Origin of the sequence: Mycobacterium sp. E3247, assembly GCF_001667785.1 — a bacterium.
GTDB lineage: Bacteria > Actinomycetota > Actinomycetes > Mycobacteriales > Mycobacteriaceae > Mycobacterium.
The window spans coordinates 1-57671 of the sequence record NZ_LZJG01000207.1; the positions used below are offsets into that span (position 1 = coordinate 1).

Here is a 57671-nt window from a genome sequence, read left to right on the forward strand (position 1 = left end):
AAAGTCGCTGTGAGGCGGGCACATCGCCGCTTCCCCCGGCGAGAAACGCATGTGGCCGCTGTGACTCAGCTCGCGACCGACAGCACGATGCCGTCCAGGATGTCGTGCTCGCTGACGGTCAGCTCGTCGATGCCGGCGCGGGCGCGCAACTCGCGCGCCAGTTCCTCGACCACGATCGCGCCGCCGCCGATCACGTCTGCCCGCCCCTCGTGCATGGGCCCCAAAGCGGCGCGCTCGGAGCGGGTCATGCCGATCAGCCGCTCGCACACCGCCAACAGGTCGCCGCCGGGAACGCGCGAAAGGTGAATGGCCGCAGAGTCATACGCCGTCATGTTGTGGGCCAGCGCGGACAGTGTGGTCATCGTGCCGGCCAGCCCGACCCAGGTCCGCGCGCCCTCGACGGACACCACGCCCAGCGCGACGTCCAGCCGCTCGCGCACCACCGCGCGGGCCGCGGCCACCTCCTCGGGCGTCGGCGGGTCCGAGTGCAGGCAGCGCTCGGTCAGCCGCACGCAGCCGATGTCGGCCGAGTAGCTCGCCGTCACCGACTCACCACCCACCACGATCTCGGTGGATCCTCCCCCGAGGTCCACCACTACGAAAAGCCCAGCCGCAGGGTCTAATTCGCCGACCGCACCGCGGAACGACAGGGCGGCCTCCTCGGCCCCGGTGATCACCTCCGCCACCGCGCCCGGCACCGCCGCGCCCAGCACGTCGGCCGTCATCGCGAAGAAGACGTCACGATTGACGACGTCGCGAGCGGCCGAGGTGGCCACCATCCGCACCCGCTCGACGCGGTGGCGGCGCAGCAGCTCGGCATAGTCGGTCAGCGCCTGCCGGGTTCGGGCGATCGCCTCCGGCGCGAACTGGCCGGTCGCGTCGACACCCTGGCCCAGCCGCACGATCCGGGTCTCCCGGTGCACGTCGCGCAGGCGTCCGTCCGTCACGTCGGCGATCAGCAACCGAATCGAGTTGGTGCCGCAGTCGATTCCGGCGAGCCTGCTCACCATTGCCCGGCCACCAGAATGCCGGTCATTGCGGGCTCGGGTGCCAGAATGGCCAGCGCCTCATCGCCGAGCGGGTTGCACCCCGGCCCCTTGGCCAACGAGTGCGCGATCAGCACGTGCAGGCACTTGACCCGGTCCGGCATTCCTCCCCCGGAAAACGTGGTGCCCAACGGCTCGATCGCGTCCCGCTCGGCCAGATACGACTCGTGGGCCCGCCGATACGCGGCCGCCAATTCGGGGTCGTGCCGCAGCCGCTCGGACATCTCGCGCATCAACCCCGTCGTCTCCAGCCGGCTTGCGGCCGCGGTCAGTACCGGATGTGTCAGGTAGTACAACGTCGGAAAGGGCGTGCCGTCAGGCAGTTTCGGCGTGGTCTTCACCACTGCAGGCTCACCGTTGGGGCAGCGGTAGGCGATGTCGAGCACGCCCCGCGGCTCACGCCCGAGCTGACGCGCCACGGCCGCCAGATCGGCACGCTCAACCACCGGGCGCCGTGGGGTTCGGTGCGGCCGGTGGGACGGGACCGCCCGGGCCCGGTTGCGACGGAGGGACTTCCGGCGGCGGCACATTGGCCGGCGGCAGGTGCGGCGCGTCGGCGATGGTGTGCCACAGCGCGGTGTACCAGGGATCGGTGTTGGCGGGTTTCGCCGCCTGCCCCCCGGGTTCGGACGGGGTGGCCCCCGACGGCGCAAGCTGCACCTGGAACGGGATGTCGCCCGGCTTCACGAATCCGAGCCGCTCGCGCGCCTGCGCCGCGATGTAGGCCGGATCGCCGAGCTTGGCCTTTCTCTGCTCGAGGTCGGCGATCTGCCGGCGCAGCGCGGCTTCGCTTGCCGTCAACTGATTCATCTCGGTGCGCTGCGCGAAGTAGGTGCGCACCGGGCCGGCGATGGTCAGCGTCAGCACGCAGATCACCGCGGCCAGCACCGCCGCGCGCCGGGCGGTGAAACCCAACCGTTGCTCGGACCGTTGCTCGACGGACTCGGCGACCTGCCGCTTGATCGGCTCGACCACATGCTCGAAAGCAGACCGCGCGCCGGCCTGCTTCGCGGTCGGCGAGGGCTTGGAGGCCGGCTTGGTGGTGCGGCGGCGCCGAACCGAATCCCCGGCCTTCCCCGGACGCGATGCCGGGGAACGCCGTTTCGGATCCGGCTTGGCGGGCAAGCTATTTGGCCTCCGGCGCATACCGCGGGAACGCCAGATCGCCGGCGTAACGGGCGGCGTCGCCCAGCGCCTCTTCGATCCTCAGCAGCTGGTTGTATTTGGCGACCCGCTCGCTGCGGGCGGGCGCACCGGTCTTGATCTGCCCGCTGCCGACGGCCACCGCCAGGTCGGCGATCGTGGTGTCCTCGGTCTCGCCGCTGCGGTGGCTCATCATGGTGCGGTACCCGCTGTGGTGGGCGAGCGAGACGGCGTCGAGGGTCTCGGTCAGCGTGCCGATCTGATTCACCTTGACCAGCAACGCGTTTGCGACACCCTTCTCGATGCCTTCCTCGAGGCGCTCGGGATTGGTGACGAAGATGTCGTCGCCGACGATCTGCACGCGGTCACCGATCGACGCCGTCAGCGCGGCCCAGCCGGCCCAATCGTCCTCGGACAGCGGGTCTTCGATGGACACCAGCGGATAGGAGCCGAGCAGCCCGGCGTAGAACTCCGCCATCTGCTCGGCGCTGCGGGTGCTGCCCTCGAAGGCGTATCCGGTGCCGTCGGTGTAGAACTCGGTGGCGGCGGCGTCGAGGGCCAGCGCCACGTCGACGCCCAGCTTGAAACCGGCGGACTCGATGGCCCGGCCGATCAGGTCCAGGGCCGCGGTGGTGCCGGCTACGTCGGGCGCGAAACCGCCCTCGTCGCCCAGGCCGGTGCTCAGGCCCTCCTTCTTCAGTACCGACTTGAGCGAGTGGTACACCTCGGCGCCCCAGCGCAAGGCTTCGGCGAAGCTCGGAGCGCCGATCGGTGCCACCATGAATTCCTGGATGTCGACGGCGGTGTCGGCGTGCGCGCCGCCGTTGAGGATGTTCATCATCGGCACCGGCAGGATGTGCGCGTTCGGCCCGCCGATGTAGCGGAACAGCGGCAGCTCGGCGGAGTCGGCGGCGGCCTTGGCGACGGCCAGCGACACACCGAGGATGGCGTTGCCGCCCAGCCGGGACTTGTCGGGGGTGCCGTCGAGGTCGACCAGCGCCTGGTCCACCAACCGCTGGTCGTCGGCGGCCAGGCCGATGACCGCCGGACCGATCTCGTCGAGGACGGCCTCCACGGCCTTGTGCACGCCCTTGCCGCCGTAACGCTCACCGCCGTCACGCAACTCGACGGCCTCGTGCTCACCGGTCGACGCGCCGGACGGCACCGCCGCGCGGGCAAACGTCCCGTCCGCCAGGGCGATCTCGACCTCGACCGTCGGGTTGCCGCGGGAGTCGAGGATCTCGCGGGCCCCGACCTGCTCGATAATCGGCACTGAGTTTCTCCTTGTGTTCCGTAGCTGGTGCCGGCCTCGCCGCCGTTAGCGTAAAGCCTGGTACATCCTGCTACAGCGGGTGACCCGCCGCATAAGCGGTCGCCCAGTCGCGCACCGCCCGCGCGTAGACGCCGGAGTTGTTGTAGGCCCGCAGCGCGGTGATCCAGCCGCGCGGTGTGGCCAGATCCTTTCCCCGCCAACACAGGTAACCGGCCGCCGCGAGGGCGGCATCGTCGATGTTGTCCGGGCTGACGCGGCCGTCGTTGTGGGCGTCCACGCCGTACAACCGCCAGGTCTCGGGGATGAACTGCATCGGGCCCATGGCGCGCACCACCCCGTCGTCGTCCGTGGCCGGTTCCTCGCTGTCGACGATGCGCAGGGTGCCGCCGCTTCCGTCCAGGCGGACACCGCGAATCGGGGGGCTGACATCCCCGTTGGGCGCCAGCCGCGCGCCGCGATAAGTGCCATGGTGGCTCTCGACCTGCCCGATGCCCGCCAGCGTGGTCCACGCGATGTGGCACCTCGGGTTCTCGACCTCGGCGACCCGGGCGGCGTACGCGTAGGCCTCCAATGCGATCACGGGAATCTCCAACGTGGCCGACCGTTGCTCGGCCCAGGCCCGAAGCTGGTCCGCGGGCCGGCCGCTGGCGTGCGTGTCCACCGGCGGCACCGGAGCCCCGGCCGGCGGCGGGACGCCCTCCGGGATGAACAGGCTGAGCTGCCACGTGCAGCTGGAGGCCAGCAGCATCGCAGTCGCGCCGATCACGGCGGCCGCGCGCAACCAAGGCCTCGGCGACACCATGCTGGTTAAAGCTCCCTCGGACTCCCCTGCACCAAATTCCGCCCCACCATCGTCCCATGGGTTCCGGTGTGCCCGGCCGCGTTCGGGCTGCAGCGCACGATCAGGCGTCGTCGGCCGCGGCGTCCACCGCGGATTCGTCGACCGCCTCGTCGGGCGTGGCCGGCTCGTCGGCGGCGGCCCCGGCCGAGGGCCAGTGCTCACGCCACTCGTCTTCCGTGATCTCCCCGAGCGGGGCCACGTCGAACTCCTCGGGGACGCCTACGCCGCGGCGCGTGGCGGCGATCGCCCGCTCGACCTCGCGGACCGTGTCGACGAACTCCAGCACGGCGGTGCGCAGCGCGCCTTCCGCGTCGCCGTCGGCCGACACGGAAACGGAGGTGATCTCGGCGGGGACGAGGTCGGCGGGCAGGCCGGCCTTCTGGGCCCGCTCGATCACCTTCTGCGCCAGGGCCAGCGCCGGCTGCCCGGTGTGCACGTCGTCCATCACGGATTTCCGCGGCTTTTCGGCCGCCTTGCGCTCTTCCCACTGGGCCAGCTGCTCTTCCAGCGAAATGGTCTGCCCCGCAAGCACACCCGGAACCCGGTTGCCCAACTTCCGCATCAGCGTGACCGCGACGTCGTCGATGGTGAAGGGCAGCTGCGGGGCATCCTCGGCGATGCGCGCGTGAAAGAGCACCTGCAGCAACACGTCGCCGAGTTCTTCCCGCAGCGCCTCGGCGCTGCCGCTGCGCACCGCGTCCAGCAGTTCGTAGGTCTCCTCCAGCAGGAATCGGCGCAGGGAGTCGTGGGTTTGCTCGCTCTCCCACGGTCCGGCGGTGCGCAGCTTGTCCATCATCGCGACCACGTCGACCAGACGTTCGCCGCGCGGCGTCTCCGGTGCGGAGATCAATCGCGCGCCCGCGGACAGCCGGGCGGTGACGGCGGGATGGTCGGGGTCCGACGACAGCAGCACCGGCGCCGGATCTTCGGGGTCCCCGGCATGCACCGGGCGCGCCGCGGGCAGCGACCACGGCACCGCGACGGGCATCTCCTCGGTGTACTGCACCTCTCCGCCGAGGTGCTCAATGGCCTCGACGGGCACCAGCGACGGGCGCCGCGGGTCGCACAAGACGACGATCATGGGCGCCTCTCCTCTCCCCCGCAAGCGGGAGGTACCCCCACATCGCTTCGTCCCCCGCAAGCGGGTGGTGCCCCCACCGCATCGTCGCCGGCGCGGATCATCGCGCTTGCCGTTCCTCACTGGACATCGGTGCAGGTGAACCCGTTATACCAATATCGGTCTGGGGCTTACCTTCCAGCGCCGTCACCAGGTTGGCCACCATCTGCAGCAATTCGACGTCGCGGATGCGCGCGGCGCCGACCCCGCCCGCCCGCGGGATGGGCACCTGCACGGTGGACGTCGTGGCGCGGTAGCTCGCGGCCGGATACATCCGCTTGAGCCGCACCTGGGCCGAGTCGGGCAGCGTCATCGGCGACAACCGCACGGTCGCCGCCGACGGGGCCGACACCTCGGTGATGCCGGCGGCGCGGCACAGCAGCCGCAACCGCGCCACCGCGACCAGGCGCAGCGCCGGTTCGGGCAGCGCACCGTAGCGGTCGACGAGTTCCTCGATGACGGCGCCGATGGCCGCGTCATCCGAAGCGGCGGCCAGGCGACGGTAGGCCTCCAGCCGGAGCCGGTCACTGGCGATGTAGTCCGGCGGCAGGTGCGCGTCCACCGGCAGGTCGATGCGCACGTCCTTGGGCTCCTCGGCGGTGGTCACCGTCTGCCCGGTCGAGGCCGACTCCAAGGCGGCCCGATAGGCCTCCACGGCCTCGCCCACCAGCCGCACGTAGAGGTCGAAGCCGACCCCGGCGACGTGCCCGGACTGCTCGACGCCCAGCACGTTGCCCGCCCCCCGGATCTCGAGGTCCTTCAGCGCCACGGCCATGCCCGCGCCCAGTTCGTTGTTCTGCGCGATGGTCGCCAACCGGTCGTAGGCCGTCTCGGTCAGCGGCGCGTGCGGCGGATACAGAAAGTAGGCGTAGCCGCGCTCGCGGCTGCGCCCCACCCGGCCGCGCAGCTGGTGCAGCTGCGAGAGCCCGAAGGTGTCGGCGCGCTCGACGATCAGCGTGTTGGCATTCGAGATGTCCAGCCCGGTCTCCACGATCGTGGTGCACACCAAGATGTCGTACTCGCGGTTCCAGAAGCCCTGCACGGTGCGTTCCAGCCGCTCCTCGGGCATCTGCCCGTGCGCGACGACCACCCGCGCCTCCGGGACCAGCTCGCGGACCCGGGCGGCCGCGCGGTCGATCGAGCTGACCCGGTTGTGCACGTAGAACGCCTGCCCGTCGCGCAGCAACTCGCGCCGCAGCGCCGCCGCGACCTGCTTGTCGTCCTGGGGGCCGACGTAGGTCAGCACGGGGTAGCGCTCCTCGGGCGGCGTCAGGATCGTCGACATCTCGCGGATGCCCGCCAGGCTCATCTCCAGGGTCCGCGGGATCGGCGTGGCGCTCATGGTCAGCACGTCGACGTGGGTGCGCAACGACTTGATGTGCTCCTTGTGCTCGACGCCGAAGCGCTGCTCCTCGTCGACGACCACCAGGCCCAGATCCTTCCAGCGCACCCCCGTTTGCAGCAGCCGGTGGGTGCCGATCACGACGTCCACCGACCCGTCGGCCATGCCCTCGATCACAGCGCGGGACTCGGCGTTGTCGGTGAACCGCGACAGCCCCTTGACGGTCACCGGGAAGCCGGCCATCCGGTCGGTGAACGTCTGCAGGTGCTGATCGGCCAGCAGCGTGGTGGGCACCAGCACCGCGACCTGCTTGCCGTCCTGGACCGCCTTGAACGCCGCGCGCACCGCGATCTCGGTCTTGCCGTAGCCGACGTCGCCGCAGATCACCCGGTCCATCGGGATGGGCTTTTCCATGTCGGCCTTGACCTCGGTGATGGCGGTGAGCTGGTCGACGGTCTCGGTGAAGCCGAACGCGTCCTCCATCTCGGCCTGCCAGGGGGTATCCGGCGCGAACGCGTGCCCCGGGCTGGCCTGCCGCTTGGCGTACAACGCGACGAGCTCGCCGGCGATCTCGCGCACCGCGCGGCGGGCCTTGGTCTTGGTGTTGGCCCAGTCGCTGCCGCCCAGCTTGGAAAGCGCCGGCGCCTGCCCGCCGACGTAGCGCGACAGCTGGTCCAGCGAGTCCATCGGGACGTAGAGCTTGTCCGACCCACCGCCGCGCTTGCTGGACGCGTACTCCAGCACCAGGTACTCGCGCCGGGCCCCGCCGACGGTGCGTTCGGTCATTTCGACGAAGCGGCCGATGCCGTGCTGGTCGTGCACCACCAGGTCACCGGCCGTCAGCGCCAGCGGGTCGACGGTGTTGCGGCGCTTGGCCGCCAGCCGCTTGCCCTCGACGGCGGTGGGGCGGCTGCCGGTCAGGTCGGTCTCGGTGATGACGACCAGGTTGGCGCCGGGGATGATGACACCCTCGTGCAGCGGGCCCTTGAGGACGCTGACGATCCCCGGTTTGAGCGTGGTGTCCGCCGCGTCCGGTTCCAGCATGGCGGCGGGAGTGTCGGAGTCGGCGAGCCGCTCGACCACCCGATGCGCGGTCCCGACGCCGGGCGCGACCACCGCGGCGTAGCCGCCGGTCGAGACGTGGGCGCGCAGCATGGCGAAGATGCCGTCAATGTCGTGCTGATGCCCGCGGGCCGACGGCGCCGACCGGATGTCCAGCTCCACCGCGGACTCGTCGGACAACTGGCTCAGCGTCCACCACGGGTGACCGGACTTCGCCGCCGCGGCGCGCACGTCGTCGAGCTCGGCGAAGCCCGATCCGCCGAACTGCGTCACGTCCACGGGTGCGTCCGTGCCCAGCGCCGCGACCGACCAGGACGCCTCGAGGAATTCGCTGCCCGTCTTGATCAGGTCCGCCGCCCGGGTGCGGACCTTTTCGGGGTCGCACAGCAGCACCGGCGTGCGCGGGGCCAGCTGGTCGGTCAGCAGCACGTGCTCGCCGGGCCGCAGCACCGGCAGCAGCGCCTCCATTCCGTCGACCGCGATGCCCTCGGCCAACTTGGCCAGCATGTCGATGACGCTGCCGGTGATGGCGGGCTCGGCGCCCGAATGCCGGGCGGCCAGCGCGCCGGCCCGTTCCCGGACGTCGTCGGTCAGCAGCAGTTCGCGGCAGGCCACCGCGATGACCGTGTCGACCTCGATCTCGGAAATGGAGCGCTGGTCGGCGACGGCGAACATCCGCATCTCGCTGACCTCGTCGCCCCAGAACTCGACGCGGACCGGGTGTTCGGCGGTCGGTGGGAAGACGTCGAGAATTCCGCCACGGACGGCGAACTCGCCCCGCCGGCCCACCATGTCGACCCGGGTGTAGGCCAGCTCGACCAGCCGGGCGACCACATCCTCGAAGGCGATCTCCTGCCCCACGCTCAGGGTTACCGGCTCGACCAGCCCCAGCTGTGGCGTCATCGGCTGCAGCAGCGAGCGCACCGCCGTCACCACCATTTGCAGTGGCGGTCCCAGCCGTGCGTCGTCCGGATGGGCCAGCCGGCGCAGCACGGTCAATCGGGCGCCGACGGTGTCGACGCCCGGTGAGAGCCGCTCGTGCGGCAGCGTCTCCCAGGACGGGAAGGCCGCCACGGCGTCGCCGAAGACGCCGCGCAGCTCGGCGGTCAGGTCATCGGCTTCGCGCCCGGTCGCGGTGACTACCAGCAAAGGACCCGACCGCGCCAGCGCACTGGCGACGAACAACCGTGCGCTGGCTGGACCCACCAGGTGAAGCTCGGCCGGTCGTTCGGCCGCGCTGTCGATCAGCTGCTGGAAGGCCGGCGCGGTGAGCGCCAATTCAACGAGCCCCGCGATCGGGGGTTCTGGGCGAGCAGGCCCCGGTGCGGTCATGATGAATCCATTCTAGGGGCGCCAAGATTCGTCAATTTCGAGCCCGGCGCCGTCAAGGGGTCGTAAGGAAAACCCCGACCGCCTCGGCGCGGGCGCACCGTGGACTCATGACATTGCTGGACATCCTGCCGTCCATCGGTGACGCGGCGCCCCCGCTGTGCGCCGGCGCCGGACGCCACGCCCCGGACGGCCTGGCCGACGAGGCCGATTTCCGGGAGCGCGCCCGCCGTTGGCGCAAAGCGCTGCGGGGTGCGCGCGTCGTCTACTTCGGCCGGTCGCCGCTGACCGCCGAGGTCGCGCGCTTCGTACGCGAACAGGGCCTCGGCATCGGCGTCCGCTCGGACGGCGAGCTGGCGGTCGCCCTCGCCGCGGGGACGGACCCGGCACGCATCGTCGCGCACCCAGGATCGCCCGAGTTGTTGCGCGACGCGGTGGGCGTCGGCGTCGGGCGCATCGTGCTGGACTCGCCCATCGAGGCTCCCCACGTCGCCGGCCCGGCGCGGCGCGGGCCGGCGCGCACCACCTTCGACCTGGTGGGCCTGCACTGCCGGCCGGATCCTTCGGCGACCCGGGCCGGCGCCGCGGCCCGCTACGACGAGGCGATCCGCCGGACGATTGCCGCCATGGCGGACGTCCGCGCCCGGCACGACATCATCCTCACCGAACTTCACTTGGGTGGTGACCAGGCCGATCCCTACGTCGTGGGCGGATCGGAACCCGGTGCCGACGAGCTGGCCGCCATCATCGAGGACGCGCTCGACGAGGCCTGCGCCGCAGAGCATTTCCCCCGGCCCGTCGTCGCGGTGGGTGTGACGCTGACCGCATGAACCCGCCGGGCCGAGCCCCTACTGGTCCTGCAGCCTGGGGTCGGCCTCCAGATGGGTCAGCCCGTTCCACATCAGGTTGACCAGGTGCGCGGCGACCACTTCTTTCTTGGGCTCGCGGGTGTCGAGCCACCACTGCGCCGTCATCGACACCGAGCCCACCAGCGCCTGCGCGTACAGCGGCGCCAGCTCCGGGTCCAGGCCGCGACGCGCGAAGTCGCCGGCCAGGATGGAACTGACCTGGCTGACGGCGTCGTTGAGCAGGCTGGAGTAGGTGCCGGAGCTGATCGCGGCCGGCGAGTCGCGGATCATGATCCGGAAGCCGTCGGTGCGCTCCTCGACGTAGGTGAGCAACGCCAGCGCGACCCGTTCGACGCGCACCCGGGACCGGTTGTTGGTCAGCGACGAGGTGATGCCGTCGAGCAACGCCGACATCTCCCGGTCGACGACCACGGCGTACAACCCCTCCTTGCCGCCGAAATGTTCATAGACGACCGGCTTGGACACGTTGGCGCGCAGCGCGATCTCCTCGATCGAGGTGCCCTCGTAGCCGCGTTCGGCGAACAGCGAGCGTGCGATGCCGATGAGTTGCTGTCGGCGCTCGCTGCCGGTCATCCGCGCGCGCGGCGCGCGCACCTCCTTGTCCGGCTCCTTATCGAGAACAGCCACGTCAATCAGCGTATAGCGTCGACAGGCCCGAAAAGCCGGTGTATCACTCGGCGCCGCGGTCGGCCCGCACACCGTCTAAAGTCTTGGGTTGGCGCGGTCTGCCGCCCGGTCCGTCGTGGTGTAATCGGCAGCACCTCTGATTTTGGTTCAGATAGTTCAGGTTCGAGTCCTGGCGACGGAGCACGGCTCGCGAGTGTGGGGCCTATGGACGAATTCGCGGCAGTTTCCATACCTAGGGCCCACAGTCGGCGAGTCGACCTAGGCGAGTCGACATAGGCGCCAGCCCTGGGCGCGGTCTTTGCGTCAACATCAGATGAAGTGCCACGCTTGACGGCGTGTCGTCCTACGGAGACGGCGTACCCGCCGGGGTTGAGGAGAGTTGATGGCGTCTCGTGGTGATACCGCGGTCCTGGTGCTCGCGGCCGGGCCCGGCACCCGGATGCGTTCGGACACCCCCAAGGTGCTGCACGAGATCGGCGGGCGCAGCATGCTGTCGCACCTGCTGCACGCCATCACCAAGGTCGCGCCGCAGCACCTGGTCGTTGTCCTGGGCCACGATCATCAGCGCATCGCGCCGCTGGTGGCCGAATCGGCCGACGCCCTCGGCCGTGGCATCGAGGTCGCCCTGCAGGACCGGCCGCTGGGCACCGGCCACGCGGTCCGCTGCGGGCTGTCCGCGCTGCCCGACGACTACGCCGGCGTGGTCGTCGTCACCTCCGGCGACACGCCGCTGCTGGACCCCGACACCCTGGCGGGCCTGATCGAGACGCACAACGCCGGGGCTGCCGCCGCGACCGTGCTCACCACGACCCTGGACGACCCCACCGGCTATGGCCGCATCCTGCGCACCCAGGACGACGAGGTCACCGCGATCGTGGAGCACGCCGACGCAACGCCGTCCCAGCGGGAAATCCGCGAGGTGAACGCCGGGGTCTACGCCTTCGACGTCGCGGCGTTGCGCTCCGCGCTGAGCCGGCTGAGCTCCGACAACGCCCAGCAGGAGCTCTACCTGACCGACGTCATCTCGATCCTGCGCGGGGACGGGCGGGCCATCCAGGCCCAGCACGTCGACGACAGCGCCCTGGTCGCCGGCGTCAACAACCGCGTGCAGCTGGCGCAACTGGGCGCCGAGCTCAACCGCCGCCTCGTCGCCGCCCATCAGATGGCCGGGGTGACCATCGTGGACCCGGCGACCACCTGGATCGACGTCGACGTCACGATCGGGCGCGACACCGTCATCCACCCCGGCACGCAGCTGCTGGGGCGCAGCCAGGTCGGGAGCCACTGCGTCGTCGGCCCCGACACCACACTCACCGACGTCACCGTCGGCGACGGTGCGTCGGTGGTGCGCACGCACGGCACGTCGTCGTCCATCGGTGCGGGGGCCACGGTCGGCCCGTTCACCTATCTGCGGCCCGGCACCGTGCTGGGCGACGAAGGCAAGCTCGGGGCGTTCGTCGAGACCAAGAACTCCACGATCGGCACGGGCACCAAGGTTCCGCACCTGACCTACGTCGGGGACGCCGACATCGGCGAACACAGCAACATCGGGGCGTCGAGCGTCTTCGTCAACTACGACGGCACGTCCAAGGCCCGCACCACCGTCGGCTCGCACGTGCGCACCGGGTCGGACACCATGTTCGTCGCCCCGGTGACGGTCGGCGACGGGGCGTACACCGGCGCGGGAACCGTGGTCCGCGACGACGTCCCGCCGGGCGCGCTGGCCGTGTCCGCGGGCCCGCAGCGCAACATCGAGGGCTGGGTACAGCGCAAACGACCGGGCAGCGCGGCCGCCGAGGCGGCCGAGAAGGCGGCCCGAAAACCGTCCGGGGCCGTCGAAGGGAAATCCGAGCCCGAACAGACACCGTGATGTCGGTTTCTGGTAACCCGGCCACTTTTCCGTACGATTCGCTACGTACGATTGGCCATCCACTTTTGATCCGAACGGCGAGGGCAGTGCGTTGAGCCACGACTGGACCGACAACCGCAAAAACCTGATGCTCTTCTCCGGCCGTGCGCACCCGGAGTTGGCCGAGCAGGTGGCAAAGGAGCTCGACGTCCACGTCACCGCTCAGACGGCGCGCGAGTTCGCCAACGGCGAGATCTTCGTGCGGTTCCATGAGTCGGTGCGCGGGTGCGACGCGTTCGTCCTGCAATCACATCCGAATCCGGTGAACAACTGGCTGATGGAACAGCTGATCATGATCGACGCGCTCAAGCGGGGCAGCGCCAAGCGGATCACCGCGGTCATGCCGTTCTACCCGTACGCCCGGCAGGACAAGAAGCATCGCGGCCGCGAACCGATCTCGGCGCGGCTGGTCGCCGACCTGCTCAAGACGGCGGGCGCCGACCGGATCGTGACCGTCGACCTGCACACCGACCAGATCCAGGGATTCTTCGACGGGCCGGTCGACCATATGCGCGCCCAGAACCTGCTGACCGGGTACATCCGCGACAACTACCCCGACGGCAACATGGTGGTCGTCTCCCCCGACTCGGGCCGGGTACGCATCGCCGAGAAGTGGGCCGACGCATTGGGTGGCGTTCCACTGGCCTTCATTCACAAGACCCGCGATCCGCGGGTGCCCAACCAGGTGGTGTCCAACCGGGTCGTCGGCGAAGTGCAGGGCCGGACCTGCGTGCTCATCGACGACATGATCGACACCGGCGGCACCATCGCGGGCGCGGTCAAGTTGCTGCGCGACGAGGGCGCCGGTGACGTGATCATCGCGGCCACCCACGGCGTGCTGTCCGACCCGGCCGCCGAGCGGCTCGCCGCGTCCGGCGCGCGGGAGGTGATCGTCACCAACACGCTGCCGATCGGCGAGGAGAAGCGTTTCCCCCAACTCACCGTCCTGTCCATTGCGCCGCTGTTGGCCAGCACCATTCGCGCCGTCTTCGAAAACGGCTCCGTGACGGGGCTTTTCGACGGGGACGCCTAGATGGCTGTACAGCCTGCCGAGGCCGTCATCTACCACAATCCCCGGTGCAGCACCTCCCGTAAGACGCTGGATCTGTTGCGCGACAACGGCGTTGAGCCGACGATCGTCGAGTACCTGAAGACCCCGCCGTCGCGCACCGAACTGGCTCGCATGATCAGCGATTCGGGGATCGACGTGCGGACCGCGGTACGCAAGAAGGAATCGCTGTACGCAGAGCTCGATCTGGCGGATGCGACCGACGATGAGTTGCTCGACGCCATGGCCGAGCATCCGATCCTGATCGAGCGGCCGTTCGTCGTGACGGCGAAGGGCACCCGGCTGGGCCGGCCGGTCGAGAAGGTCCGCGAGATTCTGTGAGGCGCGCGTGCGCGGCCGCGGCCATCGCGCTGACGCTGCCCGCGGCGGCGTGCGGCCCGAAAACGCCCGACTATCAATCGATCTGGTCGACGACTCCGACGACCACGACCACGACCACGCGGGTGGCGAAACCCGTCCCGCTGTCGCAGTATCTGCAGAACATCGGCGTGACCGGCCAGCAGGTGGCGCCGGGCAACCTGCCCGACCTGACGGTGTCGATCCCGACTCCCTCGGGCTGGACGGCGGCGAACAACCCGCACATCGCGCCCGAGACGGTGATGATCTCCAAGGGCGGCAAGTATCCGACCGCCCGGCTCGTAGTCTTCCTGCTGCGCGGCGACTTCGATCCGGCCCAGGTGATCCAGCACGGCAACGACGACGCCCAGCTGTTCGAGAACTTCAAGCAGCTGGACGCCTCGTCGACGCCCTACAACGGCTTCCCCTCGTCGATGATCCAGGGCAGCTACGACCTGGACGGCACGCGGCTGCACAGCTTCAACCGGATCGTCATCGCGACCGGGTCTTCGCCCGCCCACCAGCGGTATTTGGTTCAGCTCACCATCACCGACCTCGCCAACGAGGCGGTCGCGCAGTCCACCGATATCGAGGCGATCATGCGGGGGTTCGTCGTCGCCGCGAAGTGATTTCAGACCGCCGGGCTTCGCCGAGATTGCCACCACGGTCATGATCGCCGCCCGAACCGCGGCCCTGGCGGCAATCTCGGTGCGATCCCGCTGAGCCGGCCGGATTAGGCTCGTCAGCCATGACCAACTGGACCGCCGCAGACCTGCCCTCGTTCGCCGGGCGCACCGTCATCGTCACCGGCGCCAACAGCGGCCTGGGCGCGGTCACCGCCCGCGAACTGGCGCGGTGCGGCGCGACGCTCATCATGGCCGTTCGCGACGTCCGCAAGGGCGAGAAGGCCGCGCTGCAGATCCGGGGCTCCCACACCGGCCCCGTCGAGGTGCGCTCACTCGACCTGCAGAACCTGGTTTCGGTGCGCGAATTCGCCGACGGGGTCGACAAGGTCGATGTGCTGATCAACAACGCGGGCATCATGGCCGCCCCGTACCGGCAGACCGTCGACGGCTTCGAGAGCCAGATCGGAACCAACCACCTCGGGCATTTCGCGCTCACCAACCTGTTGCTGCCCAAGCTCACCGATCGCGTGGTGACCGTGTCGTCGATGGCGCACTGGGCGGGCCGGATCAGCCTCGACGACCTGAACTGGAAGACGCGGCGCTACTCGCCGTGGCTGGCCTACAGCCAGTCCAAGCTCGCCAACCTGCTGTTCACCAGCGAGCTGCAGCGCCGGCTGGACGGGGCCGGTTCCGCGCTGCGCGCGCTGGCCGCCCACCCCGGTTACTCGCACACCAACCTGCAGGGGGCCTCGGGCCGCAGGCTGGGTGACGCGATGATGTCGGCGGTCACCCGGATCGTCGCCACCGACGCCGACTTCGGGGCCCGCCAGACGTTGTATGCCGCGTCGCAGGACCTTCCGGGCGACACGTTCGTCGGGCCGCGGTTCGGGCAGACCGGCCGCACCCAGCCGGTCAGGCGCAGCCGGCGGGCACAGGACCGGGCGATGGCGACGGCGCTGTGGGGACTGTCGGAGCAGCTCACCGGCACCGAATTTCCGCTCTGAGGTGCGCATGCGCTAACCTGACCGGGCGTCACGGCGAGGGTGGCTGGCCAGCCAGCACCGTTATCGACGGAGACCGACGAACTGTCGCGACCCTGGCCGTGCCCACACTCAGGCACCGAGCACACAGGAGCGACACGATGGCCAAGTCCGCGGGCAACCAACTCACCGCCACGGTACGAACCGAGACCGGCAAGGGCGCGTCCCGCCGGGCCCGCCGCGAAGGCAAGATTCCCGCCGTCCTCTACGGCCACGGCGCCGAGCCGCAGCACCTGGAGTTGCCGGGTCACGACTTCGCGGCGGTGTTGCGCCACGCGGGCACCAACGCTGTGCTGAGCCTGGACATCGACGGCAAGGAACAGCTGGCGCTGACCAAGGCGCTCGACATCCACCCGATCCGCCGCACCATTCAGCACGCCGACCTGCTGGTCGTGCGCCGTGGCGAGAAGGTGGTCGTGGAGGTCAACGTCGTCATCGAGGGCGACGCCGCACCCGGCACCCTGGTCACCCAGGACACCAACACCATTGAGATCGAGGCCGAGGCCCTGTCGATCCCCGAGCAGCTGACGGTGTCGGTGCAGGACGCCGAGCCCGGCACCCAGTTCGCCGCCGGGCAGATCGAGCTGCCGCGGGGCGTCAACCTGATCTCCGACCCGGAGATGCTGGTGGTCAACGTGGTGGTCGCGCCGACCGCCGAGGACCTCGAGGAAGAGGGCGCCGGCGAGGCCGCCGTGCGCGCACCCGCCCCGGCGGAAGAGGAAGCCGGCGAGGCCGCAGATTCCGGGGCCCCCGCGGGCGAGTCCGAGTAGGCGGACCGCAACGTGGCCGAGCCGTTGCTGGTGGTCGGCCTGGGCAACCCCGGAGACAACTACGCCCGCACCCGGCACAACCTCGGGTTCATGGTCGCCGACCTGCTCGCCGACCGGTTGGGCTCGAAGTTCAAGGTGCACAAGCGGTCCGGGGCCGACGTGGTCAGCGGTCGACTGGCGGGGCACTCGGTGCTGGTCGCCAAGCCGCGCTGCTACATGAACGAGTCCGGCCGCCAGGTCGGGCCGTTGGCGAAGTTCTATTCGGTGCCGCCGGCCGACATCGTCGTCGTCCACGACGACCTCGACCTCGATTTCGGCCGGATCCGGCTCAAGATCGGCGGCGGCGAGGGCGGCCACAACGGCCTGCGCTCGGTGGCGTCCGCGCTGGGCACCAAGGAGTTTCAGCGCGTCCGCATCGGGATCGGCCGGCCGCCGGGACGCAAAGACCCGGCGGCGTTCGTGTTGGAGAACTTCTCGGCCGCCGAGCGCGCCGAGGTCCCCACCATCTGCGAGCAGGCGGCCGATGCCACCGAGTTGCTGATCGAGCTTGGGCTGGAGCCGGCGCAGAACCGCGTCCACGCCTGGTAGGGCCGCCCCTAGGTGACCAGGGTCGCGGAGTGCGACCGGCGCAGCTTGCCCGACGGTGTCTTCGGGATGGTGCCCGGCCCGAGCACCACCACGTTGCGCGGCCGCATGTCGACCTCGGCCACCACCTCGCGGGCGACCTGGTGCTCGATCCGGCGCACCTCGGCCGGGTCCTGCCAGGCGTTGGATTCGACGGCGACGGCGAAGGTCTCGCGTGAGTGGCCGGCGTCCAGGCGCACCGCCACGGCGCACCCGGGCCGCACCCCCTCGACACGGCCGGCGGCCCGCTCGATGTCGGTCGGATAGATGTTGCGGCCCGCCATGATGATGACGTCCTTGACGCGGCCGCACACCACGACGTGGCCCTCTTCGGTCATGTAGCCGAGGTCGCCCGTGTCGTACCAGCCGTTCTCGTCCTGCGCCGGGATGAAGCCGCCCATGGTCAGGTAGCCGGGCGTCAGCGACTCCCCGCGCAGTTCGATGACGCCGACGCCGCGCGGCGGCATCACGTCGCCGTTCTCGTCGATGATGCGCGCCTCGAGGTCCTGCAGCAGCGGGCCGAGCGTGGCCAGCCTGCGGGTGTTGCCCTTGGTGGCGGGCACGGCCCGGCGCAGCGCGGCCAGCAGGTCGGCGTCGACCTCGTCGACGACCAGGCCAGCGTTGCACTCCGAGAACGACACCGCCAGCGTGGTCTCGGCCATGCCGTAGGCCGGCAGGATCGCCGAGGGCCGCAGGCCGAACGGCTTACCCGCGTCGAGCAGGTCCTCGACGTCGGCGGGTTCGACCGGCTCGGCGCCCGACAGCGCGAACCGCAGGGTGGACAGGTCGAAGTCGCCGGGCTTGGCGTTGCGGCGCAGCCGCTTGGCGAGCAGCGCGTAGGCGAAGTTGGGCGCCGCGGTCATGGTGCCCTTGTACTTGTCGATGAGCTTGGCCCACAGCAGCGTGTCGCGCAGGAAGTCCATCGGCGTGACCTTGACCAGCTCCGCGCCGAAGTACATCGGGATGGTCAGGAAGCCGACCATCCCCATGTCGTGGAAGCAGGGCAGCCAGCTGACCATGACGTCCCTGTCGACGTCGTACTGCGCGCCGATGAACATCGCCTCGGCGTTGGAGTAGATGTTGCGGTGGGTGATCTGGACGGCCTTGGGAGACCCGGTGGAGCCGCTCGTCAGCTGCATCAGCGCCAGGTCGTCCTCGCCGACCTCGATGGGGTCGACCGGATCCGAGGCCAGCAGGTCGGCGACGGTGAGGACCTTGATGCCCTTCTCCTCGAGCACGGGGATGGCCACCAGGAAGGGCTCGGAGACGATGACGGCCCTGGCCTCGATCATGCCGATGACGTTCATGGTGTCTTCCGCCCACACGGCCAGGTCGGTGCGCGGGGTGGGCTGGTGCAGCATCGTCAGGCTGGCGCCGCGCATCCACAAGCCCTGCGCCGTCGGGGCGATCTCCACCGGGAAGCCGGCCAGCACACCGACCGCGTCGCCCAGCCCGATACCGGCGGCGGCCAGGCCGCCCGCGATGCGGCGGGCGCGCTCGTGGACCTCGCCCCAGGTGTGGCGGACCGGTTCGTGGGGTTCACCGGTGACCATGCCCGTCGTCGCGTTGCGGGCATTGCGGTACATCTTCTCGGTAAACCTGCTCACACAAACCTCCTCGGTTCCGGCGCTCGCCACAACGCCCGGGATCTCATATTCCGCTCCCCGGGTAACGCTTGGGAGCAGGCACGCAAACACAGTCGGGCGGCAGTTAGGTCTCGAATCGGCGATGGGTCGACGGCCAGGCATCCGGCCATCCGGTCGGCGCGAATCGAGCCCCGAAAACGCCGGTGGGCCCGAAGTATCAGTCGTCCGCCGGAAACCCCGGCGGACGACGAAAATAAGTGTTGTTGCTCAGCGCTACCCGTCACCGCGGATTATCTTAAACTCCTCTTAGGGAACAGCCCAAACGAATGCCCGATTTGGGGCGATTTTCACACTTCGGTGGGGGCGGGCACGACCCGCGCACCGGCCACCGGCCCGCTGGCGACGCGCACCGTGCGGCAGACGCCCACGCCGGACACCTCGGTGCCCACGTCGACCGCCGAGGCCGCCGAGGAGCACAGGAAGGCGCACGTCGGGCCGGAGCCGGACACGATGCCCGCCAGGGCGCCGGCCTCGACCCCGGCGCGCAGGGTGCGGCGCAGTTTGGGATTGAGGCTAACCGCGGCGGCCTGCATCTCGTTGCCCAGCAAGGACGCCAGCTGGTCGGCGTCGCCCGCGGCCAGCGCCGCCAACACCGGTCCGGGCCCGGCAAGCCGCGGCGGGTGCCCCGCCTCCCGCAGCCGGTCCAGCTCGGCGAACACCGCCGGCGTGAGCAGCTCGCCGTCGGCGAACGCCAGCACCCAGTGGAAGGTGTTCCGGGACAACACCGTGGCCAGTTCCTCGCCGCGGCCGGTCCCCAGCGCGGTGCCGCCGTGCAGCGCGAAGGGCACGTCGCTACCCAACCGTGCGGCGAGCATCCGCAGGTCGCGGCGGGGCACATTGAGCTCCCACAGCGAGTTCATGGCGACCAGCACGGCCGCCGCGTCGGCGCTACCGCCGGCCATCCCACCGGCCACCGGGATGGATTTGTCGATCATGATCGAGACGTCGGGCGCCCGGCCCACGTGCTCGGCCATGAGTTCGGCGGCCTGCCAGGCGAGGTTGCGCTCGTCGGTCGGCAGTTTGTCGGCGCCCTCCCCGACGACCTCGAGGGAGAGCACGTCGGCGTTGCGGACCGTCACCTCATCGAGCAGGGAGACGGCCTGGAAAACGGTCGTCAGCTCGTGGTAGCCGTCCTCGCGGCGGTCGCCGACCTCCAGATACAGGTTGACCTTCCCGGGCACCCGGACGGTGACCGACCCGGTGGGCACCCACTGGGCGGCGGTGTTGCCGTCAGTCATCGTCACCCACCGCAGCAGACTATCGCTGCGACCGGCCGACTACACGCATTCGCCACCCGGAAGAAGCCGCAGTCAGCTCGGGGACGGCTGCTGTTCGGCCGCGGGCGGGCCGGGCGCGGGCGCGGTGCCGGAAGATTCGGTCGATCGCCGCAACAGCCGCACGAAGTCGTCGATCGACAGCGTCTCGCCGCGGCGGGCCGGGTCGATGCTGGCGGCCAGCAGCCGGTTCGCCGACTCGTTGCCCGAGCCGGCCCACTCCGCGAACGCGTTGCGAACGGTCTTGCGCCGCTGCGCGAACGCGATGTCCACCAACTGGAACACCTGGCGCCGGAAGGCTTCGTCGGTCGGCCACTGCGCAGTGGCGTAGCGGTCGATGCGAACCAGTCCCGAGTACACGCGGGGAATCGGCCAGAAGACCGTCGGCGACACCATGCCACACCGCCGAACCGTTCCGAAGAAGCGGACCTTGACGCTGGGCACGCCGTAGTCCTTGCCGCCAGGCTCGGCGGCCAGGCGTTCGGCCACCTCCGCCTGCACCATCACCGTCACGGTCCGGATGGACGGGAACCCGGCGAGCAGGTGCAGCAGCGCCGGGACCGCCACGTTGTACGGCAGGTTGGCGACGACCGCGTTGGGCGCGGCGGCCAGCTCGTCGGGCCGCAGGGTCAACACGTCACGGTTGAGCACGGTCAGCCGCTGGATCTCGCTGTTCGAGTGCTCGGTGACGGTCTGCGGCAGGCGATCGGCCAGCACCGGGTCGATTTCGACGGCGGTGACGGTGGCGCCGCGGTCGAGCAAGGCCAGCGTCAGCGAGCCCAGGCCGGGGCCGACCTCGAGGACGTGGTCGGCCCGGCCGACCCCGGAGGTCGAGACGATCCGGCGGACCGTGTTGGCGTCGTGGACGAAGTTCTGACCGAGGGATTTCCGGGGCCGAAAATCAAGTTCTTTGGCAAGCCGCCTGATCTCGGTGCGACCGAGCAGCCGGATGGTCAGTTCGCACCAGCTCTTCCGCTGCACACCGGCCAGGCGCCCCAGCCCTGGCGCTGGCGGGTCACCTCGGCGACCGCGATCTGTTCTTCTCGTGTGGCCAGGTCCGCGCGCGAGGCGAAGCGCAGCCCGCCGTTGCGCTCCCAGGTGCCCTGGTCGAACTGCACGCCGCCGTAGTAGCCGTTGCCGGTGTTGATCGCCCAGTTTCCGCCGGCCTCGCAGCCCGCGATCGCGTCCCAGATGGATCCGTTGGTCACCGGTGGGACATCGGTGCCGGGCCTGGTGCCCACCCGCACCACCGCCTCACGGGCCGGGGTGATCACCGTGTTGGCGATCGGCAACCGCCCGGTCTCGACGCCGTTGACGGTGGCCACCGCGAAGGTGACGTCCTGGGTGCCCGGGGCGCCCGGGTCTTCGACCACCTGGCGGCTCATGTTCATGTCCGGGTCCTCGACCCGGCGGGCGTTCGGCGGCAACGGCATCCGCTCGGTGACCCGCTGGATCCGGTTACGGGTCACCTGGATCTCCATGCCGTCGACGATGGGCGACGACGCGCTCGGCACCGCCTGATCGCCCTCGAGCAGGGGCGCGCCGGCGGCGCTCAGCAGCCCCGCGACATTCGGTGCGGGCAGGTGGACCGTGCGGGTCGCGCCGCCGTCGTTGATGCGGACGGTCTTCGCGCTGACGACGGGCAGGGCCATTCCGGCCAGCGGGACCCGGCTGCCGCGGGAGGCCGCGGCCGGGGCGGTGTCGGTCATGGCGAGTTGGGCCAGGGCCTCGTCGACGGTCGACGCCGTCGTCCACACCTGCTTGGTGTCGCGGCCGTCCAGCGAGATCTGCAACGGCCGGCTGCGGCGCAACACGATGTTGGCGGCGTCGTGCACCTTGACGTCTCCGGCGGGGTACAGGTCGTCACGTTCGTCGACGGGGAAGCCGTTCTCCTGCACGATGTCGATCACCCGCGACTTCATCGTCGTGACCCGCATGGCGATTCCGTCGACGGTCAGCGTCACCGTCTTGCACGCGGAGACCGCGAATCCGCCGGCGAACGCCAGGACTACGAGCAGCCCTCCGACGACAAGCCGCAACATCGGCGACGGGGTCTGATGAAGTTTTGTTAATACAGTCAACGTGCGTCTATCCCGACCACAGCAAGCACTCCAACGACCTAATCAGCACCAAACGACAAATTAGGGCCCGGAGGCCCCACCCTTTCGATCACAAGACGGTAACGAACCGGCCAATGTTGAGCAACTCCTGCGCGACTTTGTTACCGCGATCGCGCCGGTCCGCGGGTCAACCGCGAGGCAGTCCGTAGATCCGGCGGGCGTTGTTCGTGAAGGCCAGCGCCAGCTCTTCGGCCGGACGACCTACCAGTTCAGCGACCGCCCGCACAGTATAAGGAAGGCAGTACGGCTCGTTGGGCGACCCGCGGTAGGGATGCGGCGTCAAGAAGGGCGCATCGGTCTCCACCAGAAGCTGCTGCAGGGGTATCAACGGAATGGCGTCCCGCAGCTCGCGGGCGTTGCGGAAACTCGCCGTCCCGGACAGGCTGAGCAGCCACCCGGCGTCCACGCATCGCCGGGCCATCGCGGCGCCCGACGAGAAGCAGTGGAAGATCACCGCGTCGGGGGCGCCCTCGGCGGCCAACACGTCGAGCACCTCGAGATCGGCCTCGCGGTTGTGGATCATCAGCGGTTTTCCGCACCGCTTTGCCAGGTCGATATGCCAGGCGAAGGCGTCGCGCTGCGTGCCCGGCTGCGCGCACCCGTCGAGGCGGCCGGGCCAATACAGGTCCAGCCCGGTCTCGCCGACGGCCACCACCCGCGGATGCGCCGCCAGTCGCTCGATCTCGGTACGCGCGTCGTCGTCCAACGCGTCGGCGCGGGTCGGATGCAGTCCCACCGCGGCGTACACCCGCGGATCCCATTCGGCGGCTCGCGTCACCCAGCGCGCCGAATCCAGGTCGTCGGCGATGGTGACCACCGCGCCCACCCCGACCGCCGCGGCGCGGTCCACGATGGCGCGCACGTCCCCGGCGTCTCGCGCGCCGCAGGCGTCGAGGTGGGTGTGGGCGTCGATGAGGGGCGCCAGCGGTTCAGGCGCGGGCGGCGCTTCTCGTTCACCAGAGCGGTTGGAACTCACGGCCACACAATAGGGTGGACTCTCGATGAGGCCCTACTACGTCACCACGGCGATCACGTACCCCAACGGTGATCCGCACGTCGGGCATGCCTACGAGTACATCGCCACCGACGCCATCGCCCGGTTCAAGCGGCTGGACGGGTTCGACGTGCGATTCCTGACCGGGACCGACGAGCATGGCCTCAAGATGGTCGAGACGGCCGCGGCCGAGGGCATTCCCACCGCGGAGCTGGCGCGGCGCAACTCCGACGCGTTCCAGCGCCTGCAGGAGCGGCTGAACATCTCGTTCGACCGGTTCATCCGCACCACCGACCCGGACCACCACGAGGCCTCCAAGGCGATCTGGCGGCGGATGCAGGCCGCCGGGGACATTTACCTGGACACCTACTCGGGCTGGTATTCGGTGCGCGACGAGCGGTTCTTCGTCGAATCCGAGACCGCGATCGTCGACGGCACCCGGATCGCCGTCGAAACCGGCACCCCGGTGACGTGGACCGAGGAGCAGACCTATTTCTTCCGGCTGTCGGCGTATGCCGACAAGCTGCTGGCCCACTACGACGCCAACCCCGATTTCATCGGGCCCGAGGCGCGCCGCAACGAAGTCGTCAGCTTCGTCTCCGGCGGCCTGCGGGACCTGTCGATCTCGCGCACCTCCTTCGACTGGGGGGTGAAGGTGCCCGAACATCCCGATCACGTCATGTACGTCTGGGTCGACGCACTGACCAATTACCTGACCGGCGTCGGCTATCCGGACACCGAATCCGAGCTGTTCCGCCGTTACTGGCCGGCGGACTTGCACATGATCGGCAAGGACATCATCCGGTTCCATACGGTGTACTGGCCGGCATTTCTGATGTCAGCCGGGATCGAATTGCCGCGCCGGGTTTTCGCGCACGGCTTTCTCCTCAACCGCGGCCAGAAGATGAGCAAGTCGGTGGGCAACATCGTCGACCCGGTCGCCCTTATCGACACTTTCGGCGTGGACCAGCTCCGCTACTTCCTGTTGCGGGAGGTGCCGTTCGGTCAGGACGGCAGCTACACCGAAGACGCGATCGTCACCCGGATCAACTCCGACCTGGCCAACGAGCTCGGCAACTTGGCCCAGCGGTCGTTGTCCATGGTGGCCAAGAACCTCGGTGGGGTCGTCCCCGAACCGGGCGAGCTGACCGCCGCGGACGCGGACCTGCTGGCAACCGCCGACGGGTTGCTGGAGCGGGTGCGCGCCAGCTTCGACGGGCAGGCCATGCATCTGGCGTTGGAGGCGATCTGGCTGATGCTCGGCGAGGCCAACAAATACTTCTCGGCCCAGCAGCCGTGGGTGTTGCGCAAGAGCGAGCCAGAGGCGGATCAACTCCGGTTCCGGACCGTGCTGTACACCACCTGCGAGGCGGTCCGCATCGCGGCTCTGCTCGTCCAGCCGGTGATGCCCGACTCCGCCGGCAAGCTGCTCGACCTGCTCGGGCAGCCGGCGGACCGGCGGGCGTTCGACGCCGTCGGCGCGCGCCTGGCCCCGGGCACGAAACTGCCGCCGCCCACGGGCGTGTTCCCCCGTTACCAGCTTCCCGAAGGCGGGTGAGCGGCCCCGGACACCGAAACGTGGTGGCCGGAAAAGAGGTGGCGCGCGGACCGGCGCATCCGCATCTGCGCAAAGGCCTCGTGTATAGCCTATGTTATGCGCCATAATCGGCCGGTGGAGCGACGACGTAATCGGCAGCACGCTGACTCGCCGATGACGGCCTTGAAGCAGTTGCCGGCATTGGTTGTGCTAGAGCGGATCCCGATCCCCGTGCTGGCCATCGAGAACGACGGCCGCATCCTGTTTTCTAACGCCGCGTTCGCCGAGATGATGGGTTACGAGCCGGAGGAGGTGTTGTCGCTCCGGTTCCACCAGATCTTCCATCACGCACCGGACTCGGATTCGTTGTTATCGGTCGTTCACTCGCTGGCCAACATGGTCGTCGAGTTGGCCCACAAGGACGGCTCGGTGGTGCGCGCCCTGATGAGCAAGTCGGCGGCGATGCGGGCCGACGATCAGTTCGTCCTCGCGGCTTTCCAGGACCTGACCGAGCAGTTGTGGAAGGAAGACCGCTAGCCGCGTCGAGCAGGTGCCGGCGGACCGGCGGCGAACTTCTTGACGGCCGCACGCCCGGTCCGTGACAGCGATAAAGCTAACGGCGCCGCCGTAATTCGCGCCTGGTGCGCCACAAGATCACCCCGCCGCCGACGATGGCGACGGCGATCCAGCCTGCGCCGAACCACCACAGCCAGCCGAGGTCGGAGTGGCCCTGCGATGCCGCGGCCGGACCCGCCGCTGGGGTGTGCTCGACGGTCACCGGATCCTGCCCCCCAGGTGCGGACACCACCGCGACGCCGTTGAGCCGTTGCCAGCGTTTGTTATCGCCGTTCAGCCACCGGAGCAACTCGTCGAGCTGCGCGGGCGCCCCATTGGACGTCGCCACCAACAGCGACCTGCCCCGGTTGAAAACCGTTTGGAGAGAGGCGAACCGGAGATCGGGGTCCAGCGTGATCTTGGCGGGCTTGCCGTCGGATTGGACGGCGTTGACGGTGATCGGCCCGCTGGGCCCCGCGGACACGGGGAGCGCGACGTTGGAGTGATTCCATCCGTCGGCGGCGATGACGATCGCCGGGTCCGACGAGTCGATCGCCTGTTGCACACTCGTAACGGTGGTGTAGAGCGGTACGGAGCTGATGCGCTGCAGGCCGACCACGAGGCTGATCGCACGCACCGTGTCGCTCATCGAGTGGGCCTCGATGCCCACCTGCGTCCGGGGCATCAACGACTGCGGCATCGATTGAAAGCCGTCCGGCACCGGCGGGGCGGCGGGGCTGCTCTGGATTGTGCTGTCGCCGTTGATGTTCAAGGTGAGGAGCTGGCTTCCTGGCCCGGCGGTGTAGAAGTCACCGCAATGCCCGGTGTTGGCCGCGACATCGAGAACGAGGTCAAGGCTGGTGTAGCGCTGCAGGAGTCGGTCCGGCACGTCGATCCAGCGGTCGATGGTGCCGTGGCCGTCGGTGGGCCAGTGATCGATGGTTTCGGGGCCGATGGTCACGGCGATCTGTCCGCCGATATTCCCCGGGGTCGGAGTGTAGGAGCCCAGAATATGCACGCGCACGTCGTGCACGGATCTGGCGAATCGGGTCTGGTCGACTCCGATCGACACCCGCGGTTGCAGCGACGTGGAGTTGAGAACGGGCTGCGCCAGCTCGCGCAACGTAACGGTGTTCCCGGGCTGCTGCATGCTGGGTTTGAGTTGTTCCACCGCCGCCTTGGAGGACAGGGCGAGCTGCGACACGTCATTGAACAGCACCGCCGTGTTCGATTCGTCGGACTGACCGAGCGGGCCCGACATCAGCAGCCACGGCACGCCGGCCGCACCCTGCAGGGAAAGTCCGTTGTCGGGGCCCTCTTTGACGACGATCTGACGTTCCAGTGGTTGCGGCGGCGTCGGCGGCGCGGCCTGCCCTTCGGCCAACGGGATCACGGCTATCTCGGGGGTCTGCCTACCGTAGTGCGCGGCGGCGGAGGCGGCCAGTTGGATCGCCGTGTCGGACTCGTTGGGCGACGGCGACTGCGGCAGGTAGATGGAAAGCTTTCGGAGCACCGGCGGCAGGAAGTGCGCCACCGTGGTGGGCGGCAGTTCGACCCCGGTGTAGGTGACCGTGCCGTTGGTCAGGCGCAGCGGGCTCCACGGGTACAGGCAGTAGCCCTCCAATGGCACCAGGTACGAACGCAGCGTCACCGTCAGCCACTTGTCGTTGACTTCCGCGCCCGCCAGGGGGATGACGATCGGCGCCTGGTCACCGGAGGGCAGATTCAGCCGGGCGAGGGTGCGCTCTCCCTGCGTCACCGTGAGCGACCCGGACCGCAGATTGATCGGCATTTCGACGGTGGCGTTCAGTGCCGTCGGTGTCAGCCCGTGCAGCACCGGCACCGTCAGCTGTTGGGTGCTCGTCACCCCCCAGAACTCCAAAGTCGGGGTCGACCCGATGTCGGTCAGCGACAGGGTCGGCGAGTCCGCCGTCGTGGTCGGGTCGCCGGGCGCGCCCCAGGACGCGGGTGCGCTCAGCACCAAAAATCCGGACACGACGGCCAGCGCCACCACCTTGCCCAGACGTCTCGGGTACATCACCGGAACAGTATGCATTGTCGAAAGCGCGTCAACCCCGGTTATCCGGTCACCGTCTCGACGACCGCGAAAAAGCGTGCAGCACTTCCGGCCCGAACGTGGGCGCCGCCGGAGCCTAACCGATCAGGGGCTCCGTGTCGGCGTCCGCACGGGGTAGCACACCCGGGGCGTGGCGCATGACTTCGCGACCAAGGTATTGCCGGAAATAGGGAAGCGACGACTCGGTGACGGTGCCGGGCAGCAGCAGTTCCAAGATCTGACGCAGGCGTCCGGCGATGTCACCCGTGACGGCCCCGTCAGGGTCGCGGCGAGCTATCGCATTGGATACCAACCGCGTTCCGAACATGGATCCCACGAGGAACTCGGACAGCACTTCGGGGTCGACGTCTTTCCGTAGGTCGCCCTCGCTGACCGCTCGCCGGGCCTGCTCTTCGATCATCGCCGCCAGGCCCGCATAGAAGCTTGCGGCGGCCTCGTTCAATCCGCTTAAGGCAGAGGCCAATTGCTCGGCCGTGCGAACCGTCTTGTCCGAGTTCAGCACTTCGACGATGGTGAAGGCGCCGTGTAGCAGGTTCTCCAGCCCGGGCGAGGACGGCCCGCATACGTTGCGGAACGCGGTGAGAAGCGTGTCGGAGCCTTCCTCGAGGATGTCCGACGCCAACGACTCCTTCGAATCGAAGTGGTGATAGAGGGCGCCCTTGGTCATCCCCGTACGCTCGATGATCGCGCCCCACCCCGCGGCGGCATAGCCGACTTCGCCGAAAACCTCTATCGCGGCATCGATAATCTTGCGCCGAGTCGCCTCGGATCGGATCTGACGCGCCACTGTCTCTGCACCTCCGGAGTCACGTCGGATGCGCGGAGCCGCTGGTCTGGCCTCACATCGACCACCAAGACGTCCCAGGTTAGCAGCCGGGGCGACGGCGGGCGGGCGATGTGGTCAGCCCCACTACGGTCACCGCGCATCCCCCTCGGTCGAACTGGCGTTGACGGCCAGCGCCGCACGCCGCCTTAGGAATTGGCGGAAGTAATCGGCGCGATCGGCTTGCAGGATGCCCCCCAGGACGAGCACCCAGCATCTCTCGAGGTCGAGCAGGAATCTTTCCGGCTCGTCGAGATTACTGGTCTTGCGCAGCCCCATGTGCAGGGACACCATCAACCGTCCCACGTCGCGGGGATCGCACTGGTCGTCGATGTCGCCCTCGTCGATGGCCTGCTGAACCACGTCCGACAAGGCGTCCACCCATCCGTTCATCAACGTGTCCCGCAGTCCCGCGGACGACCCGACCGACTCGATCAGATTCAGGCCGGCCCTGACCAGGTCGGTCTTGATGTCTTGAACGGCGATCAGATACGAGAAGTCGATGAGGGTTTCCAGACCCGAGAGGCCCCTGGTCAGCAGGTCACCCACGGCGACGGTAGCCGCGGCGATCTGCTTGTCGATGAGCTCCGCCGCAAGCGCGTGTTTCGACTTGAAGTGGAAGTACATCGCGCCTTTGGTCAGCTGAGCCTCGGCGAGAATGTCATCGAGACCGACGTCGTGGTACGGCCGGCGCGCGAACTGATGCGAGGCGGCCCGCAGAATCTGTCGCCGCGTCGCATCGGCGCGTCCATCGCTCGAATGGGTCGTCATCGGAATTCTCGTCCGCCCGGACGGTCGCGACCGGGGCGCGGCGGCGCGAACCCGGCGGTGCTGCCGGGCCCTCCGACGACGCCGCAAATGTCGCGGGCAATCGTGCCGGGGGTGGCAACCCGGACCTGGTCGATCGCCATCAGGTTGATGAGCAGGGCATACACCTCGGTTCTCAGGCGGTCTGAATCGACACCGACCGGCCACCCCCGGGCGGTTCGTGGGCCAGGTCCGAGGTTAGCAGCCGAAGGTTCCCGCTTGAGGCGTGGTAAATACCAGTAGTGCAGATCACAAAGTCTTTACAGACCAGAAGTATGTTTCTTGCGCTATTATCAGGGAGTCAGTTTGTACGGCGACCTGCCCAAACCCAACACTTATGCGTTTGAGCAGCAAATACATCCCGATTCCGGGCCACCCGTAGGGCGTAAGGAGCAGCACATGCCGGTCGTGACCACCAGCCCACGCGGGCTGGCGGCGCCAGCAGGTCGCACGCCCGATAGGGGACCAAGTGCCCTCCGTGTCGCATGCGAAATACCCTTTGGGACCATACGAGGCACGATACATACTTTCGGTATGTCACAGTTCGGATCGCCTGCGTTGGAGTATGTCGCGGCCCCCGCACGTCCGCACGCCTCCCGCCGAGTCGGCGGGTGGTCGCATGCGGCGTTGCGGACCGCAGTCGAGGCCGGGGCCTGACGTGATTGATTTCGGTGCCTTTCCGCCGGAGTTCAACTCCGCGCGGATGTATGCCGGCCCCGGGCCGGTTTCACTGGTGGCCGCGGCCGTGGCGTGGGACGGCCTCGCCGCCGAATTGCATTCCGCCGCAAGCTGTTACCGGTCAGTGATCGCGGGCCTGACGACCGGGCGCTGGATGGGCCCGTCGTCGCTGGCCATGGCGTCCGCCTTCGCCCCCTACATGGCGTGGATGGCCGGGGCGGCGGCGCGCGCGGCGGAGGCGGCCGGCCAGGCCAGGCTCGCCGTCGAGGTGTACGAAGCCGCCTTCGCGATGACCGTTCCCCCGCCGGCCGTCGCCGCCAACCGCGTGCAGCTCGCGACGCTGGTCGCCACGAACTTCTTCGGCCAGAACGCGGCGGCGATCGCGGCCACCGAGGCCGAATACGGGGAGATGTGGGCGCAGGACGCCGCGGCGATGTACGAGTACGCCGCGGGTTCGGCAATCGCGTGCGAAATGACCCCGTTCACCCCGGCGCCCAACGTCACCGACCCCGCAGGTGTGGTCAGCCAGAGCAGCGCGGTCACCCAGGCCGAAACGTTGGCGGCGACGCATACCTCGCTGTCGCACGTGATGTCCACGGTGCCCAACACCCTGCAGGGGCTTTCGTCGCCGATGACCAGCGGGACGGTGACTCTGACCGACGCGGGTACCAGTGCCGGCAGCGCGGCCGGCACGGCGACCACCTCGGCCGGTTCGTCGCTGATGAACAGCCTCGCCTCCAGCTTGCCGAGCGCGCTTCCCACCTACTTCATGGCGGGCGCGACCCCGCTGTACGGGATGTCCTCCATCCTCGGCATGGCCCAGACCGCCCAGGGCTTGGCGAACGGGGCGATGCAGGCCGCGGGCACCGCTGACGCGGGGGCCGCGAGCGCGGCGAGCACCGGCGCCGGGGCGCTCGGATCCCTCGGATCGCTCGGATCGGGTGTCGTCGGCAGCCTCGGCAGCGCGGCCTCGCTGGGCCCGCTGGCGGTGCCGGCGAGCTGGACCAGCGTGATACCGGCAGCACACAGCGCCGCTTCCGCGTTGCCGACCATCAGCCTCGCCGGCGCCAACACGCCGCCCAGCATCATGGGCTCGCTGCCGCGCCTGGCCGCCGCGTCGGGCAAGAACCTCGGCCCCCGGTACGGCGTCATCCCGACCGTGATGACGCGGCCGCCCTCCGGTGGATACGCGTAGGCCATGACTCGACCGAAGACGACCCGTTACCCAAGGAGCGGTGAATGAAGTACACGCCCACCCAGATCGCCGGCGTGACGATCATTGACCTCGAACCGCAACGTGACCATCGCGGCTTCTCTTCGCGTTCCTTTTGCGCCGACGAATTCGCCAGCCGCGGGCTGAGTTTCGACGTCACCCACACGAACATCTACTTCAATTACACCCGCGGCACCGTGCGGGGCATGCACCACCGGGTGCCGCCGTACGCTCAGACCCAGGTGGTCCGCTGCACCCGCGGCGCGATCGCCGCCGTTGCGGTCGACATCCGCCCCGGGTCGCAGAGCTACGGCGACCACGTCATGGTCGAGTTGAGCGCGGACAACTACCGGGCGCTGTTCCTGCCGCCGTTCGTCGCCCACGGGTTTCAAACGCTGATCGACAACACGGAAGTCAGCTATCAGGTCAGCGGGGAGCCCGCAGCGTCCGACGCCCAGGGATTCCACTGGAACGACCCAGAATTCGGGATCGTGTGGCCGCTGCCGGTCACCGTCATCTCCGAGCAGGATGCCAGTTGGCCGTCGCGAACGCCGACCTTCGCTTCGATCGAGAGTGCAGCGTCATGTCTAACCCGTTGATGACCCAGGAATTGGTGGACGTCGTGCACGCCGAACCCGGCCCGACCAAGCGGAAACCGGCCGGCATCACCTCGTTGCCCAACCGCCGGTCCGGCGCCCTGCCGGCCACCGCGGCCACGGCGCCCTCCCCCGGCGGTAACGTCATCCGGCGTTGGCAGCACCAGTATTCGCACCACCTGCGCATCAGCGACACGGTGATCGTGTGCGCATCGGTACTGCTGGCGCAGTACGTCCGATTCGGCGAAATCGCCAACACCTCGGGTTACTCGGACGTCGCGATGACGATGCTGTCGTTCCTCTTCGCGGCGCTGTGGCTGTCGTCGCTGGCGGTATTCCAAACGCGCTCACCGCGAGTCATCGGCGCAGGCATCGACGAGTACCGCCGGATCGGCAGCGCATCGTTCTGGACGTTCGGAATCATCGCGATGGTGACCTTGCTCGCCAAGGTGGACCTGGCCCGCGGATATCTGGCGATCGCGCTCCCCGTCGGAACCATGGGCCTGCTGGGGAGCCGCAGCCTGTGGCGCAAGCACATCCGGCAGCTGCGCGCGAACGGCCTGTGCCAGACGACGGTGCTGGCGATCGGGGACCGGAAGGCGGTTTCCCACCTCGCCCACGAACTGTCCCGCAACCCCCTGGACGGATATCTCGTGGTGGGCGTTTGCATCCCGGGCTACGGGCCACCGCGCGGCAACACCATCACCCTCGGCGGCCGCGCAGTGCCGATCCTCGGTGACGTCTCCCACGCGGTGGCCGCCATTCAAACCTGTGGCGCCGATACGGTGGCGGTCACGCAGACCGATCACTTCGGGATGCACGGGATCCGGGAGCTGATGTGGCAGCTGGAGACGATGGACGTCGACGTCGTGGTCTCGCCGGGCGTGATGGACGTCGCGGAAGCCCGCCTGACCCTGCGCCCCACCGCGGGGATGCCGCTGCTGCACGTCGAGAAGCCGCAATACGAAGGCACGCAACGCTTTCAGAAGCAGGTGTTCGACTTCTTGTTCTCGCTGGCGGCCCTGGTCGCGACGGCGCCCATCCTCGTCGCGGCCGCCGTCGCGGTCAAGCTCACCAGCAAGGGCCCGGTGTTCTACCCATCCGAGCGGATCGGCATCGACGGCAAGCCCTTCCGGATGCTGAAGTTCCGGACCATGGTCGACGGTGCCGACACCCAAATCGAGCACCTGTTGGCGCTGAACGAAAGCGCCGGCGGCGTGCTGTTCAAGATGCGCGAGGACCCACGGGTCACTCCCGTGGGGAGGATTCTGCGCAGGTTCAGCATCGACGAGCTGCCCCAGTTCATCAACGTGCTCAAGGGTGACATGAGCGTGGTCGGCCCACGCCCCCCGCTGCGCCGGGAGGTCGAAAACTACGACGGCGACGTCAAGCGGCGACTGCTGGTGAAACCGGGAGTCAGCGGGCTGTGGCAAGTGAGCGGCCGATCGGACCTCTCGTGGGAAGAGTCGGTGCGGTTGGACCTGTCCTACGTCGACAACTGGTCGATGTCGGGTGATCTCATGATCATCGCCAAGACGGTTAAGGCCGTTCTCACCAGTCACGGCGCATACTAGGGAGTCATGACTGAGCCGACGACGCCCGAGGCGGTCGTCCCGTCGGTGCCGCTCTCCCGGATGGCTCACGCCTTTTCGATCCAACTGATCTGCCGCGCACTGGGAATGCTGGCCTCGGTGGTCTCCGTGGCGATGACCGCGCGCTACCTGGGTCCCGGTCGCTACGGCCAGCTCTCCATCGCGGTCGCGTTCGTGGGAATGTGGAACAGCTTCGCCGATCTCGGGGTCGCCACCGTGATCGTCCGCCGCGTCACCTCCGGCCGCGGCGACCTCGAACGACTGGTGCGCGTCAACAGCGGACTGGCCCTGATCTACTGCGTCCCGCTCGCGGCGCTGGCGGCCGGCTCGGGGTTGCTCGTCTATCACGACTACGACGTGCGGGTCATGCTGGTGGTGCTGTCCGGGGGCCTGTTACTGCAGACCATGACGACCCGCTTCGAGCCGGTGTTTCTGGCCACCGTGCGGTTCTCCGCGGTGGCCATCTCCGACGTCACGGCCCGCACGGCCACGCTGGGGATGGTCGCGGTCCTGGTCTCGGCGCACTCGAACGTCATCTGGTTCGCGGTGGCACAGCTCATTCCGCCCGCCGTGCAGCTGGTGATCCAGGGCGCCGCGGCGATGCGGCACATCTCGGTGCGCCCGGTGTTCGCGCTGCGCGAGGCCGCCGATCTGTTGCGGGAAACCCTGCCCCTGATCGGATTCCTGGTCGTCGGAATCCTTTACACCCGCGCCGACGGGGTGATCCTGTCCCTGCTCAACACCCACTCCGAGGTGGGCGTGTACGGGCTGGCCTTGACGATCGCGTTCAACACCATCGTGGTGTCACTGGTGTTCCTCAAGGCGACGCTGTCGACGGGCACCGAACTGTACGCGCGCGACGTGGCGGCGTTCGCCGCCTTCCTGCGCCGCAGCGTCGAGCTCATGTACTTCGCGGCGGTCCCCGTCGCGGTGGTCGGCGCGCTGCTGGCCGGACCGTTGATCGCGCTCTTCGGCGATAAGGCGTTCGTCGCACGCGGAACGCCGACGCTGGCGCTGCTGTTCGTCGCCGCGGCGCTGCGCTTCGTCGGTGGCACCCTCGGCCAGGGGCTCGTCGCCAGCCACCACCAGAACGTTCTGCTGTGGCTGACGGTCGCCACACTGGTGGTCAACGTGACGCTGAATCTGGTCCTCGACGGCCGCCTCGGCGCCGTCGGGCCCGGTATTGCCCTGGTGTGTACGGAATTCTTCAACATGCTGTTCAGCAGCTGGTGGCTGCACCGCCGGTGCAGTTACCGTACGCCGGTGACGTTCTTGCTGCGGGTGCTGATCCCGACGGCCGCGAGTGTCGCCGTGACACTGCTGCTCGCGGGTCAGCACGTCGTGCTCATTCTCCTGGCCGCCGCCGCGGCTTATCTGGCCACCAGCGCCGCGGTCGGCCCGCTCAAATGGTCGTCGTTGGCCGCGCTGCGCAGCAAGCAGCTGGCGTGATCGGTCGCGTGAATTCTCCTCGCGTCCTTTGGCTCTCGCCATGGACACGACCGGCGGTGCGCGTGCAGTCCGAAGCGCTGATTCGCCACGGGGCCGACGTGCTGCTCGTGACCTCTGACCGACACCCGGAGTCGGACGCCGCCCGTGACTACGAGGTGGTGCTCGAGCCGCGATTCCTCTCGGCCAAGACCTGGCCCCCGACGCTCAAGGCCTGGCGGCTCGTCCGCAAGTTCCGGCCGGACGTCGTGATCGCCGAGCAGGTCCGTGATCCACGCTGGATCGCGCTGGCCGGCCGGACGCCGCGCATCCAGGTGATCCACGACGATCGCCCCCATGACCCCGGCGAAGCGCTGCCGGCGTACGAACTGGCTCTGCTCGATCGCTGGGGCGCCCGCTCGGCTGCCACCATCGCCTATTGCGATTACGTCGCGCGCGCGGTCGCGACCCGACGCGACGTGATCGGCACACCGGTACACGTTGTGCCGCTTGCCAGCGATCTCGATCTCGATCGGGTCCCTCCTTTCGTGGATGCCAAGGGGCGTCACGACTTTGTCATGTTCGGCCGGCTCAATCCCTATAAGAATGTGGACGTGGTGTTGCGCGCCTGGCAGTGCCACGTCGAAGGCGGTGGCTGGCGCGGCGACGACCTCATACTGATCGGCGACGGGACGCTGGACGCCGACAAGCTGCCGGCCCACACGCAGTGGCGCAGCGGCGGATACCGCTACCGCGATGTCGTCACGACCCTGGCCGCCGCCAAGGGCTCGATCGCCCACTACCGGCGCGCCACTCAAAGCGGCGTGCAGGTCCTCTCAATGCAGCTGGGCGTCATGCCGATCGTTTCCACCGAGGGTGGGCCGCCCGAGTATCAACCCCCGGACTGCCCCCCGATCGGCGTCGATGACGTCGCCGGACTGGCCGCCGCTTTCGACCTTCTGGCCGACCCGGTCACCGCGGAGCGGCACGGAGCCACCGCGGCGCGTCACTACGAACGGCATTGCGCCGTCGACCTTGTCGCCGATCGCTTCCTGGAGGTCATCGCCGAAGTGATGGGCCGTCAACGTTGACCGGATACCGAGCACACCACGCGTATCCGAATGCATGGACGCGAGAGGGATAGGAACGTGAGCACGTATCTGGTCACCGGGGGCTGCGGATTCATCGGGTCGTCGGTCGTCGACTCGTTGCTGGAGCGGGGCGCAGACGTCTTCGTCATGGACGACCTTTCGCTCGGAAAAGACCGCTGGCAGAAGGCGCCCCGCAAGCCCACACTGGTCGTCCGTGACATCCTCGACGCCGACGCGTGTGACGAGGTGTTCCGGGACATCAAGCCGCAGAACGTCATTCATCTGGCGGCGCAACACTTCGTCCCCTGGTGCGAGGAGCACGTCCACGAGGCGTACACCCTGAACGTGCACGGCACGTTGAACATCCTGGAGTCCTCACGCCGGCACGGGGTCCAAGCCTTCTTCTTCGCATCCACCGGCGACGTCTACCATCCGAACTTCCTGCCCCACAGGGAAGTTGATCCGACCGGACCGGTTTATGTCTACGGCCACACCAAATATCTGGCCGAGCAGCTGTGCATGCGCTACTTCGAGTCCACCGGGTGCTTCCGGACGCTGGTGATCGGGCGGCTGTTCAACGCCGCCGGACCGCGCGAAACCAATCCGCACATGCTCGCCGAGGTCACCCGCCAGATCGCAGAGGGCAAGCACGAGGTGGAAGTCGGCAACCTCTGGCCGCTGCGCGACTACGTGGACGTCGACTCGATGGGCGCCGTCATCGTCGACACCGTCTCGCGGGTAGAGGGATTGGAGATCCTCAACATCGGATCCGGCACGGCGATCGAGGTTCGGGAGGCGTTGAGCATCATCGCGTCCGTCCTGCCGTTTCCCGTTGCCTTCACCTCGGTGCCCGAACGCCAGCGCCCCAACGACCGACCATTCCTGTGCCCGGATACGCAACGGTTGCGCCGCACCATCGGCCGCGCGGCCGAGCCGTTCAGCCAGGCCACGGCGCGAAAAATCTTCGCCGAGTACCCCGACTTCAAGCTCGAGAGTGGCCGCGGTGCGCCCTGACTTCACCCGCCCCCTGCGCGTTGCCCTGGTCGGCGACTACCCCACCGAGGAAGGCGCGGCGGTGCAGAACGGGGTGCAGTCGGTGACGTACACCTTGGCGCAGGCACTGGCTGCCCGTTCCGACGTCGAGTGCCACGTCGTCAGCGCGATGAACGGCGTGACCACAACCTACCGCCGGGCCGGCGCGCTGCACGTTCACTACGTCAGGCGCCTGAACCTCCCGCGGTTGGTCACGCTGCGCGTCAACGATGTGCCGCGCCTGGCGGCGGCAATCCGTTCGATCAATCCCGATGTCGTCCATGGGCAGGGCCAGGACCGCCACGCGCTCGGCGCGTTGGCGAGCGGGGCGCCGACGGTCATCACGCCGCACGGCGTGCTCTTCGTCGAGAGCCGGTTACTGCAACGAAACCGGTGGGACGCGTTGGGTGCCCTGAAGAAACGGGCTGTCGCCAACATGGAGCGGGAGGTGTTTCGCCGCGCCCGGGACATGATCATCATCTCGCCGTACCTGGCGCAGGTTTACGGGTCGATGCTCACGGCGCGCTGCCGATTCATCGAGAACCCGATCCAAGACGACTTCTTCCGCATACGGCGCGCACCGGAACCCGGCCGAATGTTGTTCGTCGGCACCGTGGTGGCGCGCAAGAGGGTGGACCATCTCGTGCGCGCGGTCGGCGAGGTCGCCAACGACCATCGCGCCGTTGCAGACCGGCCGTGGCGGGCGGGCCTACAACTCAGGGTCGCCGGCCCCCTTGCGGACCCGAGTTGCGAACGCGAAGTCCGGCGGGCGATAGACGAATGCGGCCTACGGGACCGGGTGAGGCTGCTCGGACCCATCAGCCACGAAGAGCTGCTCGATGAATACGCGCGCGCCCAGGTCCTCTTGATCGGCTCGCGCGAAGAGACCACTCCGCAAGCCGTCGCACAGGCCATGGCGTGTGGGCTGCCGGTGATCGCCTCCCGCGTCGGCGGCATTCCGGACATGCTCGAGGACGGCCGCACCGCGCTCCTGTTCTCGCCTGGCGATGTCGCGGCCTGCGCCGACCACATCCGCCGGATGCTCGACGACGATACCTTCAGAACAGGCATCGAACACCGGGTACGCGTCGAGGCGGAGAAGCGTTTCGACCCGAAATCGGTTGCGGAGCAGACTGTTCACGTCTATCGGGAAGTCATCGCCCAAGATCGGCCGATCTGAAATAATCGATCGTCAGTTTGACGCCTTGGCTGAATGGAACCACCGGGCGCCAGTCGAGTCTCGACTCGGCGAGGGTGATGTCCGGCTTGCGCTTCTTCGGGTCGTCCTCCGGCAGGGCCCGGAAGACGATCGGAGACGACGATCCGGTCATCTCCTTGATGATGCGGGCGACCTCGAGGACGGTCAGCTCGTCCTGACTACCGAGGTTGACCGGCCCGGTGAAGGACGATTCGCTGGTCGCCATCTTCACCAGCCCGTCGATCAAATCGTCGACGTAGCAGAAGCTTCGGGTCTGGCTGCCATCGCCGAAGATGGTGATCGGTTCGCCACGTAGTGCCTGCACGATGAACTGTGAGACGATCCGCCCATCCTCGGGATCCATCCTGGGGCCATACGTGTTGAAAATGCGGACGACCTTGATCCGAGCGCCGAAGCGGCGCGCGTATTCGAGCATGAGTGTTTCGGCAACCCGCTTACCCTCGTCATAGCATGCGCGTGGGCCGAAGCAGTTGACGTTCCCCCAATAGCTCTCGGTCTGCGGATGCAGGGTGGGATCGCCATAGACCTCGCTGGTGGAGGCCTGCAGCATGATCGCCTCTTTGTCGAGCGCCAGCTCGAGGACGTTTCTCGTACCGAGGTAGTTGGTGTCCAGGGTGAACACGGGATCGCGCTGGAACGCGAACGGCGAGCCCGGGCAGGCCATGTTGAAGACGAGGTCCAGCGGTCCCGCCACGGTGGCCGCGTCCAGCGGCCGCGTGACATCGTGCTCAAAGAAGCTGAACCCCGGGTCACCCTCGAGGTGGGTGAGGTTTTCGCGCCTGCCGGTATAGAAGTTGTCCAGGCCGAGCACCTCGACGCCGTCGCGGCGAAGGCGATCGCAGAGGTGGGATCCGAGAAATCCGGCGGCGCCGGTGACCAGGGCTCTCATCCACCCAGCCTAGTGGCGGCCCATGCCGTAGTACTCGAAACCCTCGGCCCGCAACCGCCTGGGGTCATAGATGTTTCGACCGTCGAAGACGACATGGCCCCGCATGGCCGACCTGACGCGCTGCCACGACGGCCGCTGGAACTGCTTCCACTCGGTGACCAGGACGAGCGCGTCGGCTCCCTCGACAGCCTCGTACATGTTCCCGGCGTACTCGATCGAATCGCCCAGCGCCTCTTTGGCCCGCGCACCCGCCTCCGGGTCGAAGGCCCGCACCGTCGCGCCGAGCTCGAGCAGCCGCCGCACGATCACCAGCGAGGCGGCCTCGCGCATGTCGTCGGTCTGCGGCTTGAAGCTCAGGCCCCACACGCCGACCCGCAGGCCCGTCAGGTCGCCCGCGGGCCGTCCGTCCCCGAAGTGGGCGACGATTTTGGCGACCAGCGTTGCCTTCTGCTCCGTGTTGACCTCGTCGACGGCGCGTAGCAGCCGCATGTCCGTGCCCAGCCCGGCGGCGGTATGGATCAGGGCCTGAACATCTTTCGGCAGACAGGACCCGCCATAGCCGACCCCGGGGAACAGGAATTCATAGCCGATGCGCCGGTCTGCCCCGATGGCCTCCCGCACCGCGCTGATGTCGGCCCCGGCCTTCTCACAGAGGTTGGATATCTCGTTGATGAATGAAATCTTGGTCGCCAGAAAGCAATTGGCCGCATACTTGGCCATCTCGGCGCTCTTGATGTCCATGACGATCAGCGGGTGGAAGGTGCGCAGGTACGGCTCGTAGAGCTCCCGCATGATGTCGACCGCGCGTTTGGAGTCGCTGCCGAGTATCACGCGGTCGGGCTTCATGAAGTCGGTGACCGCGGTGCCCTCCTTGAGGAACTCGGGATTGGACACCACGTCGAACTCTTGCGAGGTCTTGGCGGAGATGATCTCGCGGACCCGCTCGGCGGTGCCCACGGGGACGGTCGACTTGTCGACGATGACCTTGTAGCGATCCAGGTATGCCCCGATGTCGCCGGCCGCCGCGTGCACGTAGGACAGGTCGGCCTCGCCGCCTTCGCTCATCGGCGTCGCGACGGCGATGAAGACGACGTCGGCGTGTTCGACCGCCCGCCGGCGATCGGTCGTGAAATCGATGGAGCCGTTCTCCCGGTTCCGGGCGATCAGCTCGGCGAGGCCGGGTTCGTAGATCGGAACTCCGCCGGCCAGAAGCTCGTCCACCTTGGCCTGGTCGATGTCGACACACACCACGTCGTTGCCGCTGTCGGCCAGGCAAGCGCCCGTGACCAGCCCGACGTACCCGCATCCGATGATCGAAATCTTCACGACGACACCTTCGCTTCCCGACGATCGCCCCAATAGTCCCGCAAGCGAGCGGTCCACGCGCACGTTTCATCTAGCTTCCTCAACGATCCCGGCATTCCATTTCCCCGATTCTCTGACCCCGAAAAAAACCGGAATCGGCAGCCGACTCCTGGCACGCCACCGGCTCGGGCCAGCGGGAATCTTTGTCCAAATGGGATTTTGGCGACAGCCCAGGTCGGATAGGGTGTGGTGCGTGCCTAACGCGGATGCCAAGCGCGACCGGGTGCCATTCGCGGCAACCCGAGGGCTTCTCCAAAACCTCGGTCATCGCGTCGGCGGCACGGCAAAAACGAAAGTCCGCCTGTCGCTGATGAAGGCCGGCCGTCGAGTGACGGCCAGCCGGCTGGCGAATCTGCGTTCCGTGCTCAGTTACCTCGAGCTCGGCCATTGGCTGGCGCACGATTTCTCGAATGCCACGGTAGATGTCGTCGCCGACCAATTTGCGTTGTTCGACCGAGCGCTGGCCAAGGTCCGCGGACAACGGCCCCTGTACCTCGAATTCGGTGTGTTCGAGGGCCGCTCGATGCGGTGGTGGTCGCAGCACCTCCCGCATCCTCAAGCGAGGCTGATCGGTTTCGACAGCTTCGAAGGCCTGCCGCAGGACTGGCGGCCCGGCCTGGGAGCCGGCCACTTCGACGTCGGCGGCGAGCCGCCGAAGATCGACGATGCCCGCGTCTCGTTCGTCGTCGGCTGGTTCGACGACAGCCTCCCGAAGTTCGACGTCCCCGAGCACGACCAGTTGATCATCAACGTCGACTGCGACGTGTACTCCAGCGCCGCCACGGTGCTGAGTTGGGCGGAGCCGCTTCTCCAGCCCGGTACGCTGATCTACTTCGATGAGTTCCCCGACCGCGATCACGAGATGCGGGCCTTCAAGGAACTCATGGCCCGCTCGCCACGGGAATTCCGCCCGCTGGCCACGGCGCGCGGTCATCACTGGCTGTTCGAGGTCGTCAAGTGAGGGCACCCACGACGGCTCCCGGTTCCGCTGTGCGAATACGTTGGGCGATAACCGAATTCAGCCTCCGATTGATCAGTCGTCGGCAGTCCCGGGCCGCTCCGCTCGAGCACCGATGAGCCGCTCGGCGAGCCGCACACCCAGCGCAATCCCGAGCAGGGTCGGGTTGGCCTGGCTCGACGTCGGCAGCACCGAGGTGCTCGCGACGTACAGCCCGCGCACCCCGTGCACCTGAAGATCCGGGTCCACGACGCCGCCGTCGGCGGTCGCAGACATCCGAGTTGTACCGGCCTGATGAAAGCCGGCGTAGCCCTGCATGAAATCGTGTACCGAGGCCTCGACGTCGTCGGCGAGCCACTCCACGTGTCCGACGCCGTGGCGGCGCAGCTGCTGGTCGATGAGATCGATTGCCTTGCGCACGCTTTCGTAGTCGGCGTCGGAGAAATACATATGGGTGCGTATCCGGCGCATGCCGAGGGCGTCGCGTTCGTCGGTCAGCTCGATGCGGCTGTCCCAGTGCGGAAGATGCTCGCCGTGGTAGTGCAGTAAGTACCGATTCCCCGACCCCTTGACGAAGAAGCCCGGCGCCTTGCGGCCCCGACGCAGGAACCGCGCGTAGGAGAACCGGACCGCGAATCGCAGGGAACCGAACAGGTCTCGGACGATGTTGCGCAGGTGCGCGGCGACGCGCGGCGGCCCCGCGGTCTTGGTGTGGGCCTCGCGGATCGCCGCCGCGAGCAGGAAACGCCCCAACGGGGAGATCAACGTCAGGTAGACGCCCGACAGGATTCCGCTGCCGTGCGCCGGATCGCTGATCGGCGGATTCACCATCCAGACGGCGGCATTCGGCATCCCGAGTTCGCGCTGCAGCTGTGGAGTGAACGTGAAACGGCGGCGGAGGTAGACGCCCTCGCGGTCCCGCTCGTGTTCGTAGATGACGTCGTCGCGGGTGAAGTGCACACGCGCGACCCGGGCCTCGACGTGGGACATGTACCAGCGCCCGAGGTGGCCGCCCGCGTTGCCCAGCCCGCCCGGATGATGACGGTCCGACGCGAGCAGCAGGCGGGTGGCCTCCAGGCCGCCGGTGGCAAGGATGTAGTCCGTCGCGAAGACTCTGCCCTCCCGTCCATCGAGTGTCCTGACGACGAGATGGTCGACGGCGGCACCGGCCTCGGTGGTCACCACCTCGGTGCACGTCAGACCGGTCCACACCGTCAGGCCGGGGGTGTTGCGCAACTCGGCGCGGTATTCGCGCCCGAAACGCGTTGGCAGCGACCAGCGTTCGAGGTCGGTGGTGCGCACCTGTTCATCGGGCAACCCCACGACCAGGTCCCGCTGCGCCAACTCCGGGATGTCCCGCGCATTGAATACCGCCTGCCCGCATCCCGCCCAGTCGCAGGCCCGCTGCAGATAGGGCTCGACATCGTCGAACCCTATCGGCCAGGGCGACTCCGCGGTGATGGGCCGATCCTCGAAGTCGATGGCGTCGAACTTGACACATCGTCCGCCCCACAGCGCCGAGGTTCCGCCCACCTGCCGGCGAACGGCGACCTCACTGCGTGAATGAAAGTAGTCGTCCTGGTGCGAGTCGAACGCCGCCAGCTCCTGTGCCGCGCGGTTCGCACGTTCCAAACCACTTTCGATCAACGCCACCTCGACGCCCGCAGCCGCGAGCTCCAGCGCGGTCGCGATGCCAATCGGGCCGGCCCCGACCACCACGACATCGGTTCGGATCGTCATGTTGGGGGCGAACTGCGCCGGACCGCGAATCACGCGGCCGGGCCACGTCGAAACTGCTGGGCGAGAGCGAGAAAACGCGTCAGGAGCCCCGCGTCCGGCGGCGACGAGACGGCTTCCGCCGCGTCGGCAACCCGCCGCGGGTCGGTGCTGCGGTAGAGGATCGCGCGACAACCCGTGGCCGTGGCCGACGACGCGAGGATCAGCCTCGGCAGCACACCGGGGGCCAGCGGGTCCACCTCGAGTGTTTCCCGCCAGCGTTCGGCCGTTCGGGCATCCGCCGACAGCGCTGCGGACAGTGTCGTGTACGCCCGATTGAAGACCCCGAACGCGAGATCAGCAGGTCGTGGCGGAGGATCGAGGAGGTCGCCGCGGACCTGGCTGATGCCCCGCGGTGCGAATGCACCGGCAAAATCCACCTCGAGGCCCTCATCCTGGGACACACCCCAGGCGCGAATCTTGCCCTGCCGGTGGGCCCGTTCGAAGAACTCGCCGAGTTCATCGCCGGCGACGGTGTCGAAAGGCCTCGGGCCGTGGACGAACAAGATGTCGACGTAGTCGACGCCCAGCGCCGCCAGGCTCTGGTCCAGGCTGCGGGTCGCGACCGCCGCGTCGTAGCGCCGGGGGGTCAGGTCCGGTTCCTGTTGCCGCTTGACCGCGCGCCGCAGCGCCGGGGCTTGGCGCAGCAGCGCCCGGGCGGGCGCCTGGAAGCGGCCGAGACGCCGGGCCGCCCCGCCGACGTCGATGCCGAACTTGGTGGCCACCGTCACCGCGTCGCGATTCACGGTGCGCAGGAACACCCCCAGCTCGGACTCCGCCATGCCGAGGCCGTACATCCGCGCGGTGTCGAAGTGCGTGATGCCGTGTTCGACCGCGCTGCCCAGCACCGCCATCCGTTCCTTGCGGAACGGCGCCTGCATCAAACCCCCACACCCGAACCCGACCGCACTCGCCTTCAGCGCCGGTCCGCTGAGCTCAATCTGCTCCAACGCCGAGGCTCTCGTAGATCCGGCGAAGCTCGGCGCCGATGACCTCCGGGCTGCGCGTCGCCGCGATGTGCGCCTGCCCCTTGAGCCCGTCGCGCTCCGCCAGCTCCGGATCGCGCAGGTACCGACCGATAGCCGCCGCCAACGCGAGCGGATCATCAACCGGGACAAGCATTTTCGGGTCAGGCACAATGCCCGGCGTGCCGGAGACGGGCGTCGCGACCACAGGGCGGGCGCCGGCCAGGGCCTCGGTCACGATCAGCGGCATCGCCTCGGCGCGCGACGGCAGCACCACCACACGCGCGGACCGGATCAACTCGGGGATCGCGTCCGGATGTACCGCGGGTTCCACCGAGAAGCGCTCCAGCTGCGGAGGCGTGTAGTCGTCGATGGGTCCGACCACCCGGCATTGGCCTTCGATGCCCTCGTCGAGCAGCAGCTGCCATGCCGCGGCGAGCGTATCGACCCCCTTCCGCAGGCCGATGGTCCCGGCGAAGAGTGCGACCGGCGGTGTCGTGCTGGCCCCGGGCGCGTCCCAGTCGATCGGCGCCGGGTTCACCGAGATGGTGCTGGGCACCCGCGGGGCCAGCTCCGCAACAGTGGCCCGGGCGTCCTCCGAGAACACGATCAGATGGTCGGCGCGGCGCAGGGTGGCGCCGATATAGCGGCGGTGCCGAAGGGCCTCCCTGGCGACGTCGGCGCCCTGCAGCGTCGCGACAATCCGCAAGCCCCGCGCCTTGGCCAGTCGAATCAGCGATCCTTCGCGCAGCCACGCCCCACCGTCTGAGATGTGGAAGTGCACGATGGTCGTGTGGGGTGCGCGGGCCAGCACGGCCGCCGCGCGCGCGGTAAGCACGAAGTTCTTGGCGTGGTGCCGCCCTTCCCACGTCGACAGGACGCGGATGTCGTCGGCGCCCATCTTGTGGTCGCGGATGACTCGAATCACGGTCTGCGTCCCGCCGAAGCTGTAAACGCCCGGCCCGACGTGAATGACGGAGATCATCGCAGCCCGGAAATGGGATAGCACAGCGGCGCGTGGCGGAGGTGGTCGCGCAGACAGACATTTCGCATTCGGCTAACTCCCAGAGTGATTGGCCACGGCGTCAAGGTACACGGGCCGTCCGCTCGACGTGCCCACTTCAGCGGGCCCCGGATGATGCCGTGAGCGCGGCCGAGTCGGGGCTGACCGCGGGGTTGGTGTCGCGTTTTCTGTCGCGTAAGCCGGCGAACCCCATCGCCGAACCTAGCGCGATGCCCAGCGCGAAGGAGTCCGATGGCATCTCGGGCAAAGGCCACACCCAAGATATCGCGAGGAGGCCGGCGCTGACCGCCATGCTGACCTTCGCCGCCGCGGTCCGGCAGCGCACCGCCTTGATCAACGGGATCAGCGCGAAGACGACAAACGCCGTCATGCCGACCACACCCGCTTTCGCCAGCCACCACAGATAGAAGTTGTGTGAGTAGGCGGGATAGAACTTCGCGGAAAACTCGTCGTCACCTTTCGGCGGCTGATACGCGTAACCCAGGCCATGGCCGAATACGGGCGCCTGAGCGATCGAGCGGTTCAGCAGGGCGTTCTCCCGCAGCCTCTCCAGCGCCGATTCGTCCACGGCGAGCGCGCTGGACGAAACCCCGCCGAGCACCCGCTCGTTGAAGGCCGTCAACTGGTCGGCGAGCCACGCGCCGGCTTGCGAACCGTGCAGCAAGAACAGCAATCCCGGCAACGTCACTGCGATCACCGCCGCGAAGATCGCGGCAACGACCGCGGTCCGGCGCACGGTCGGGATGCTCAGGCTGACCAACACAGCCGCCCCCGCCGCCACGGCCATCGAGATGAGCGTGTTGCGCGAGAACGACAGCAGCGAAATGATCAGCGCAGGCGGGCCGAGGGTCAACAGCGTGGCAGGTCTCAGGCAGCCGATTATGGCGGCGGCCACCAACGCGCTCAGCGTCGCGGTGGCCGGGGATTGCGTGGTCAGGATGATCCGGACAGCCTGATCGGCGCCGGTCGCCGCCCCCAAACTTTCGGCCCTGCCCGCCAGCCGGATGGCATGCAGCGAACTCACGACCGCCATGCCCGCCGAAAACCACAGGATGCCGGCGGTGACGCGGATCGACCACTTGATGTAGTCGCCGTACACCACCAACATCGCCAGCACGAAACCCACGACGATTTCGAGCATGGACAGTGATTCGCGCAGCACGATGACGGCGTCCTGCCCGTTCTCGAATCCGGCCGCGGTCGACATCACGATCGCGACCAGGAACACGCCGGGCAACCAGAAATCGGAGAATCGCGGTTTCACGATCGGAATCAGGTAGCCGATCGCCAGCATCGCGGCCAACAGGTACAAGTAGATGACCGCGGGGCCGACGACTTTGCCGACGTGCAGGCCCTGGGGCAGCGCCGCGAACGCGCCCACCAACGCCACCCATGCCATCGCCTCGGGTCTCACCCAGTAGACGACCAGGCAGAAGGTGGCGGCGATCAGCATGATGCCCTCGGTGGTGAGTCGCACCGAGAGCACGCCGAACACGAAACATCCGAACAGGAACAGCGCCAGCGAAGCTGCGCTCATGGCCATGCGGTGCCGACTGCGCAGGTAGAAAATCACGTCGACGGACTGGCCTTCGTGCGGTAGGCCTGGGCGGCGGCCCGGCGGTGCAGCGACAGCCTCGCGTCGGTCAGCACCGTACCGACGAGCTCCGCGTTGGCCGCGCGCAGAGTTGCCAGCGCATCCTTGAGTTCGTCGGTAGTGGTGCGTCCCGCCCGGACCACCAGCACCGTCGCTTGAACGGCGCCGGAGAGCAAGACCGCGTCGGCCGTCGCCAGCACCGGCGGTCCGTCGACCAGGATCCGGTCGAATCGCGACGACAACTCCCCCAGCACGGCGTCAAGCACTTCCGGCGGGTAGGCGGAGCACGGCAAGGTCTCCCGGCGGGCCGCGCGTGCTGCCAGGACGAACAGCCTCGGGAAGGGTGTCGGCTTCACGGCTTCGGCCGCGATCTCGGGGTTCGCCAGCGCGTTGGCCAAGCCCTCTCCCGATTCGACCTTCAGCGAACCGGCGATCACCGGCCGGCGGGTGTCGCCCTCGACCACCAGTACGTCGTCGCCGACTTCGGCGAATGCCCGGGACAGGTTGAGGACCGTCGTCGTGGTTCCCTCGCCGCCGAACGGTGACGCCACCAGCACCCGGCGACCGTCGGGGCCGATCGCCCTCCGCACCCGGGTACGCATGTCCCGCACGGCGTCGTCGAACGTGCCGTCGGTGCCGAACCGCGGAGCCCCGCCGCGCCGGCGCGGCAACTCGCCGAGCGTCGGCAGGCCCGACAGCTCTTCCAGCTTTTCGCGGGTGCGCACCGTGCGATCGCTGGCCTCGCGGGTGAGCGCCACTGCCATGCCGAGAAGCACGCCGGCGACCAGGCCCATCGCCATGTTGCGTACCGGTGCCGGGGTGACCGGGTGATCGGGCACCTGGGGCGGCTCCACCACCCGCGCCCGCGCCACCGGCAACGGCTTTCCGTTCTGCTCTTGCACGCCCGGGGTTTCCCGGGGCTGGCCCGGCGGCGCCGTCGCATCCGTGGGTTCGGGCCGGGGGCCCGCGTTGGGGGCGTCCGGACGCGAGACCGTGCCCAACGTGGGGATGATCGCGGCGAATTGGTCGGCCAGCGCCCCCGCCAGCGCTGCCGCCCGCTTCGGATCTGTGTCTTTGACGGTGATGGTGAACAGCTGAGATTTAGCGGTGTACTTCACCTGGGTTTGGGTCAGCAGGTCGTCGGCACTGATCGGTAGCTGAAGCTGTTTGATCGCGCGGTCGGCCACTGTCCGGCCGCCGGCGATCTGGGCGTACGACGACAGCCGTTCCTGCGCTGTGAGCGTGCCGTTGTACAGCTCGGTCAGGTCGGTGGCGCCGGAGAACGAGATCAGGACCGTGGTGGACGACTGGTAATGCTTGGTCTGCAATGCCGTGATGGCCGCCGCGCCGACCGTACACGCCAGCACCGCGGCCGCCGCCAGCTTCCAGTGCGCGACGAGAATCCGGACAAAGGTACGGAAATCCATCGACCAACGGCCTTTCTGAAAACTTCGGCGGGTGCGAAGCATCCATCCGGTCGGTTATCGGATGGGCTAAAACATTGAACATTATTGAAGCATCGTCATGCGGCGTTTGCCCGAAAAGCGATTCTCCAGGGCCATCCGTTGCAGTTCGAAAACCCGGACGTGACAATCGCGGCGCTCTGTCACGCTCGGGGGCCGGCGGTCAGCACGTCGCGCGATATGTTGACCGTTGCCAGTGGGTAGCCGCCCGAACCGTCACGTCCGTTGCGCGCCAACTGCATGGGCGGGTAGTTCACCACGTGCGATGCGTCCGACTTGTGCTGTTGCCATTCCACCGATGCCCGCAGCGTGTAGTTGCCAGGCGCCAAGCCGGCCACGTCGAGCTTGACCGACTCGGTCGACGACGCCGGGACCGGTTCGTTGCCGGGGTTGCCGCCGGCGTCGTTGTGGACCAGCGTCTTCAGGTTGACGATCGTCGGAAGCGTGCGGACCACCGCGCCCGAGAAATTCACCAGTTGATAGCGGGGAGCCCACTTCTCGATCGCGGCGGCAGAACCGTAGTTGGTCCACGTCACGGCGATCGTCGCCACACCGTCGTGTATCGGTTGCGGGCTCGGACGCGCTTCGACCGAGTACCGATACCCGGCGGCGACGTTCGCCTGCGCCCACAACAGGTACAGCGCCGGGTCCATCGGGGTCGACGATTCCGCGTCAGCGAAGTCGCAACTCGACGTCATCGCGACGTGATACTTGATGACGTCGTGTAGGGCCTTCTGGTAGTAGGACCGTGGCGAGGTGCCGCTCGGCAACAGGCACCATTCGGTGATGACCGGCGCGGTGAGCAACCGATCTTTGAGTTGGGCGATGACCGGATCCTTCTGCTGCACATAACGCGAGCCGTCCAATTCGACCCACCCGGGCAACGGCGCGATCACGCCCAGGCAATCGGCCCGCACACCCACCGGCGCGGCCACTTTCTTGGTGACTTCATCGGAAAGCATTTCGCGCACAATCTCCGGATTCAGCAGCGTCGTGATCAACTGCGTCCGCCGGAACGCGCTCACAGTCGCCGCCACCAGCTGCCTGATCGACGCGATCGTGATGCTCTGATCACGGAACTGGCTGTAATAGCCCAGCTTCGCGACACTTTCGTCGGCCGAAGGACCGGGGGCGCCCAGCGTATCGCGCAAATACGCGATGTGGTTCTCGCTCCAATCCCCGTAGCCGGAGAACTCGAAAACGCTGAGCCGCTCGTCGCCGTCATACCGTCGCCCAAGCGCGGCCAGCAATTGTCCGAAGGCGTCGAGGTATCGGGGGTCGTTCCACTTCGGCACCACCTGCACCACCCCGGGCGTCCACCAGAACCGTTCCGGTCCGGCGTAGTCGGTGGCGGCCGATCGCATCCAGTCGGGGATCGCGATGTTCGTGTTGTTCGGAAACACAGTGTCACAACAGGAGTGGTAGGCGACGATGCGAAGGGTCATTCGCATGTTTCTGCCGGCCAACTTGTTCAGCGCGTCATCGATCACGCTGAAGTCGAATTTCTGGTCGTCCGAGGCGTCGGGGGGCAGCGTGCTGGGATCCGTGGGCTGCAACTGCCGCCACGTGACACGCAGGCTGGCGTCATCCGATGCGGGCCAGGCCGGGTACCGGTGCTGCGCGGGATTGGCCTGCGGGAACAACGGGATCAAAAGATCTTCGTATTGGCCGCGCAGCGGATTCTGTACGTCCTGGACGGCCAGCGGTATCGCGGGGCTGATTATCGCGGTCACCAACTCGGGGTTTCCGCGGCCACCACACCCGTTCAACAAGAGCGTCACGCAAACGGCGACGAGCACGGTGGTCTTGCGCAACGTCCCAGCCGTGTTGGCGAACACGGACGTCGGCGGGGTCGGCATTCCGCTCGCCGAACGTGGGCCCTCCATCAGCTTCAAGGACTGACACCTCTCCGGTCGCTGGCGCTCTCCACCCAAAGCGCGCCACATGAAATCGGCAACGATGCAACGCTGCCCCACATCATCGGTCAATCATGCACATCTTCGATGCATATCCCGGCCACTGTTGGGTGGCGGCCGGCGTCAGCGGGTTCCTTGCCGGGCACCGCTACGTCGGGCCGCTCAAATTGGTATGGTCGCGCAATCCACTCGGCTGATCCCTCCGAGAATCGCTCAGGAGACCGCACGATGCCTTTGGTTCGATCGGCCACGCGTCGGCTGGCGCCCGCCGTCAAGGCACTGGCGCCGGGTTTCTTCTGGCGGCGGAAATACCGCATCCTGCAACGCCTCGGGGAAAGCCGTACCGACATCCAGTTGGCGGTTTCGTTGTGCGACCCGAACCGGATCTCGCTGGACATCGGCGCCGACGTCGGACAGTTCACGATCGCCATGCTGGCGTCGTCGCGATCGGTGATCGCGTTCGAACCCCGGCCCGCGCAAGCCCGCGATCTGGCCTCGATGTTCGACGCCGCAGGCGTTCCCGTACGGGTGGAGGCGGTCGCGCTGTCTGACACCGCCGGCGTCGGGACGATGAGGGTGGTCGAATCCGAGCCGGGCCGCAGCACGATCGACACCACCAATGTCCTGAGCGACGTCGACAACAGCGGGATCCGCAGCATCGAGGTCCCCATCAAGCGGCTCGACGATCTAGACCTGCAAGACGTCGGCATGATCAAGATCGACGTCGAGGGCCATGAACTCGCCGTGTTGCGCGGCGCCACAAAGACACTCGCGCGTGACCGGCCCGCAATCATGGTGGAGGCCGAGCAACGCCATTACCCCGGCGCGGTTGCCGAGATCACCGAGTTGTTACGCCAGTCCGGCTACTCCGGGTATTTCGACCTCGACGGCGTTCGACGGCCGATCGACGACTTCGACCCGCGCACGCACCAGGACCCATCCAACGTCGGCGACCGGGAGAACGACTGGGCGCCTCGCGGCGTCTACGTCAACAATTTCGTGTTCATTCCCCAGGGTCGGTAGGCCCACGCGACGCTAGATGCCGCCCGCCGGCAACGCCTTGCGGTTGGCCAAAAACGGCAGCGACAGCCAGCGCGCGGACAACAGGGCTTCCATCGCCTCGCCGGGGACAGGACGCGACAACAGGAAACCCTGCGCGCGTCGGCACCCGTGCTGGATCAAAGTCATTGCCGCCACCGGCGTTTCAACTCCCTCGGCGACGACTTCCAGACCGAACGCCTCGGCCAGACCGATGATCGCGCGAACGATCGCCAGGTCGCCGGCGTTGTTACCCAGGTCGCGCACGAAGCCGGTGTCGATCTTGAGCATGTCCACCGGCAGGGACTTCAGGTGCGACAACACCGCGTAGCCGGTACCGAAGTCGTCGATGGCCAGCTGGACCCCCACTTCCTTGAGCTCCGCCAAGGTTTTTCGCGTGGTCTCGATGTCGTGCACCACGGCGCGCTCGGTGATCTCCAGGCACACCGAGCCGGCGTCGAGGCCGAACTCGTCGATGGTGGCGGCGACGTCGCGTACGAAACCCCGGGTGATGAGCTGGATCGGCGACACATTGATGCGCATGACGGCCCCTTGGCCGACGCCCTTGGCCCGCCAACCGCTGAATTCGGCGCACGCGGTGCGCATCACCCAGTGCCCCAACTCCGCCGCCAGGTTGGTCGATTCGGCGATCCCGATGAAGGAGTCCGGTAGCAGCAGGCCCCAGATCGGGTGCCGCCAACGGACCAGCGCCTCCGCGCCGACGACGGCGCCCGTCGACAGGTCGATCTCGGGCAGGTAGTGCAGGAGCAGCGCCTCGCTGCCGATGTCGCCTTGCAGGTGCAGCTCGATGTCGTTGCGGAACGCGCGCTTGAGGGACATGTCGTCGGTGGACACCGCGATCTGGTTGCCGCCGCCGCGCTTTGCCGTCAGCACCGCCTCGTCGGCGCGGCGGAGCAGGTCGGTGCAGTTGTCCCGTCCCGGCTGCCCCACCGCCAGCCCGATGCTGACCGTGCGGCTGATCACGTGGCCGCCGATGGCCAGCCGCTCGCACAGCATCGCCGAGAGACGCCGGGCGAATGACTCCGCGGCCTCCGGTGACATCGGCTGGTCGGGAACGACGACGAACTCGTCACCGCCCAACCGGGCGATCGTGCTGTCGGGGGCGCAGACCCGGATGCGTTGCGCGAAGACCCGGATGAACCAGTCACCGGCGGTGTGGCCAAGGTAATCGTTGATCGGCTTGAGCCGGTCGAGGTCGAGGTACATCACCGCGACGGGCCCGGCGCATCCCGTCGCGAGCCGTCCGGACAGATGCGCGACCAGCGCGCGACGGTTGTAGAGGCCGGTCAGATCGTCGTGCTCGGCGAGATAACGAAGCTTTTCTTCAGCGGCGATGCGGGCCTGCAGCTGCGCGAACAGCGCAGCGACCGCCTCGAGCGTGCTGATCTCTTCCTGCTCCCACTTGCGGGCACCGAACTTGACGAAGCCGAGCAAGCCGGTGGTCGTCTCACCCGAGACCAACGGTGCGGCCGCCACCGAGGGCGAGGCGGCCACCTTCGCCCCGCCGAGCCTCCGCCGGAAATAGCGTTTGGACTGCGCCGGACGGATCACCACCGGTTTGTGCCCGTGCCCGCACTGGGCGAGGACCGACTCGGCGATGTCCAGCTGAGCGAAGGCCGTCGGATCCGGGTCCGCGGCGTCCGAGCGGGGCGGCCACTCGGCAACCAGCGCCGAGGTCCGGGTGTGCGGGTCGAGGTGCCGCAGGAAGCTGGCGTCCACGTCGAACTGTTCGACCAGTTGCGCGAGCACCTTTTCGCTCACCAGGGTGGCCGTGGCGGCGGTGGCCTCCATCAACTGGGTGGCGACGGAGGTGACGACCAGGTCCAGGCTGCGTGGCACGGTCTCCTCCGATACGGGCATACATCCCACGGGGCCGGCCACCGTGGTGACGGTTGCCCGATCGGGGGACGGTCATGACGACGAACCCCGCCGGATGCGCGCCCAGCGCGTCGACGTACCCCTTCGGTTCGCGTGTGTGGCTGTCGGATGTTTTCGGACCAGGGCAGGTCACGCTCGGTTTTGGTCAGCAAAACCTACCACGCGGTACCCGCCCCATCCGGGCTAACGAACAACTTCCGGCGAGGGTCTGCCGGCCGGCGCGAACGAGGGCCGTCGGCCCGTCATCGAGGCGCTAGGACCCGTTGGCGGCCGCCGCGTCGCTCGCGATGTCGAGGGTGGCTATCGGATACAGGCCAGAGCCGTCCCGCCCGTCGCGGGCCAGCGCCATGGGCGCGTAGTTCACCACGTGGGAGGCGCCGGGCTTGTGCTGCTGCCAGTCCACGGATGCGCGCAGCGTGTAGTGCCCGGGCGCCAGGCCGGTCACGTCGACGCGCACCGACTCGGTGGCCGACTCGGGCACCGCCTCCTCGCGGGACGAGCTGGAGTCGTCGTGGACCAGCGTCTTGAGGTTGACCGTCGCGGGAATGGTACGGACCACCGCTCCGGAGAAGTCGACCAGTTTGTAGCCGGGTGCCCATTGCTCGGTGGCCGCCGCCGAGCCGTAGTTGGTCCAGACGACGGAGATGGCCGCCACCTTGCCCTGGATCGACTGCGAGCCCGGCTTGGCCTCCACCGAGTACCGGTAGCCGGCCGAGGCGTTGGCCTTGGCCCACAGGAGATACAGCTTGGGGTCCATCGCCGACGTCGCATCCCGGTCGGGGAAGTTGGAGCTCGACGTCATCGAGACGTGATACCTGACGACGTCGTGCAGAGCCTTCTCGTAGTACGACCGCGGGTCGGTCCCGTTCGGCAATCCGCACCACTGGCTGACCACCAGCGCCGAGGTGAGCCGCTGCTTGATCGCGTTGACGGCGGCGTCGTTGAACCGCACGTAGTGCGAGTCGCTGGACTCGGCCCATTCCGGCAGCGGCGCTTGCACGCCAAGGCAATCCGCGCGGATGCCGACCGGAGCGGAGAGTTTCTTCGTCACGTCGTCGGCGAACAACTCGCGGACGATCTCCGGATTCTGCCCGGTGACCACCAACTGCGTGTGGCCGAACGCGCCGACGTTCGCCGCGACCAGCTGCCCGATGGACGCCTTGGTGATGCTCTGATCGCGAAACTGGCTGTAATAGCCCAACTTCGAGAGGCTGTCGTCCGGCGCCGGCCCCGGCGCACCGAGCGCGTCCCGTAGGTAGGCGAGGCTGGTCTTGCCGGAGTCGCCGTACCCGGAGAACTCGAACACGCTCAGGCGCTCGTCGCCGTCGTAGCGCCGGCCGAGCGCGGCGAGCAGCTGCCCGAAGTTGCTGAGGTAGTCGGCGTCGTTCCAATTCGGGACCACCTGGGTGACACCGGGCGTGGACCCGTTCGGCGCCGGGGGGTAGCTGGTGGCCGCGGAGCGGATCCAGTCCGGGATCGCGATGTTGGTGCCGTTGGGATAGGAATCGTTACAACAGGATCTGTAGGCGTACACGCCGAGGATCAGCCGCATGTTTCGGCTGCCGACCTTGGCCAGCGCGTCGTCGATCGCGCTGAAGTCGAACTTGCGGTCGTCGGGCGCGTCGGGCGGCAGCGTGCGCGGGTCGACGGGCTGCAACTGCCGCCACGAGACCCGCAGGCTGGCGTCGTACGACGCGGGCCAGGCGGCGTACCGCTGCTGAGCGGGATTGCCTTGCGGGAAAAGCGGATTCAAGCCTTCCTCGTATTGGCCGCGCAGCGGGTTGGGGATCTCTTGCGCGCTGGGCGGGATGGCCGGGCTGACCATCGCGGACAGTGGACCGGGATCGCTCTTGCCACCGCATCCGCTCAGCACCACCGCCGCGCACACGACAGCGGCCAGCGTGCTCTTCCTCGTCTTCACGGTTGCTTCTCCCAACACACACCGATGCACACTGAAGTGGCCCCATACTGCCTGGGTTATCTGGTGCGCGTATCCGACGCGGGGCTGGTCACGAATTGGCGTAGCGCAGCCTAGCACGCACCACCCGTCCCTCCCCCGGTCCGCCGCGGGCCGGCCCGACCCCGCAAGCGGCACCCGTGAGGCGCGTCACAATGTGGGCGGGTCTGTCACGCTCGAGGACCCCGCGGTGTCTCAAGGGCATCAGGCCCGCGAGAACAGGAGACAGCAAATGACCGAGGTGATCGCCCAGAAAACCCATGTCGTCGTGGTCGGCGGCGGATACGCCGGAACCCTGGCCGCAAACCGGCTCCGGCGACGTCAAGACGTCGACGTCACCCTGGTGAACCCGCGCCCCGTCTTCGTGGAGCGAATCCGGCTGCACCAGTTGGTCGCCGACACCGGCCCCGCGACCGCCGACTACGCGACCCTGCTCGCCGACGGGATCCGGTTGGTCGTCGACGCCGTCGACCGCATCGAGGCCACCGACCGGCGCATCCTGCTGTCCTCGGGCCGCGAGCTCGGCTACGACTACCTCATCTACGCGGTCGGCAGCACCGGCGCCGCACCCGCTGCGGTGCCCGGGTTCGCCGACTTCGCGTACCCGATAGCCGACCTGGAAAGCGCGCAGCGGTTGCGCTACGCGCTGGCCGACCTGCCGCTGGACGCGCCCGTGATCGTCGTCGGCGGCGGGCTGACCGGCATCGAGACGGCCGCCGAGCTGGCCGAACGGGGCCGCCAAGTGACCCTGGTGTGCGGCGCCACGCTCGGCCCGTCGCTGAGCAGGCGCGGCCGGCGTTCCGTCGCCAAGCGCCTGCGCGGCTTCGGGGTCAACGTGCTGGAATCGGCGACCGTGACCGAGGTGCGATGGGACGCGGTCGTGCTCAGCGACGGAGCAGTGCTGCCGAGCGCGGCGACGGTCTGGACCGCCGGATTCGCCGTGCCGGACCTGGCCGCGCGCAGCGGGCTGAGCACCGACGCGCTGGGCCGGCTGCTCACCGACGAGACGCTGACCAGCGTCGACAACCCCTACGTCGTCGCGGCGGGCGACGCGGCCGCGCCGTCGGGCCAACCCTTACGGATGAGCTGCCAGGCCGCCGGCCCGCTGGGGGCGCAGGCCGCCGACACCGTGCTCAGCCGCATCGACTTAACCGCTCCGGCCCGGCTCAATCAGGCGTTCGTCGGCCAGTGCATCAGCCTGGGCCGCACCTACGGCACGCTGCAGTTGGCCCACACCGACGACACTCCGGTGAACCTGGCGATCGGCGGCCGGACCGCTGCGTCGATCAAGGAGGCCATCTGCAAGGGCACCCTGTGGGCCATTCGGCGCGAGGCCGCCAAGCCCGGCTCGTACCGCTGGCTCAAGGGCGGCAAGCGGCCCGCGCAGGAGTCCGCCGAGGTCGCGCTGCAATGACGCACGCGCCCGCCGGCAATGAGCACGCCGAACGGTTCACCGTGCTGCGGCCGCTGCTGTTCACCATCGCCTACGAGATGCTCGGCTCGGCCACCGAGGCCGACGACGTCCTGCAGGACAGCTACCTGCGGTGGGCGGCGGTCGAACTGTCGACGGTGCGTGACACCAAGTCCTACCTGGCTGCACTGGTGACCCGGCAGGCGCTCAACGCGTTGCGCGCCGACGCGCGCCGGCGCGAGGAGTACGTGGGGCCGTGGCTGCCGGAGCCGCTGCTGCTCGACGAGCAAGATGCCTCGACGGATGTCGTTCTGGCGGAATCTATTTCGATGGCGATGTTGGTCCTGCTGGAAACGCTGAGCCCCGACGAGCGGGCGGTGTTCGTGTTGCGCGAGGTGTTCGGCTTCGACTACGGCGAGATCGCCGAGGCGGTCGGCAAACCGGCGCCCACGGTGCGCCAGGTTGCGCACCGGGCGCGCGAACACGTTCGGGCGCGGCGGAAGAGGTTCGAGGCGACCGATCCGCAGCGCAACGCGCGGCTCACCGCCCAGTTCCTCCAGACGGCCGCCAGCGGTGACGTCCAGACGCTGATGACGATGCTCGCCCCCGACGCCACCTGGACGGCCGACAGCGGCGGCAAGGTGTCCGCGGCACGCCGGCCGGTGGTCGGCGCCGACCGGGTGGCCAGGGCCATCGTCGGCCTGATCCGCAAGGCGAGCGAGTTCGCGGAGTTCCGCATCGAGATGGTGACCTGCAACAGCGCCCCGGCGGTGCTGCTCTACCTGGGCGATCACCTCGAGGGGGTGATCACCCTGGAGATCGCCGCGGACAAGATCACGAACTTCTACGTGACGCGCAATCCGGACAAGCTGGCGGCGCTGGCGACCGCGCGCGACGTCAGCCGCGGCTAGGCGGGCGCTCTTCTGTCAAGCTAGGGCGGTGCGTATCGACCGGCTCGGCGACCTTGGCGCCGCCCCCGCGGTGCTGCGCGCCGTGGGGGACGCCACCGCCCGGCTCGGGCTGCCGCCGCCGGCCGCGCTGACCGGCGAATGGTTCGGCGCGCTGGCGGTCATCGCGCCGAGCGTGCCGGTGCGGCCGGTCGATGCGGACGCCGCCTTCGCGGTCCAGCCCGGCCCGCAGTCGCTCGACTCGGAAGCCGTGGGTGGCGGCTGGATCGGTTACCTTTCCTATCCCGATCCCGGCGCCGGCACCGAGCCGAACCGGATCCCCGAGGCCGCGGGCGGCTGGACCGACTGCGTGCTGCGGCGCGACCGGGACGGCCGGTGGTGGTACGAAAGCCTGTCCGGCGCGCCGATGCCGGACTGGCTTGCCGCCGCCCTGGCAACGGGGCCGCCGCCGACGCGCGACTGCCGCATCGACTGGGCCCCGGCCGATCGGGCGGCCCACCGCGACGGCGTGCTGAACTGCCTGGAGGCCATCCGCGCCGGCGAGGTGTACCAGGCGTGCGTGTGCACGCAGTTCATCGGGACGGCCAGTGGCGCCCCCCTGGACTTCTTCGCCGACGGCATCGCCCGCACTGCCCCGGCGCGGGCCGCCTACCTCGCCGGGCCGTGGGGCGCGGTGGCGTCGCTGTCCCCGGAACTCTTCCTGCGACGGCGCGGGACGCTGGTGACGTCCAGCCCGATCAAGGGCACCCTGCCGCTGGATGCCTGGCCGTCGGCGCTGCGGGCGTCGGCCAAGGAGGTGGCCGAGA

47 protein-coding genes, 1 tRNA gene and 2 pseudogenes (1 of these 50 running past the window's edge) are annotated in these 57671 nt (G+C 68.5%); 23 read left to right on the forward strand and 27 right to left on the reverse strand.

Annotation, left to right across the window (positions count from 1 at the left end; all coding sequences use genetic code 11):
- Positions 1-65 precede the first annotated feature (65 nt).
- From A9X04_RS11185 to mfd, 8 genes and pseudogenes are all read right to left on the reverse strand, one after another.
- Positions 66-1010 (reverse strand): Ppx/GppA phosphatase family protein, encoded by a 945-nt coding sequence (locus A9X04_RS11185; protein WP_067920276.1) that lies wholly within the window; start codon positions 1008-1010, stop codon positions 66-68.
- Positions 1004-1492: a DUF501 domain-containing protein gene (locus A9X04_RS11190; RefSeq protein WP_067920278.1), complete on the reverse strand. Its 489-nt coding sequence runs from the start codon at positions 1490-1492 to the stop codon at positions 1004-1006. Before A9X04_RS11190 ends, A9X04_RS11185 begins: the two co-directional genes overlap by 7 nt.
- Entirely contained in the window at positions 1485-2192 is a 708-nt protein-coding gene (locus A9X04_RS11195) for a septum formation initiator family protein (RefSeq protein ID WP_233214818.1), read from the reverse strand. Before A9X04_RS11195 ends, A9X04_RS11190 begins: the two co-directional genes overlap by 8 nt.
- On the reverse strand, positions 2173-3462 hold the full coding sequence (gene eno, locus A9X04_RS11200; RefSeq protein WP_067920283.1) for a phosphopyruvate hydratase: 1290 nt from the start codon (positions 3460-3462) through the stop codon (positions 2173-2175). The genes A9X04_RS11195 and eno overlap by 20 nt, the downstream gene beginning before the upstream one ends.
- A 70-nt stretch (positions 3463-3532) precedes the next feature.
- Positions 3533-4261 carry a lytic transglycosylase domain-containing protein gene (locus A9X04_RS11205; protein WP_102420125.1) on the reverse strand — a complete coding sequence of 243 codons (729 nt, stop codon included), beginning with the start codon at positions 4259-4261 and terminating at the stop codon, positions 3533-3535.
- Between the two features lie 103 nt (positions 4262-4364).
- Positions 4365-5384 carry a nucleoside triphosphate pyrophosphohydrolase gene (locus tag A9X04_RS11210; protein WP_067920287.1) on the reverse strand — a complete coding sequence of 340 codons (1020 nt, stop codon included), beginning with the start codon at positions 5382-5384 and terminating at the stop codon, positions 4365-4367.
- A gap of 29 nt (positions 5385-5413) precedes the next feature.
- A pseudogene (locus A9X04_RS32265) lies at positions 5414-5485 on the reverse strand (hypothetical protein); the annotation flags it as partial.
- Positions 5482-9156, reverse strand: coding sequence for a transcription-repair coupling factor (gene mfd / locus A9X04_RS11215; RefSeq protein ID WP_067920289.1), 3675 nt, complete (start codon positions 9154-9156; stop codon positions 5482-5484). The pseudogene A9X04_RS32265 and the gene mfd, both read right to left, overlap by 4 nt.
- Before the next feature lie 107 nt (positions 9157-9263).
- Between mfd and A9X04_RS11220 the strand changes: the two are divergent.
- A pseudogene (locus A9X04_RS11220) lies at positions 9264-9962 on the forward strand (diaminopimelate decarboxylase); the annotation flags it as partial.
- A gap of 39 nt (positions 9963-10001) precedes the next feature.
- Here the strand turns inward: A9X04_RS11220 and A9X04_RS11225 are convergent.
- Positions 10002-10595 carry a TetR/AcrR family transcriptional regulator gene (locus tag A9X04_RS11225; RefSeq protein WP_142393504.1) on the reverse strand — a complete coding sequence of 198 codons (594 nt, stop codon included), beginning with the start codon at positions 10593-10595 and terminating at the stop codon, positions 10002-10004.
- Positions 10596-10758: 163 nt separating this feature from the next.
- Here A9X04_RS11225 and A9X04_RS11230 point away from each other — a divergent pair.
- The 8 genes from A9X04_RS11230 (at position 10759) to pth (ending at position 16987) form a co-directional block, all read left to right on the forward strand.
- Positions 10759-10830 (forward strand) — tRNA-Gln (locus A9X04_RS11230).
- 201 nt (positions 10831-11031) lie between these two features.
- A complete protein-coding gene (gene glmU, locus A9X04_RS11235) occupies positions 11032-12519 on the forward strand; it encodes a bifunctional UDP-N-acetylglucosamine diphosphorylase/glucosamine-1-phosphate N-acetyltransferase GlmU (RefSeq protein ID WP_067920295.1) in 1488 nt (495 codons plus the stop codon).
- Between the two features lie 91 nt (positions 12520-12610).
- Complete coding sequence (locus tag A9X04_RS11240; RefSeq protein WP_067920297.1) at positions 12611-13591, forward strand: ribose-phosphate diphosphokinase; 981 nt, start codon at positions 12611-12613, stop codon at positions 13589-13591.
- Positions 13592-13948 carry an arsenate reductase (glutaredoxin) gene (gene arsC, locus A9X04_RS11245; RefSeq protein WP_067920299.1) on the forward strand — a complete coding sequence of 119 codons (357 nt, stop codon included), beginning with the start codon at positions 13592-13594 and terminating at the stop codon, positions 13946-13948.
- The gene (locus tag A9X04_RS11250) at positions 13945-14592 is read left to right on the forward strand and encodes an LpqN/LpqT family lipoprotein (protein ID WP_067920301.1); all 648 of its coding nucleotides are present in this window, start codon (positions 13945-13947) and stop codon (positions 14590-14592) included. The genes arsC and A9X04_RS11250 overlap by 4 nt, the downstream gene beginning before the upstream one ends.
- A gap of 119 nt (positions 14593-14711) precedes the next feature.
- Positions 14712-15593: an oxidoreductase gene (locus A9X04_RS11255; protein ID WP_067920303.1), complete on the forward strand. Its 882-nt coding sequence runs from the start codon at positions 14712-14714 to the stop codon at positions 15591-15593.
- A gap of 137 nt (positions 15594-15730) precedes the next feature.
- The gene (locus A9X04_RS11260; protein WP_067920306.1) at positions 15731-16399 is read left to right on the forward strand and encodes a 50S ribosomal protein L25/general stress protein Ctc; all 669 of its coding nucleotides are present in this window, start codon (positions 15731-15733) and stop codon (positions 16397-16399) included.
- Positions 16400-16411: 12 nt separating this feature from the next.
- Entirely contained in the window at positions 16412-16987 is a 576-nt protein-coding gene (pth, locus tag A9X04_RS11265; protein WP_067920308.1) for an aminoacyl-tRNA hydrolase, read from the forward strand.
- 8 nt (positions 16988-16995) lie between these two features.
- On the opposite strand, the gene A9X04_RS11270 is transcribed toward pth, so the two are convergent.
- The 5 genes from A9X04_RS11270 to A9X04_RS11290 form a co-directional block, all read right to left on the reverse strand.
- Positions 16996-18630 (reverse strand): fatty acyl-AMP ligase, encoded by a 1635-nt coding sequence (locus A9X04_RS11270; RefSeq protein WP_067920360.1) that lies wholly within the window; start codon positions 18628-18630, stop codon positions 16996-16998.
- Positions 18631-18956: 326 nt separating this feature from the next.
- Positions 18957-19913 carry a 4-(cytidine 5'-diphospho)-2-C-methyl-D-erythritol kinase gene (locus tag A9X04_RS11275; protein WP_197509130.1) on the reverse strand — a complete coding sequence of 319 codons (957 nt, stop codon included), beginning with the start codon at positions 19911-19913 and terminating at the stop codon, positions 18957-18959.
- A gap of 66 nt (positions 19914-19979) precedes the next feature.
- Positions 19980-20933 carry a 16S rRNA (adenine(1518)-N(6)/adenine(1519)-N(6))-dimethyltransferase RsmA gene (rsmA, locus tag A9X04_RS11280; RefSeq protein ID WP_067920312.1) on the reverse strand — a complete coding sequence of 318 codons (954 nt, stop codon included), beginning with the start codon at positions 20931-20933 and terminating at the stop codon, positions 19980-19982.
- Positions 20897-22024: a resuscitation-promoting factor gene (locus A9X04_RS11285; protein WP_197509131.1), complete on the reverse strand. Its 1128-nt coding sequence runs from the start codon at positions 22022-22024 to the stop codon at positions 20897-20899. Before A9X04_RS11285 ends, rsmA begins: the two co-directional genes overlap by 37 nt.
- Positions 22025-22190: 166 nt before the next feature.
- On the reverse strand, positions 22191-23045 hold the full coding sequence (locus tag A9X04_RS11290) for a TatD family hydrolase (protein WP_067920315.1): 855 nt from the start codon (positions 23043-23045) through the stop codon (positions 22191-22193).
- A 19-nt stretch (positions 23046-23064) separates the two neighbouring features.
- Here A9X04_RS11290 and metG point away from each other — a divergent pair, with 19 nt between their 5' ends.
- Positions 23065-24615 (forward strand): methionine--tRNA ligase, encoded by a 1551-nt coding sequence (metG, locus tag A9X04_RS11295; RefSeq protein ID WP_067920317.1) that lies wholly within the window; start codon positions 23065-23067, stop codon positions 24613-24615.
- 153 nt (positions 24616-24768) lie between these two features.
- A complete protein-coding gene (locus A9X04_RS11300) occupies positions 24769-25131 on the forward strand; it encodes a PAS domain S-box protein (RefSeq protein WP_067920319.1) in 363 nt (120 codons plus the stop codon).
- A 76-nt stretch (positions 25132-25207) separates the two neighbouring features.
- On the opposite strand, the gene A9X04_RS11305 is transcribed toward A9X04_RS11300, so the two are convergent.
- The 3 genes from A9X04_RS11305 to A9X04_RS11315 all read right to left on the reverse strand — a co-directional run bounded on the left by A9X04_RS11305 (position 25208) and on the right by A9X04_RS11315 (position 28820).
- Complete coding sequence (locus tag A9X04_RS11305; RefSeq protein ID WP_067920321.1) at positions 25208-27205, reverse strand: hypothetical protein; 1998 nt, start codon at positions 27203-27205, stop codon at positions 25208-25210.
- A gap of 97 nt (positions 27206-27302) precedes the next feature.
- Positions 27303-28013, reverse strand: coding sequence for a TetR/AcrR family transcriptional regulator (locus tag A9X04_RS11310; RefSeq protein ID WP_067920323.1), 711 nt, complete (start codon positions 28011-28013; stop codon positions 27303-27305).
- Between the two features lie 129 nt (positions 28014-28142).
- On the reverse strand, positions 28143-28820 hold the full coding sequence (locus A9X04_RS11315) for a TetR/AcrR family transcriptional regulator (RefSeq protein WP_067920325.1): 678 nt from the start codon (positions 28818-28820) through the stop codon (positions 28143-28145).
- A gap of 694 nt (positions 28821-29514) precedes the next feature.
- Here A9X04_RS11315 and A9X04_RS11320 point away from each other — a divergent pair.
- From A9X04_RS11320 to A9X04_RS11350, 7 genes are all read left to right on the forward strand, one after another.
- On the forward strand, positions 29515-30729 hold the full coding sequence (locus tag A9X04_RS11320; RefSeq protein WP_067920327.1) for a PPE family protein: 1215 nt from the start codon (positions 29515-29517) through the stop codon (positions 30727-30729).
- 44 nt (positions 30730-30773) lie between these two features.
- A complete protein-coding gene (locus tag A9X04_RS11325; RefSeq protein WP_067920329.1) occupies positions 30774-31346 on the forward strand; it encodes a dTDP-4-dehydrorhamnose 3,5-epimerase family protein in 573 nt (190 codons plus the stop codon).
- Between the two features lie 65 nt (positions 31347-31411).
- A complete protein-coding gene (locus A9X04_RS11330) occupies positions 31412-32917 on the forward strand; it encodes a sugar transferase (RefSeq protein ID WP_067920365.1) in 1506 nt (501 codons plus the stop codon).
- A 6-nt stretch (positions 32918-32923) separates the two neighbouring features.
- On the forward strand, positions 32924-34384 hold the full coding sequence (locus A9X04_RS11335; protein ID WP_067920331.1) for an oligosaccharide flippase family protein: 1461 nt from the start codon (positions 32924-32926) through the stop codon (positions 34382-34384).
- 8 nt (positions 34385-34392) lie between these two features.
- Positions 34393-35451: a glycosyltransferase family 4 protein gene (locus A9X04_RS11340; protein ID WP_067920367.1), complete on the forward strand. Its 1059-nt coding sequence runs from the start codon at positions 34393-34395 to the stop codon at positions 35449-35451.
- 57 nt (positions 35452-35508) lie between these two features.
- Entirely contained in the window at positions 35509-36465 is a 957-nt protein-coding gene (locus A9X04_RS11345; RefSeq protein WP_067920333.1) for an NAD(P)-dependent oxidoreductase, read from the forward strand.
- The gene (locus tag A9X04_RS11350; RefSeq protein ID WP_067920335.1) at positions 36446-37663 is read left to right on the forward strand and encodes a glycosyltransferase family 4 protein; all 1218 of its coding nucleotides are present in this window, start codon (positions 36446-36448) and stop codon (positions 37661-37663) included. The genes A9X04_RS11345 and A9X04_RS11350 overlap by 20 nt, the downstream gene beginning before the upstream one ends.
- On the opposite strand, the gene A9X04_RS11355 is transcribed toward A9X04_RS11350, so the two are convergent.
- Entirely contained in the window at positions 37638-38591 is a 954-nt protein-coding gene (locus A9X04_RS11355; protein WP_067920337.1) for a UDP-glucuronic acid decarboxylase family protein, read from the reverse strand. The two genes, A9X04_RS11350 and A9X04_RS11355, sit on opposite strands and share 26 nt — an antisense overlap.
- A 9-nt stretch (positions 38592-38600) precedes the next feature.
- A complete protein-coding gene (locus A9X04_RS11360; protein WP_067920339.1) occupies positions 38601-39917 on the reverse strand; it encodes a UDP-glucose/GDP-mannose dehydrogenase family protein in 1317 nt (438 codons plus the stop codon).
- A gap of 232 nt (positions 39918-40149) precedes the next feature.
- Here A9X04_RS11360 and A9X04_RS29640 point away from each other — a divergent pair, with 232 nt between their 5' ends.
- Positions 40150-40917 carry a class I SAM-dependent methyltransferase gene (locus A9X04_RS29640; RefSeq protein WP_197509132.1) on the forward strand — a complete coding sequence of 256 codons (768 nt, stop codon included), beginning with the start codon at positions 40150-40152 and terminating at the stop codon, positions 40915-40917.
- 72 nt (positions 40918-40989) lie between these two features.
- Here the strand turns inward: A9X04_RS29640 and A9X04_RS11370 are convergent, their stop codons facing one another.
- From A9X04_RS11370 to A9X04_RS11395, 6 genes are all read right to left on the reverse strand, one after another.
- Positions 40990-42687, reverse strand: coding sequence for a GMC oxidoreductase (locus tag A9X04_RS11370; RefSeq protein WP_067920343.1), 1698 nt, complete (start codon positions 42685-42687; stop codon positions 40990-40992).
- Positions 42684-43610, reverse strand: a complete 927-nt coding sequence (locus A9X04_RS11375; RefSeq protein WP_156764316.1) for an aldo/keto reductase — start codon at positions 43608-43610, stop codon at positions 42684-42686. The genes A9X04_RS11370 and A9X04_RS11375 overlap by 4 nt, the downstream gene beginning before the upstream one ends.
- A gap of 16 nt (positions 43611-43626) precedes the next feature.
- Positions 43627-44640 carry a glycosyltransferase family 4 protein gene (locus A9X04_RS11380; protein WP_067920345.1) on the reverse strand — a complete coding sequence of 338 codons (1014 nt, stop codon included), beginning with the start codon at positions 44638-44640 and terminating at the stop codon, positions 43627-43629.
- A 136-nt stretch (positions 44641-44776) separates the two neighbouring features.
- The gene (locus A9X04_RS11385) at positions 44777-46252 is read right to left on the reverse strand and encodes an O-antigen ligase family protein (RefSeq protein ID WP_067920347.1); all 1476 of its coding nucleotides are present in this window, start codon (positions 46250-46252) and stop codon (positions 44777-44779) included.
- The gene (locus tag A9X04_RS11390; protein WP_067920349.1) at positions 46249-47700 is read right to left on the reverse strand and encodes a polysaccharide biosynthesis tyrosine autokinase; all 1452 of its coding nucleotides are present in this window, start codon (positions 47698-47700) and stop codon (positions 46249-46251) included. Before A9X04_RS11390 ends, A9X04_RS11385 begins: the two co-directional genes overlap by 4 nt.
- Before the next feature lie 179 nt (positions 47701-47879).
- On the reverse strand, positions 47880-49595 hold the full coding sequence (locus A9X04_RS11395) for a hypothetical protein (RefSeq protein WP_231985707.1): 1716 nt from the start codon (positions 49593-49595) through the stop codon (positions 47880-47882).
- A gap of 285 nt (positions 49596-49880) precedes the next feature.
- On the opposite strand from A9X04_RS11395, the gene A9X04_RS11400 reads away from it, so the two are divergent.
- Positions 49881-50675 (forward strand): FkbM family methyltransferase, encoded by a 795-nt coding sequence (locus A9X04_RS11400; protein ID WP_067920351.1) that lies wholly within the window; start codon positions 49881-49883, stop codon positions 50673-50675.
- A 12-nt stretch (positions 50676-50687) separates the two neighbouring features.
- Here the strand turns inward: A9X04_RS11400 and A9X04_RS11405 are convergent, their stop codons facing one another.
- Together A9X04_RS11405 and A9X04_RS11410 are read right to left on the reverse strand one after the other, a co-directional pair.
- Positions 50688-52550, reverse strand: a complete 1863-nt coding sequence (locus A9X04_RS11405; protein ID WP_067920372.1) for a bifunctional diguanylate cyclase/phosphodiesterase — start codon at positions 52548-52550, stop codon at positions 50688-50690.
- Between the two features lie 292 nt (positions 52551-52842).
- Entirely contained in the window at positions 52843-54510 is a 1668-nt protein-coding gene (locus A9X04_RS11410; protein ID WP_231985706.1) for a hypothetical protein, read from the reverse strand.
- Between the two features lie 268 nt (positions 54511-54778).
- Here A9X04_RS11410 and A9X04_RS11415 point away from each other — a divergent pair, with 268 nt between their 5' ends.
- The 3 genes in view from A9X04_RS11415 to A9X04_RS11425 are tightly spaced (at most 28 nt apart) and all read left to right on the forward strand, a layout consistent with a single transcriptional unit that may run on beyond the window.
- Complete coding sequence (locus tag A9X04_RS11415) at positions 54779-55960, forward strand: NAD(P)/FAD-dependent oxidoreductase (RefSeq protein WP_067920353.1); 1182 nt, start codon at positions 54779-54781, stop codon at positions 55958-55960.
- Positions 55957-56868: an RNA polymerase sigma-70 factor gene (locus A9X04_RS11420; RefSeq protein WP_067920356.1), complete on the forward strand. Its 912-nt coding sequence runs from the start codon at positions 55957-55959 to the stop codon at positions 56866-56868. Before A9X04_RS11415 ends, A9X04_RS11420 begins: the two co-directional genes overlap by 4 nt.
- 28 nt (positions 56869-56896) lie before the next feature.
- On the forward strand, positions 56897-57671 hold the 5' portion of the coding sequence (locus A9X04_RS11425) for an aminodeoxychorismate synthase component I (RefSeq protein WP_067920358.1). 479 nt of this gene lie beyond the right edge of the window; only the first 775 of its 1254 coding nucleotides appear in the window; its start codon is at positions 56897-56899; the stop codon falls past the right edge of the window.

Excerpts from the sequence above, each read along its gene's own strand:
- A9X04_RS11400 (WP_067920351.1), top strand. The coding sequence starts at position 49,881 with ATGCCTTTGGTTCGATCGGCCACGCGTCGGCTGGCGCCCGCCGTCAAG.
- A9X04_RS11395 (WP_231985707.1), bottom strand. The coding sequence starts at position 49,595 with ATGCCGACCCCGCCGACGTCCGTGTTCGCCAACACGGCTGGGACGTTG.
- A9X04_RS11335 (WP_067920331.1), top strand. The coding sequence starts at position 32,924 with ATGACTGAGCCGACGACGCCCGAGGCGGTCGTCCCGTCGGTGCCGCTC.
- A9X04_RS11255 (WP_067920303.1), top strand. The coding sequence starts at position 14,712 with ATGACCAACTGGACCGCCGCAGACCTGCCCTCGTTCGCCGGGCGCACC.
- metG (WP_067920317.1), top strand. The coding sequence starts at position 23,065 with ATGAGGCCCTACTACGTCACCACGGCGATCACGTACCCCAACGGTGAT.
- A9X04_RS11325 (WP_067920329.1), top strand. The coding sequence starts at position 30,774 with ATGAAGTACACGCCCACCCAGATCGCCGGCGTGACGATCATTGACCTC.
- A9X04_RS11300 (WP_067920319.1), top strand. The coding sequence starts at position 24,769 with ATGACGGCCTTGAAGCAGTTGCCGGCATTGGTTGTGCTAGAGCGGATC.
- A9X04_RS11355 (WP_067920337.1), bottom strand. The coding sequence starts at position 38,591 with ATGAGAGCCCTGGTCACCGGCGCCGCCGGATTTCTCGGATCCCACCTC.
- mfd (WP_067920289.1), bottom strand. The coding sequence starts at position 9,156 with ATGACCGCACCGGGGCCTGCTCGCCCAGAACCCCCGATCGCGGGGCTC.
- A9X04_RS11305 (WP_067920321.1), bottom strand. The coding sequence starts at position 27,205 with ATGCATACTGTTCCGGTGATGTACCCGAGACGTCTGGGCAAGGTGGTG.
- A9X04_RS11390 (WP_067920349.1), bottom strand. The coding sequence starts at position 47,700 with ATGGATTTCCGTACCTTTGTCCGGATTCTCGTCGCGCACTGGAAGCTG.
- A9X04_RS11210 (WP_067920287.1), bottom strand. The coding sequence starts at position 5,384 with ATGATCGTCGTCTTGTGCGACCCGCGGCGCCCGTCGCTGGTGCCCGTC.
- A9X04_RS11420 (WP_067920356.1), top strand. The coding sequence starts at position 55,957 with ATGACGCACGCGCCCGCCGGCAATGAGCACGCCGAACGGTTCACCGTG.
- A9X04_RS11225 (WP_142393504.1), bottom strand. The coding sequence starts at position 10,595 with ATGACCGGCAGCGAGCGCCGACAGCAACTCATCGGCATCGCACGCTCG.
- A9X04_RS11380 (WP_067920345.1), bottom strand. The coding sequence starts at position 44,640 with ATGATCTCCGTCATTCACGTCGGGCCGGGCGTTTACAGCTTCGGCGGG.
- glmU (WP_067920295.1), top strand. The coding sequence starts at position 11,032 with ATGGCGTCTCGTGGTGATACCGCGGTCCTGGTGCTCGCGGCCGGGCCC.
- arsC (WP_067920299.1), top strand. The coding sequence starts at position 13,592 with ATGGCTGTACAGCCTGCCGAGGCCGTCATCTACCACAATCCCCGGTGC.
- A9X04_RS11315 (WP_067920325.1), bottom strand. The coding sequence starts at position 28,820 with ATGACGACCCATTCGAGCGATGGACGCGCCGATGCGACGCGGCGACAG.
- A9X04_RS11195 (WP_233214818.1), bottom strand. The coding sequence starts at position 2,192 with ATGCGCCGGAGGCCAAATAGCTTGCCCGCCAAGCCGGATCCGAAACGG.
- A9X04_RS11185 (WP_067920276.1), bottom strand. The coding sequence starts at position 1,010 with ATGGTGAGCAGGCTCGCCGGAATCGACTGCGGCACCAACTCGATTCGG.
- A9X04_RS11415 (WP_067920353.1), top strand. The coding sequence starts at position 54,779 with ATGACCGAGGTGATCGCCCAGAAAACCCATGTCGTCGTGGTCGGCGGC.
- A9X04_RS11260 (WP_067920306.1), top strand. The coding sequence starts at position 15,731 with ATGGCCAAGTCCGCGGGCAACCAACTCACCGCCACGGTACGAACCGAG.